We start from the raw sequence: 54,979 nt of genomic DNA, 5'->3' as shown, positions 1-54,979 counted from the left end.
CGATAACACCCTGATTGCACCACCTGCCCCGGCCTGAGAAGGCCGGGGCTTTTTCGTGCGGCGCTCCTTTTTCGCGACGATTGGAGCCGAGGGCGGAACCAGACCGCGGGGTGGGGGCGGCGGGCCGCCGGGCGAGGTCTGGCCAAACAGGCCCCTTGGAAATCGTCAGGTCCGCAGCATCTTGGTGAAAAGCTGATCGAGATAGGCCTTTGCATCCTCGAAGCTGGTTTTGCTTCGCTCCGCCAGGATCCATTGCACCTGCACCTCGAAATCGGCGTAGTGCTGGGTGAGGGACCAGATCGAGAAGATCAGGTGGTAGGGATCCACGGGGGCGATCTTCCCGGCGTCGATCCAGCCCGAGATCACCGCGGCCTTCTCGTCCACCAGCTCTTTTAGCTCGCCCTTGATCGCCTCCTCGATCCGTGGGGCGCCCTGCAGAATCTCGTTTGCGAACAGGCGGCTCTCGCGCGGGAAATCCCGGCTCATCTCGAGCTTTCGGTCCACGTAGGCCAGGATCTCGGGGATCGGCTCGCCGCCTGCGTCCAGCGCGCGCAGCGGATCGAGCCAGGTGTCCATCAGCTCGCTCAGAAGCTCGACGTGGATCGCCTCCTTGGAGGGGAAGTAGTAGAGCAGGTTGGGCTTGCTCAAACCTGCCGTCTGGGCGATCTGGTCGAGCGTGGAGCCGCGGAACCCGTATTGCGAGAACACCTCCAGCGCGGCTTCGAGAATCGTTTCGATGTTCTTGCGCTGGATGCGCGTGCGCTTGGGCTTGTCTCTCACCGCCGCTTCTCCCGGACCGTTCCCGCTTCACCGCCTGCGCCGTTGCGCCGGCGCTCAATTTCTCGCCACCCCCGCCGGCCACGCGCTCCCTATGGCATCACCGGATGCACGGGGGAAGGGCACATGCCGATTTCACGGGCAGGGAGGCCTGCGAAATCCTTGACTGATACCCCATCTCTGCTAGCGTGATCTTGACCAGATGGTCAAACATTTTCGGACGCCACCCGGCCCAGCAGAAAAGAAGCCGGGAAGCCACAGGGATGCTGCCAATGGCACTGGATCAGAAATCGGCCCCGAACGACCTCTCGGCGTTCTGGATGCCCTTCACCGCGAACCGCCAGTTCAAGAAAACCCCACGCATGTTCGTTTCGGCGGACGGGATGTTCTACAAGACGGGCGACGGCCGCGAGGTGCTCGACGGCACGGCCGGGCTTTGGTGCTGCAACGCGGGCCACAACCAGCCCAAGATCGTGGAAGCCATCCGTCAGCAGGCCGGAGAGCTTGACTACGCGCCGGCCTTCCAGATGGGCCACCCCAAGGCTTTCGAGCTGGCCACCAGGCTCTGTGACATGGCGCCGGAGCCGTTCGAACACGCGTTCTTCACGAACTCCGGCTCCGAAAGCGTTGAAACCGCGCTGAAAATCGCGCTGGCCTACCACCGTGCGCGCGGTGAAGGCAGCCGCACCCGTCTGATCGGGCGCGAGCGTGGCTATCACGGCGTGAACTTCGGCGGCATTTCCGTGGGGGGCATCGTCAACAACCGGCGCCACTTCGGCACGCTGCTGGCCGGGGTGGATCACCTGCCGGCCACCCATCTGCCCGAGAAGAACGCCTTCACGCGCGGCCAGCCCGAACATGGCGCGGAACTGGCCGAGGATCTGGAGCGCATCGTCGCCCTGCATGGGGCCGAAACCATCGCCGCCGTCATCGTCGAGCCCATGGCGGGCTCCACCGGCGTGCTGCTGCCGCCCAAGGGCTACCTCGAACGCCTGCGCGAAATCTGCACGAAGCACGGCATCCTGCTGATCTTCGACGAGGTGATCACCGGCTTCGGGCGGCTCGGCTCCTCCTTCGCGGCGGAGCATTTCGGGGTGATGCCGGATCTCATCACCTGCGCCAAGGGGCTGACGAACGGGGTGATCCCGATGGGGGCCGTGCTGGCCACGGCCGAGATCCACGATGCCTTCATGCAGGGCCCCGAGCACATGATCGAGCTGTTCCACGGCTACACCTACTCGGGCAACCCGATCGCCTCGGCCGCCGGGCTGGCGACGCTGGAAACCTACCGCGAGCAGGGCCTGTTCGAGCGCGCCGCCGAACTGGCGCCCTACTGGGAGGAGGGGCTGCACTCCCTGCGCGGGCTGCCCCATGTGATCGACATCCGCAACATGGGCCTCATCGGCGCGGTGGAGCTTTCACCCATCGCCGGCGCACCCACGAAACGGGCGTTCCAGGCCTTCCTCGACTGCTACGAGAAAGGCGTGTTGATCCGCACCACCGGCGACATCATCGCCATGTCGCCGCCGCTCATCATAGAGAAACCCCACATAGATCAACTGTTTGGCACCTTGGCCGACGTGTTGAAAACCCTGGAGTGAGGCCGCAGATGGGGGCGCGCGTGCATCGGACCGAAGCCATGATCGCGGGGATGGCGCCACGGCTCCAACCCGGCCTCTGGGCCTTCCACACGGTCGATGCCGCAGCGCTCACCCCGGATCTTCTGGCGCGGGCGGCCGGGGCCTTCCGGGAGGAGGAGGGGCTTTCGCTGATCCTGCCCGCCGCGCCCGGCGAAGCGCTTGCGATGGCGCAGATCACGCTTCAGGTCCATTCCGCGCTCGACGGCGTGGGCCTGACGGCGGCGGCCTCCGGCGCGCTCGCCGCAGAAGGTATCCCGGCCAACGTCGTCGCCGCAAACCACCACGATCACATCTTCGTTCCGGCCGAGATGGCGGAGGCCGCGCTGCGCGCGCTCACCGCCCTGGCGGCGGAACACGCAACCTGACAAGGAAGGAGAGCCTCATGCCCGCCCCCGGCGAGAACATGAAGATCAACGGCCAGCGCCTGTGGGACAGCCTGATGGAAATGGCCAAGATCGGCCCCGGCGTGGCCGGCGGCAACAACCGCCAGACCCTCACGGACGCCGATGCCGAGGGCCGCAAGCTGTTCCAGAAATGGTGCGAAGAGGCGGGCATGACGATGGCGGTGGACGAGATCGGCAACATGTTCGCCCGCCGCGAAGGCACCGATCCGGAGGCCTTGCCCGTCTACGTGGGCAGCCACCTCGACACCCAGCCCACCGGTGGCAAGTATGATGGCGTCCTCGGGGTGCTGGGCGGGCTGGAACTCGTGCGCACGCTCAACGATCTGGGCGTGAAGACGAAACATCCGATCGTCGTCACCAACTGGACGAACGAAGAGGGCACCCGTTTCGCCCCGGCCATGCTGGCCTCTGGGGTCTTCGCCGGCAAGCACACGCTGGAATGGGCCTACGACCGCGTGGACGCGGAGGGCAAGCGCTTCGGCGACGAGCTGGAGCGCATCGGCTGGAAGGGCGAAGAGAAGGTCGGCGCGCGCAAGATGCACGCCATGTTCGAGCTGCACATCGAGCAGGGGCCGATCCTCGAAGCGGAAGGCAAGGACATCGGCGTCGTCACCCACGGGCAGGGGCTGCGCTGGATCGAATGCACGGTTACGGGGAAGGAAAGCCACACCGGCTCTACGCCCATGCACATGCGCAAGAACGCCGGCCGCGGCCTCGCGCTGATCACCGAGCTGGTTCATGAGATCGCCATGAAGAACCAGCCCAATGCGGTGGGCGCGATCGGCCACATCGACGTCTACCCCAACTCGCGCAACATCATCCCCGGCAAGGTCGTCTTCACCATCGACATGCGCACCCATCTGCTGGACAAGCTCAACGGCATGGTGGACGAGCTGCTGGAGCGCGCACCGAAGCTCTGCGCGGAGATCGGCGTGGACTTCGCCGCCGAGATCGTGGGCCAGTTCGATCCGCCCGCTTTCGACGAGGGCTGCGTGAAGGCCGTGCGCGATGCGGCCGAGCGGCTCGGCTATTCGCACATGGACATCATCTCCGGCGCCGGCCACGACGCCTGCTGGATCAACGACGTCGCCCCCACGGCGATGATCATGTGCCCCTGCGTGGACGGGCTTTCGCACAATGAAGCCGAGGAGATCACGATGGAATGGGCCACGGCGGGCGCGGATGTGCTACTACATGCCGTAGTCGAAACCGCGGAGATCGTCGAATGAACCGGACCGTCACACTTCTCGCCCTCATCCCCCTTGCCGCGCTGGCCGCCTGCGCCCGCGCACCGGAGGTGACGCAGGGCACCATCTCGCCGCAGGCGCGTGCGCTGATGCCGATCAAGCAGGATCTGTCCAGGGTCGTGAAGGGCGCCGACGGCTGCTACTACGAGGTGATGGAAGGCAGTCTGAGCGGCTATCTTTCGCCCTTCCAGGATCCGTTCCGGGAGGGCCGAAAGGTCTGTGATCCCAAACCGGCGGAAGGGTGAGGATCCGCCGCCAACCCATTGAGAAAAAAGCCAGCGCCCAGAATGGGGCGCGGCGCCAACCACAGGGAATGTGAGCCATGAGCAAAGTCATCAAGGGCGGCACCGTCTGCACCGCGGACCGGACGTGGAAAGCGGATGTGCTGATCGAAGGCGAAGTCATCAAGCAGATCGGCGAGGATCTGAAGGGCGATGAATACATCGATGCCGAGGGGGCCTACGTGATCCCCGGCGGGATCGACCCGCACACCCACCTCGAAATGCCTTTCATGGGCACCACCGCGGCCGAAACCTTCGAATCCGGCACCTGGGCGGCGGCGGCGGGCGGCACCACGATGCTCGTGGATTTCTGCCTGCCCGGCGAGGACGGTTCGATCAAGAACGCCATCAACGAATGGCACCGCAAGTCCGCGCCCCAGATCTGCGCCGACATCGGCTACCACATGGCCATCACGGGGTGGAACGAGACGATCTTCGCCGAGATGGAAGACGCGGTGAAGATGGGCGTCAACAGCTTCAAGCACTTCATGGCCTACAAGGGCGCGCTGATGGTGGAAGACGACGAGATGTTCGCCTCCTTCCAGCGCTGCAAGGAACTGGGCGCGCTGCCCATGGTGCATGCCGAGAACGGCGACGTGGTGGACCTGCTCCAGAAGGAGATGCTGGCCAAGGGCATCACCGGGCCGGAAGCCCATGCCTATTCCCGCCCGCCGGAAGTGGAGGGCGAGGCCGCCAACCGCGCGATCATGATCGCCGATGCGGTGGGCACCCCGCTCTACATCGTCCATGTCTCCTGCGAGCAGGCGCACGAGGCCATCCGCCGCGCCCGCCAGAAGGGGATGCGCATCTACGGCGAGCCGCTGATCCAGTTCCTGACGCTCGATGAAAGCGAGTATTTCAAGGGCGACTGGATGCACTCCGCCCGCCGGGTGATGAGCCCGCCCTTCCGCGGCAAGGAGCATCAGGCCAGTCTCTGGGCGGGGCTGCAATCGGGCTCGCTGCAGGTGGTGGCCACCGATCACGCCGCCTTCACCAGCGAGCAGAAGCTCATGGGCAAGGATAATTTCTGCCTGATCCCCAACGGCTCCAACGGGCTGGAGGAGCGGCTCGCGGTCCTGTGGACGGAAGGTGTGGAAACCGGGCGGCTGACGCCGAACGAATTCGTCGCCGCCACCTCCACCAACGTCGCCAAGATCCTGAACATCTACCCGAAAAAGGGTGCGATCGTGGAAGGGGCGGATGCCGATATCGTGGTGTGGGATCCGAAGATCTCCAAGACGATCAGCGCCGCCAACCACCACTCGGTGCTGGACTACAACGTCTTTGAGGGCTTCAACGTGACGGCGCAGGCGCGCTACACGCTCTCGCGCGGAGACGTGATCTGGGCCTGGGGGCAGAACAGCCAGCCGCAGCCCGGCCGGGGCCGCTTCGTGCCGAGGCCGCCGTTCGCGTCGGCCACGAAGGCGCTCTCGAAGTGGAAAGAGCTCAACAGCCCGCGCCAGATCGCCCGCGACCCGATGAACATCCCGGCCGGCATCTGAGCGGGGCCGGGCATTCAGGGCGCCCCGGGGTCGGCCCCGGGGCGATCACGCAGGACAGGCAGGACACGCAGGACATGGCAGAGGGGATGGCCGTCCGGATGACACGCAGAACGCACAGCTTGGGCACCCCGAGCGAGGGCTCACGGCACCAGCGCCTCCAGGTGGGGCAGCAGGGTGACGCTTTCCTGCTCGTTGGGATCGGTGCGCGCGATCACGGCCACGGCCGGGGTGTCGCCGGGATTGAACGGCAGATGCGGCACGTCGGCGGGGATGTAGATCATGTCCCCGGCCACGGTCTCCATCCGGTGTTCGAGCCGCGGCCCCCAATACATCACCGCCGCGCCCGACAGCACGTAGATCGCGGTTTCATGGGTGTCATGCTTGTGCGCCTTCGCGCGGCCGCCCGGCGGCACCGTGAGCAGATGCATGCAGATGCGCTGCGCGCCCACCGTCTGTTTGGCGATGCCCTCGAAGTAGTCGAAACCCTGCTTGCCGTGATAGCGCCCGCCCGCCCGCAACTTGATGCACTCCGCCATGATATCGCCTTTCGAAAATGACCAGAATGAAGAACAGAAAGTTGTCCCCCGCATGATGGTAGCACAGGCCCAGAGCCCAACGGCCCCCGTGATCGCCGCTGACCACCTCGATCTCACCTTCCAGACGAACGATGGCCCCGTCCATGCGCTCAAGGACGTGAGCCTCGACATCGGCAAGGGCGAGTTCGTCTCCTTCATCGGCCCTTCCGGCTGCGGCAAGACGACCTTTTTGCGCTGCATCGCCGCGCTGGAGCAGCCCACCGGCGGCAGCATCTCCGTCAACGGGATGAGCCCCGACGAGGCCCGCCGCAACCGCGCCTACGGCTACGTCTTCCAGGCCGCCGGCCTCTACCCCTGGCGCACGATCGGCGGCAACATCCGCCTGCCGCTCGAAATCATGGGCTACTCCAGGGCCGACCAGGCCGAACGCGTAAAGAAGGTGCTCGAACTGGTCGATCTCGCGGGCTTCGAGAAGAAATACCCCTGGCAGCTGTCCGGCGGCATGCAGCAGCGCGCCTCGATCGCCCGCGCGCTCGCCTTCGATGCCGACATCCTGCTGATGGACGAGCCCTTCGGCGCGCTGGACGAGATCGTGCGCGATCACCTCAACGAGCAGCTCCTGAAGCTCTGGGCCGCCACCGGCAAAACCATCGGCTTCGTGACCCACTCCATCCCCGAAGCCGTCTATCTCTCCACCAAGATCGTGGTCATGTCCCCGCGCCCGGGGCGCATCACCGACGTGATCGAAAGCACGCTGCCGCCCGAGCGCCCGCTGGACATCCGCGACACGCCGGAGTTCCTCGACATCGCCCACCGCGTCCGGGAGGGCCTGCGCGCAGGCCACGCCTACGATGACTGATCGCGCCACAGCAGCCCCCCGCCGCGCCGGCCACCGGGGCCCGGCGACGAGGGACCGACTTCGTTCACGGTCATCGGCTCCTCAGCCTGTACCGCGCATACAATTTGACTCAAGTTTGGTTACTTTGTTCTTAAAATACCTCCGCCGGAGGCATGAAAGTGAAACCGCGCTACGCGTGGTGGCCTTCGGCGAAGGTATTTGCGGAACAAAGTGGGAGGCGTGCCATGCGTAGCCTGCTTGCCGTGCTCACCGTGGTGGCCGCGATCGTGGCCATCTGGTATCTGGCGGCGATCCAGATGAATTCGAAATGGACGCGGGACCAGGCCGCGCGGGCGGGAATCGCGCTTTCCTTCGGGGAGGTCGTCGCCGATACGATGGCGCAGGAGCGCCCGGTGCTGCCCGCGCCGCACCAGGTGGTGGCCGAGCTCTGGAAGACCACCGTCCAGAAGAAAGTGACCTCGAAGCGCTCACTGGTGTTCCACGGCTGGATCACGCTGTCCTCCACGGTGGTGGGCTTCCTCATCGGCACCGTGGCGGGCATTCTGCTCGCTGTGGGGATCGTGCACAGCAGGGCGATGGACATGAGCGTCATGCCCTGGGCTATCGCCAGCCAGACGATCCCGATCCTCGCCATCGCGCCGATGATCATCGTGGTGCTCAATTCGGTCGGGATCCAGGGGCTTCTGCCGAAGGCCTTCATCTCGGCCTACCTGAGCTTCTTCCCGGTGGTCGTGGGCATGGTGAAGGGGCTGCGTGCGCCGGATGCGATGCAGCTGGACCTGATGAAGACCTATTCCGCCAGCAAGGGCGAAATCTTCTGGAAGCTGCGGCTGCCCAGCTCGATGCCCTATTTCTTCGCCTCCATGAAGGTGGCCATCGCCGCCGCGCTCGTGGGCGCCATCGTGGCGGAACTGCCCGCCGGCGCCATTCGCGGGCTGGGCGCACGGATGCTGACGGGCAGCTATTACGGGCAAACGATCCAGATCTGGTCGGCCCTGTTCATGGCGGCGCTTCTGGCGGCCTGTCTCGTGGGGCTCGTGGGGCTGTTGCAGCGCATCACCCTCCGGAAGATGGGGATGGCGCAATGACGGCTCTTCTGATCGCAGCCCTGTTCTGGGCCGCCGCCACCTGGCTCGCGGTGCGGATCGCCAATTCCCCGGCCAGCGCCACGCTTGCCGGCAAGCTGGCCGTGCCCGCCCTGCTGGGCGTCACCATCCTCGTGGTCTGGGAGGGCGTGGTGCGCGGGCTGGAGGTGCCGGCGGTGATCCTGCCGGCGCCGAGCACGATCGGCGGGACCTTCGCGGCCAGCCTGCCGATCCTGTGGGGCGATTTCGTGCAGACCTTCGTGAAGGGGGCGCTCTCGGGCTACGTGATCGGGTGCGGGGCGGCCTTCGCCACCGCGATCCTCATCGATCGCTCGAAGTTTCTCCAGGCTGGGCTGATGCCGGTGGGCAATTTCCTCGCCGCCATGCCGATCATCGGCACCGCGCCGATCCTCGTGATGTGGTTCGGCTTCGACTGGCAGTCCAAGGCGGCCGTGGTGGTTTTGATGGTCTTCTTCCCGATGCTGGTGAACTGCGTGCAGGGATTGCAGGAAAGCAGCGCGATGCAGCGGGACCTGATGAAGACCTATTCGGCCTCCTACTGGCAGACGCTCCTGAAGCTGCGCCTCCCGGCGGCCATGCCCTTCGTTTTCAACGGGCTGAAAATTTCCACGACCCTGGCGCTGATCGGTGCGATCGTGGCCGAATTCTTCGGTTCGCCCATCAAGGGCATGGGGTTTCGCATCTCCACCGAGGTGGGGCGGCTCGGGCTTGATATGGTCTGGGCGGAAATCACCGTTGCGGCATTGGCCGGTTCGGCCTTCTATGGTGCCGTGGCATTGATAGAGCGGGGGGTGACCTTCTGGCACCCGTCGCAGAGACGATAACGACAAAAAACATCAACAAGGAGGTTCGAAAATGAACAGACTGCTTTCCACCACGCTGGCCGGTGCGCTGGCCTTCGCAGCCCAGGGGGCCCTCGCGGCCGACGACCTGACGCTTCAGCTCAAATGGGTCACGCAGGCCCAGTTCGCCGGCTACTACGTGGCGCTGGAGAAAGGCTTCTACGAGGAGGCCGATCTGAACGTCACCATCAAGCCCGGCGGCCCCGACATCGCGCCCACCCAGGTGATCGCCGGCGGCGGCGCGGACGTGGTGATCGACTGGATGCCGAGCGCGCTCGCCGCCCGCGAAAAGGGGCTGCCGCTCGTCAACATCGCCCAGCCGTTCAAATCCTCCGGCATGATGCTGACCTGCCGCAAGGACACCGGCATCACCTCGCCTGAGGATTTCGCCGGCAAGACGCTGGGCGTCTGGTTCTTCGGCAACGAGTATCCCTTCCTGAGCTGGATGAGCCAGCTGGGCTATTCCACCGATGGCGGCGAGGACGGCGTGACGGTGCTCAAGCAGGGCTTCAACGTCGATCCGATCCTGCAGGGGCAGGCCGATTGCGTTTCCACCATGACCTACAACGAGTATTGGCAGATCATCGACGCCGGGCTGACGCCGGACGACCTGGTGACCTTCAAATACGAAGACCAGGGCGTGGCGACGCTGGAAGATGGGCTCTACGTGATGGAAGAGAAGCTCGCAGACCCGGCGGAAGTGGACAAGCTGACCCGCTTCGTGGCCGCCTCCATGAAGGGCTGGAAATACGCCGAAGAAAACCCGGATGAAGCCGCCGAGATCGTGCTCGAATATGACGAGACCGGCGCCCAGACCGAGAAGCACCAGAAGCGCATGATGGGCGAGGTCGCCAAGCTGACCGCCGGCTCCAACGGCGCGCTTGATCCGGCCGATTACGAGCGCACCGTCGCGACGCTGCTCGCCGGCGGCTCCGATCCGGTGATCTCCAAGGCGCCGGAAGGGGCCTACACGCTGGCCATCACCGATGCGGCGCTGAAGTAGGCCGCGTCGGATCGCGCAACACCGAGGGGCGGCCCGTCTGGCCGCCCTTTTTGCGTTTCGGGCCAGCCCCTTGGCGCCGGATTTGGGGGAAGGCGCCCAAATGTGCTACCTTGCGTGGATTGTTCAGTGATTGGTGAGGCAATTTTCGATGTCCATGCGCGCGCTTCTGGCGGTCTTCAACGGAACCAACCGAAACGACGTTCTGACCGGTGGCGCGGGGGGCGATCAACTGTTCGGCCTGGCCGGGCGCGACGAGCTGGAGGGCGGCGCGGGGGCTGATCTGCTGGACGGGGGCGCGGACACCGATCTCGCTTCCTACCGCAACGCGCTTTCCCGTGTCTGGGTCGATCTTGCGCTCGGGCAGGGCATTCTTGGCGATGCCGTCGGCGATCAATTCGTGTCGATCGAGGGGCTGATCGGCTCGGCCTATGCCGACAAGCTCTATGGCGATGCGGGCAACAACATCCTTCACGGCCTCGCCAACAATGACGAACTCGACGGCCGCGACGGGAATGACAGGCTCCAGGGCGGGGCCGGGGCCGACGTGCTGCGCGGTGGCGACGGCTTTGACACCGCCACCTACGTGGACTCCGTCTTTCGCGTGATCGTCGATCTGGGGGGCGCGGTTTCGGGCGGTGATGCGGCCGGGGATACGCTGATCTCCATCGAGGCCGTCACCGGCTCGATGCACAACGATATTCTCACCGGGGATGGCGGCAACAACCGGCTCCGGGGGCTGGACGGAAATGACACGCTGGACGGCGCGGGCGGCAATGACCGGCTGATCGGAGGGCGTGGGTTCGACAGCCTTGACGGCGGTGCCGGCACGGATTGGGCGCTTTATTCGCGTTCCGAAAGCGGCGTGACCGTCAACCTTGGCACCGGGCTGGGCAGCGGCGGTGCGGCGCAGGGCGATACGCTCACCGGCATTGAGAACCTCATCGGCTCCGCCCATGACGATCACCTGATCGGCGATGCGGGCAGCAACCGGCTCGTGGGGCTGGGCGGAGATGATACGCTTGAGGGCGGCGGCGGGGATGATCGTTTCTTCGGCGGCGCGGGGGGCGATGCATTCAACGGTGGCGACGGGTTCGACATGGCCGTCTACCGAGACGCCGGCCAGCAGGTGATCATCAATTTCCGCAACGCCCAGCATTCCGGCGCCGCGGCCGGCGACAGTTTCAGCGCCGTCGAGGGGATCGTGGGCACCGCCTTCAACGATTCCATCGTCACCGGCGATGCCGACAACCGCATCTTCGGGGGGGCGGGCAATGACTTCATGGATGGCGGCGATGGCAACGATCTGCTGATCGGCGGGGCCGGGGCCGATTTCATGCACGGCGGGCCGGGGATAGATACCGTGGGCTACCGCGGCTCCGACGCCGGGGTCACCGTGTTCACCTCGGGCGGGCTCAACAGTGGCGGCCACGCCGAGGGCGACGTGCTGAGCTGGATCCACAACGTCAACGGCTCGCTGTTCGATGATGCGATCACGGGCGATGTGCTGGCAAACCGGCTGCGTGGGCTGGACGGGGCAGACGTTCTTACCGGGCGCGGCGCTGCGGATGATCTGACGGGCGGCCTCGGGGCGGATCGCTTCGCCTTCGTCGATCTTTCCGACCACGCCGAAGCCTTGCTGGCACCGGGCGCGACGATTTCCGGCTACGCCGCGGAAAACGGGGATCGGATCCGCGATTTCACCGCCGGAGAGGATCTGCTGCGCTTTGATGCGGGCATGTTCAGCGGGGATGTGTTCAACACGGATAATGTTGCCGCGCTGGGGCTGGCCTCGGCGGCGGATACGGCCTTTGCTTTCACCGGCGGCACGCTGTTCTACGTGTCCTACGCAAGCCAGGCGAATTTCCTTGCCGGGCAGGCCACCCTCCGGGCGCTTGCAGATCTGGATGGCGTGGCCAGCCTAGCGAATTCAGATTTCGAATTCGTCTGACGTTCAAGGCCCTCCTCGCGGCAAAAAAAAGCCGGTGCCTCGGGGGAAGCACCGGCGTGAGAGAGAGGCGCTTGCCGGGGCAGGCGCGCTCGGGGAAAGCGTCAATGCCTGTTCATGCGGTTGGCGATCAGATCGTCCACCACGGCGGGCTCCGCCAGCGTGGAGGTGTCACCGAGCGCGCCGAAGTCATCCTCGGCGATCTTGCGCAGGATGCGGCGCATGATCTTGCCGGAGCGGGTTTTCGGCAGGCCGGGCGCCCATTGGATCAGGTCGGGCTTGGCGATGGGGCCGATCTCGGTGCGCACCCAGGCTTCCAGTTCCTTGCGCAGCTCTTCGGACGGCTCGATCCCGTTCATCAGGGTGACATAGGCGTAGATGCCTTGCCCCTTGATGTCGTGCGGGTAGCCCACCACGGCGGCCTCGGCCACCTTCGGGTGCGCCACCAGCGCGCTTTCCACTTCCGCCGTGCCCATGCGGTGGCCGGAGACGTTGATCACGTCATCCACGCGCCCGGTGATCCAGTAGTAGCCGTCGGCATCGCGGCGGCAGCCGTCGCCCGAGAAATAGTAGCCCTTGTAATCGGAGAAGTAGGTCTTCTCGAAGCGCTCGTGATCGCCGTAGACCGTGCGCATCTGGCCGGGCCAGCTGTCCTTGAGGCAGAGCACGCCCTCGGCCTCGGTGGTGGTGATCTCCTCGCCGGTCTGGGGATCGAGGATCACCGGTTGCACGCCGAAGAAGGGCAGGGTGGCGGAACCGGGCTTGGTGGCCGTCGCGCCGGGCAGGGGAGTCAGAAGGTGGCCGCCGGTCTCCGTCTGCCACCATGTGTCCACGATCGGGCAGCGGCCCTTGCCGACGACCTCGTTGTACCAGTTCCAGGCCTCCGGGTTGATCGGCTCGCCCACGGTGCCCAGCAGCTTGAGGCTGCTGAGATCGTGTTTCTCGACCCATTCCGGCCCTTGCCCCATGAGCGCGCGGATGGCGGTGGGGGCGGTGTAGAACTGGTTGACCTTGTGCTTTTCGCAGACGGCCCAGAAGCGCCCGGCATCGGGATAGGTGGGCACGCCCTCGAACATCAGCGTCGTGGCGCCGTTGGCGAGCGGGCCGTAGATGATGTAGCTGTGGCCCGTCACCCAGCCCACGTCGGCGGTGCACCAGAAGATATCGCCGTCGTGGTAGTCGAAGGTGTATTGGTGCGTCATCGCCGCATAGACGAGATAGCCGCCGGAGGTGTGCACCACGCCCTTGGGTTTGCCGGTCGAGCCGGAGGTGTAGAGGATGAACAGCGGATCCTCCGCCCCCATCGGGCGGGGCGGGCAGTCCGGCGCGGCCGTGGCCATCAGGGCCTTCACGTCCACGTCGCGGCCCTCGACCCAGGTCGTCTGCCCGCCGGTGTGCTTCACCACGAGGCAGCGCACCTTGTCCGAGCAATGCAGCAGGGCGGCGTCGGTATTGGATTTCAGCGGGGTGACGCGGCCGCCGCGCGGCGCCTCGTCGGCGGTGATCACGACCTTTGCGTCGCAATCGTTGATCCGGTTGGCCAGCGCGTCGGGGCTGAAGCCGGCGAAGACGATGGAGTGCACCGCGCCGATCCGGGCGCAGGCGAGCATGGCATAGGCGGCTTCCGGGATCATCGGCAGGTAGATCACCACGCGATCGCCGCGCATCACGCCCTGGCTCAGCAGCACGTTGGCCATGCGGCAGACGTTCTCGTGGAGTTGCCTGTAGGTGATGTGGAGCGCCTCGTCGGCGGGGTCGTCCGGCTCCCAGATGATGGCCGTCTGATCGCCGCGGGTTTCGAGATGTCGGTCGATGCAGTTGGCGGCGACGTTGAGCTCACCGTCCTCGAACCAGCGGATGTTCACGTTGCCGAATTCGAAGGAGGTGTTCTTCACCCTGGTGTAGGGGGTGATCCAGTCGATGCGCTTGCCGTGCTCGCCCCAGAAGCTCTCCGGGTCGGCGACGGAAGCGGCATACATCTGTTCGTATGTCGCCTTGTCGGCATGGGCATGCGCGGCGAATTCCGCGCTCGGGGCGTAGACGGCCTCGGTCATGGTTCGGCTTTCCTCCCTGAAGGGCCGCCCCGCTTCCCTTCGGGGCGGCGGTAAGTGCGTCAGATGGCCAGATATTCCGCGCGCAGCTCGGCGTTATCAAGCACCTCCTTGGCGGTGCCGTCGAAGACGATCTGCCCGGTGTCCAGGATGATGGAACGATCGGCCAGTTCCAGCGCGCGCACGGCGTTCTGCTCCACGATGATCGTCGTCATCCCCTGTTCCTTGATGATGTTCAGGGTCTTCTCGATCTCGTCCACGATCACCGGGGCAAGGCCTTCGTAAGGCTCGTCCAGCAGCAGCACCTTGATGTCGCGCGCCAGGGCGCGGGCGATGGCGAGCATCTGCTGCTCGCCACCGGAGAGCGTGACGCCCTCCTGCTTGCGGCGCTCCCCCAGGCGCGGGAACAGATCGTAGAGCCGTTCCAGCGACCAGCCGACGGGCTCCACGATCTGGGCCAGTTGCAGGTTTTCCTCCACCGTGAGGCCGGGAATGATGCGGCGATCCTCCGGCACGAGGCCGATGCCGGCGATGGCGGCCTCGTGACTGCGCATCTTGTGCAGCGGCTGGTGATCGAGCCAGACCTCGCCATGGGTGATCATCGGATCGTCCAGCCGCGCGATGGCGCGCAGGGTCGAGGTCTTGCCGGCGCCGTTGCGGCCCAGAAGCGCGAGGATCTCGCCTTCGTGGACGTTGAAGTTGATGCCCTGCACGATGTAGCTCTCGCCGTAGTAGGCGTGCACATCCCAGACCGAGAAATAGGCCGGAGCCGTCGCGGCGTGGTTGGCGTTCTTCGAGAAATCTGGACGTTCGTTCATCTGTCCGTCTCCTTAGTGCGCCTGACCGAGGTAGGCTTCCTGGACCTTGGGATGGCCCTTGATGTTTTCCGGCGTGTCCTCCACCAGCGGCGTCCCTTGCGCGAGCACGGTGATGCGCTCGGCCAGCGAGAACACCACGTGCATGTCGTGCTCGATGATGGCCATGGTGATGTCGCGCTTCTCCTTGATCTCCTTCAGGAGTTCGATGGTGTTGTTGGTGTCGGCGCGCGCCATGCCGGCCGTGGGCTCGTCCAGCAGCAGCAGGCGGGGCTGCTGCACGAGGCACATGGCCATCTCCAGCCGCCGCTTGTCGCCACGTGAGAGCGAGGCCGCGTGCATGTCGCGTTTCTCGATCATGTTCATGTCCACGAGGATTTCCTCGGCCTGCTCGTTGAGGCTCTTCTCGTGCTGCACGCTTTCGAAGGCATGCATCCGGAAGGCGCCGTCGCGGCGGGCGAAGCAGGGGATCAGCACGTTTTCCATCACCGTGAGATCGCCGAAGATCTCGGGCGTCTGGAACACGCGGCTGATGCCCATCTGGTTGATCTCATGCGGCTTGCGCCCCAGCACCGACTGCCCGTCGAACATCACCGAGCCCGTATCGGGGATCAGCTTGCCCACGAGGCAGTTGAGCAGGGTGGATTTGCCCGCGCCGTTGGGGCCGATGATCGCGTGCACGGTGTTTTCCTGCACGCTGAGGTTCACGTTCCCGAGGGCCTGCAGGCCGCCGAAGCGCTTGTTGACGTTCTTGACTTCAAGAATACCCATTCTCGCGTCTCCTTACTCGGCCACGTGCGGGCTGGGTTTGGGGTGGTGCTCCGGATCGTTGCCGGGCGTCTGCGTCGTGTTGCGCTTGAACAGCCGCGCGATGCGCTGTCCGCCTTCCACGAGGCCGCCGGGCAGGAAGATCACGACGAGCATGAACAGAAGGCCCAGGGTCAGGTGCCAGCCCTTGCCCACGAAGGGGTGGATGATCGTCACCATGAAGTCCTCCATCCCGTCGGGCAGGAAGGCGAACCAGCTGTGCAGCACGTTGTCGTTGATCTTGGAGAAGATGTTCTCGAAGTACTTGATGAAGCCTGCGCCCAGCACCGGGCCGATCAGGGTTCCGGCACCGCCGAGGATCGTCATCAGCACCACCTCGCCCGAAGCCGTCCACTGCATCCGCTCCGCACCCGCCAGCGGGTCCATCGCGGCCAGCAGGCCGCCGGCGAGCCCGGCATACATGCCCGAGATCACGAAGGCCGCGAGCGTGTAGGGGCGGGAGTTCAGGCCGGTGTAGTTCAGGCGCTGCTGGTTGGACTTGATCGCGCGCAGCATCATGCCGAAGGGCGAACGGAACAGCCGCACCGAGAGGTAGAACACCACCAGCATGATCACTGCGCACAGGTAGTAGCCCGCGTTGAAGTCGAAGGACCACGCGCCGACGTCCATCGTGTAGGTGGAGCGCATGGACAGGCCGAAGAGATGCGGCAGGTTGGGTGAGCCCGCGACGGCGAAGATCTGCGGATCGTCGGCATAGACCTGGAGCCCGGTTTCACCGTTGGTCAGGTTGAACTTCGGGTTCGACAGCACGGAGTAGGCCAGCGCGAAGGACATCTGCGCGAAGGCCAGCGTGAGGATCGAGAAGTAGATCCCCGAACGGCGCAGGCTGACATAGCCGATCAACACCGAGAACAGGCCTGCCACCACGACGGCCGCGGCAATCGCCGGCACGACGTTGAAGGTAAAGAGCTTGAACATCCACACCGCCGCGTAGCTGCCCACCCCGAGGAAGGCCGCGTGGCCGAAGGAGAGGTAGCCGGTGAGGCCGAAGAGGATGTTGAAGCCCACGGCGAAGATCCCGAAGATCACGAAGCGCTGCATCAGGTCCGGGTAGCCCGCGTTGAACTGCGCCATGGCGCTGTCGGCGGGGAAGGGGTTCAGAAGGAAGGGCGCCAGCATCGTCAGCAGGAAGACGACGATGAGGAGCGTGGTGTCTTTGCGGTTCAGTCCGAGCATTGGCTTATTCCTCCATCACGCCTTTGCGGCCCATCAGACCACGCGGGCGGGTCAGCAGCACGATGATGGCGACGAGGTAGATGATGATCTGGTTGATCCCGGGGATCGTGGTGGTGGCCCAGGTGGTGGAGGCGAAGCTTTCGAGGATGCCGAGCATGAAGCCGGCCAGCACAGCGCCGGGAAGCGAGCCCATGCCGCCCACGACGACGACCACGAAGGAGAGCACGAGGAAATCCATGCCCATGTGGTAGTTCGGCGGGTTCAGCGGCCCGTACATCACGCCCGCAAGGCCGGCCACGGCGGCGGCGATGCCGAACATGATGGTGAAGCGGCGGTCGATGTTGATGCCCAGCAGCCCCACGGTCTCGCGGTCGGCCATGCCGGCGCGCACGACCATGCCGAAGGTGGTGAACTGCAGGAAGCCGAACACGCCCGCGATGATGACCATGGCGAAGAAGAAATAGACCAGCCGCCAGATCGGATAGATGATCCGGTTGGCCTCGAAGCCGATCATGGTGCCGATGTCGATGCTGCCGCGCAGGGCGCTCGGTTCGGGGGTCTGGATCGGGTTGGCGCCGAAGTAATACTTGATGATCTCCTGGAGAACGATGGCAAGGCCGAAGGTCACGAGGATCTGGTCGGCGTGCGGGCGCTTGTAGAAGTGCTTGATCAGCCCGCGTTCCATCACGAAGCCGATGCCCACCATCACCGGGATGGCCAGCAGGATCGCCAGCGGCACCGACCAGTCGATCAGCGCGCCGCCGAACTCGGGGCCGAACCAGGCTTCCACGTAGGGCGTCTCCACCTTCAGCGGGTTGCCGAGGAAATCCGTCTTGGTTTCATCGACGGTTTCGAAGGAGAGGGTCAGCAGCTTGTTGAGCGTCACCGCGCAGAAGGCGCCGATCATGAACAGCGCCCCGTGGGCGAAGTTCACCACGCCGAGCGTGCCGAAGATGAGGGTCAGGCCGAGGGCGATCAGCGCGTAGGCCGAGCCCTTGTCGAGGCCGTTGAGAATTTGAAGAAGGAAGGAGTCCATCGGATCCACCTGGAGGTTCAGTGAGTGGCTGGCGCAAGCCGGGCCAGTGCAAGCTTGGGCCGCACGCTTGGGCGGCACGGGCCGGGCCAGTGAACCCCCCGGCCGCCGAAAGCGGCCGGGGAGGGGGCGTGCCTCAGATCAGGCGCCCGGGTTGCATTCGCCGAGCGTGGCTTCGTCGCCGCCGAACATCGGGTGGTTCGGTGCGTAGGTCACCTGCTCCACCGGCGTGACCTCGACGATCTCCAGCGTGTCGTAGGCGGACGTCGGGTTCTGCGCGCCGCGCACGACGAGCACGTCCTTGAAGCACTGGTGATCCTCGGCGCGATACAGCGTCTTGCCGTTGCCGAGACCGTCGAACTCGAAGCCTTCGAGGGCTTCGGCCACGCCGCAGGGGTTGAAGGTGCCCGCGCGCTCACAGGCATCGGCATAGAGCAGAACCTGCGCGTAGCACGTCTGGGCGGAGTTGGACGGCGGCTTGCCGTATTTCTCGCCGAAGGATTTCACGAAGGCCTTGGAGCCCTCGTTTTCCAGCTGCCAGTTGTAGTTCATGGAGCCGAGAACGCCCTTGATGTTCTCGCCGGCACCGGCGGCCATCAGCTCGGAGTAGAGCGGAACGACGATCTTGAAGTCCTTGCCGTTGGCGACCTTGTCAAGAAGGCCGAACTGGATGGCGTTGGTGAGCGAGTTCACCATGTTGCCGCCGTAGTGGTTCAGAACCAGCACGTCGGCGCCGGAGTTCAGCACCGGGGCGATGTAGGAGGAGAAATCGGTCGAGGCGAGCGGGGTTTTCACCGTGTTCACGGTTTCCCAGCCCAGGGCCTCGGTGGAGGCCACGATCGATTCCTCCTGGGTCCAGCCCCAGTTGTAGTCGGCGGTCAGGTGGTAGGCGCGGCGATCGTTGCCCATCTCCTTGGCCAGCACCGGAGCGAGGGCCGCGCCGGACATGTAGGCGTTGAAGAAGTGGCGGAAGCCGTTGGCCTTGCGGTCCTTGCCGGTGGTGTCGTTGGCGTGGGTCAGGCCGGCCATGAAGATCACGCCCGCGTCCTGGCAGAGGCCCTGCACGGCCACGGCCACGCCCGAGGACGAGCCGCCGTTGATCATGATGGCGCCGTCTTTCTCGATCATCGACTTGGCGGAAGCGCGTGCGGCGTCAGACTTCGTCTGCGTGTCGCCGGTCACGAACTGGACCTTCTTGCCGAGGATGCCGTTGCCCTTGAGCGCCTTCGAGGTGAAGGTGTTCAGGCAGCCGCCGTCGCCTTCGCCGTTCAGGTGCTCGACGGCCAGCTGCTGCGCCAGCAGTTCGTCGTTGCCTTCATCGGCGTAGGGGCCCGTCTGGGGCACGTTGAAGCCGAGGGTCACGGTGCCGCCGGTGGGCTCGTTGGTGTAGGCCGCCACGGACTGCGCCGTGAAGATGGTGGGGACGGCAAGGCTCGTCCCGGCCACTGCGCCGGTCTTCAGCACGCCACGGCGTGTGAGGTTGGATTTGGACATCAAGTTCCTCCCTATGATGTTATCCGTCGGCCTCCATACCTCCTCCGCACAGGGCCACGGGTCTTTTACAAGACACATTCATTATCGGGGGTGTGTCGAAAATTTCGCAACAACTGCTTTGAAAGTAACAAATAATTTGTAAAATACCTGACAATGGCGCCGCAGCATTTGTAAATCAATTTACACGCAGGTGCAGAAAGTGGTTGGAAACTCGGAGGGAATTCCATGGCCAAACCGGCCCTGACGGGCAACAGGATCCGCGAAAGGCGCGCCGTGCTGGGCCTGAAGCAGGCCGATCTCGCCCGCAAGGTGGGGGTGTCGCCCTCCTATCTCAACCTGATCGAACACAACAAGCGCAGAATCGGCGGAAAACTCCTCGTCGATCTGGCCCGCGAGCTGGAGGTGGACGCCTCCGCCCTGACCGAAGGCGCCGAGGCGGCGCTTCTGGCGTCTTTGCGAGATGCCGCCATGGGCCAGACGGAAGCCGCGCCCGAACTGCCCCGCATCGAGGAGTTCGCCGGCCGGTTTCCGGGCTGGGCCGGGCTGATCGCCTGGCAGCATCGCCACATCGCCGCGCTGGAGCGCACCGTGGCCACGCTCACCGACCGCCTGACCCACGATCCCTTCCTGTCGGAATCCCTGCACGAGGTGCTTTCGGCGGTGACGGCGATCCGCTCCACCGCGACCATCCTGAACGACACCAAGGACATCGAGCCCGAGTGGCGCGAAAGGTTCCACCGAAACATCCACGACGACTCCCTGCGCCTGGCCGAAAGCTCGCAGGCGCTGGTGACCTACCTCGATTCCTCGGGCGATGCGGAAACCACGCTGGCCTCGCCGGAAGAGGAGCTGGAAAGCTGGATGGAGAGCCGGGGCTACCACCTGCCGGAACTGGAAGCCGGCGAAACCACCGCCGAGGCGCTCATCGCGGGCGCCGGCGAGCTGACCTCTTCCCATGCGCGCACCGTCGCGGGCTACTACCTTGCGCGCTACATGCAGGATGCGCGCCGGATGCCCATGGACGCGCTTCGGGATGCGGTGGGCGAACACGGGCTGGACCCGGCGGCGCTGGCGCAGGGCTTCGGCGTGGACATGGCGGCGGTGATGCGGCGGCTTTCCGTCCTGCCCGCCGGCGAGGGGGAGGAGCGGCTCGGGCTCGTCGTCTGCGATTCCTCCGGCACGCTCTCCTTCCGCAAGCCGCCCGAGGGTTTCCCGCTGCCGCGCTTCGGGGCCGCCTGTCCGCTCTGGCCGCTCTACCAGGCGCTGTCGCGGCCGATGGCGCCGATCCGCAGCGCGATCCGGACGACGGGGCGCAACCCGCGCCGGTTTCTCGCCTTTGCCATTTCGCAGCCGGCCTACCAGGCGGGGTTCGACAGCCCGCAGGTCTTCGAGGCCACCATGCTGCTGGTGCCGGAGAGCCGCGCGCCGCTGCCCGCGGGCGATCCGCTGCCGGTGGGCGCATCCTGCCGGATCTGCGCCAGGCGCCGCTGCGCGGCGCGCCGCGAGCCCTCGATCCTGGCCGAAGGCAGTTGAAGCCGCAGGCTTTTGACGCCGAAGGGTTTTGACACCGGGGCGGCGAGCGGCAATAGTGGCCTGCACGGACGGAGGCGCCATTTTGTCAGGGGGAGTGACAGATGGGCAAACACATACTCGTCATCGAGGACGAGCCCAACATCATCGAGGCAATCCGCTTCATTCTCAGCCGCGACGGATGGCGCGTGGATACCCATTCCAACGGCGAAGATGCCGTGGAAGTGGTGAAGCGCACCTTGCCCGACGTGCTGGTGCTGGACGTGATGCTGCCCAACAAGTCGGGGTATGACATCCTGAAGGAGCTGCGCGAGGCCGAGGATACGCGGGCGCTGCCGATCCTGATGCTCACCGCGCGCGGCCAGACCAAGGACCGCGAGATGGCGGAGCGCTACGGCGCCAGCCAGTTCATGACGAAACCCTTCTCCAACGCCGAAGTGCTCGAGAACCTGCGCCAGCTCGTCGGCGCCGATACCTGACGCCGGGCCCCCCGTGAAAGAACCGCAGAAATCCGTCTTCGTCGCGCGCGAAACCTACCGCCAGCGCCGCACGATGGATGCCGCCCGCCTGCTGCCGCTCTTCGGGATCCTCGCCCTGCTGCTGCCGCTCTTCTGGTCGGAGACCGTGACGGCGGAGCGCGGCACCTCGCGCGGCATCGTCTACCTCTTTTCCGTCTGGATCGTGCTGATCCTCTGCGCCGCCTACCTGAGCCGCCGTCTGCGCTCCGTCCTGCGAAAGGACGAGAGCGACGGCGACGCCGGCGGAGGGGGCTAGATGTCCTTCAACCTGCTCGTCGGCGTCTGCCTCGCCTATGTTGCGGCGCTGTTCCTTGTGGCCTTCTTCGCCGAGCGCCGCGCACAGGCCGGCAAGATCGGCTGGCTGCGCTCGCCCATCGTCTACACGCTGTCGCTCTCGATCTACTGCACCGCCTGGACCTTCTACGGCGCGGTGGGCTACGCGGCGCGCTCCGGGCTCGAATTCCTCGTGATCTACCTCGGCCCGACGCTGGTGATGGTGGGCTGGTGGTGGATCGTGCGCAAGCTGGTGCGCATCGGCAAGACGCAGCGCATCACCTCGATCGCCGATCTGATCTCCTCGCGCTACGGCAAATCCAACCTGCTGGGCGTGATCGTGACGGTGCTCGCCGTGGTCGGCACCACTCCCTACATCGCGCTGCAACTTCAATCGGTTACCCTGTCCTTCGCCGTCTTCGCGGGGGACTGGCGGGCCTCGGGCCGGCAGGCTTCGGCGTGGCAGCCGGTGGATCTCAACGCCACCGCGCTCTGGATCGCCGCCGGGCTGGCGCTGTTCACCGTGCTCTTCGGCACCCGCAACCTCGATGCCAACGAGCGCCACCACGGGGTGGTCTCGGCCATCGCGGTGGAGGCGGTGGTGAAGCTCGTCGCTCTCGTCGGGCTCGGGGTCTTCGTCGTCTGGGGCGTGGCCAGCGGCCCGGCCGACATCCTCGCCCGCATCGACGCCTCCCCCATCGCCGACTGGCAGCCCGACGCCAGCCGCTGGGTCTCGCTCACCTTCCTGTCGGCGGTGGCCTTCCTGTGCCTGCCGCGCATGTTCCAGGTCATGGTGGTGGAGAACGCCGACGAGCGCCACGTGGCCACCGCGAGCTGGGCCTTCCCGCTCTACCTGTTCCTGATGTCGCTCTTCGTGGTGCCCATCGCCGTGGTGGGGCTCGGGATGATGCCGGCGGGCGCGAATCCGGATCTTTTCGTGCTCACCATCCCGCTGGCCACCGATCAGGACGGGCTGGCGATGCTCTCCTTCCTCGGGGGCTTCTCCTCGGCGACGTCGATGGTGATCGTGGCGGCCATCGCGCTCTCCACGATGGTTTCCAACCACATCGTCATGCCGCTGTGGCTCTCCTTCGCCACCAAGGGGGCCACGGTCTCCGGCGACGTGCGGCAGGTGGTGCTGATCGCGCGGCGCTGCTCGATCGCGGCGGTGCTGCTGCTGGGCTATGCCTACTACCGGATTTCGGGTGGCGGCACGGCGCTGGCCGCGATCGGGCTGATCTCCTTCGCCGGCGTGGCGCAGGTGCTGCCGGCGATGATCGGCGGCATCTTCTGGCGCGGCGCCACTCGGATCGGTGCGGCGGCGGGGCTTCTGACCGGCTTCGCCGTCTGGGGCTACACCCTGTTCCTGCCCTCCTTCGGCGGCAGCTTCCTGCTGACGGAAGCGGTGCTGGAGCACGGGCTGTTCGGGATCGGCTGGCTGCGGCCGCAGGCGCTGTTCGGCATCGAGGGGATGGACCCGGTGGTGCACGCGGTGATGTGGAGCATGGTGCTGAACACGCTGGCCTTCTGCCTCGGTTCGCTGTTCAGCTTCCCCGGCCCGCTGGAGCGTCTGCAGGGGGCGCAGTTCGTCAACGTCTACGAGTTCGGCGCCTCTGCGCGCGGCTGGCGGGGCGGCATGGCCGAGGCCGAGGATCTCCTGGTGATGGCGCAGCGCATCCTCGGTGCGGACCAGGCCCAGGCGCTCTTCCAGCGCGCGGCGACGGGGCAGGGCAAGAGCGGCTACCTGCCGGACCCTTCGCCGGACTTTCTCGAGATGCTGGAACGGGAGCTTTCCGGCTCGGTGGGCGCGGCCACGGCGCATGCGATGATCGCGCAGATCGTCGGCGGGGCCAGCGTCTCGGTGGAGGACCTGATGGCCGTGGCCGACGAGGCGGCGCAGATCATGGAGTATTCCAGCCGGCTGGAGGCGCAGTCCGCCGAACTGGGGCGCACCGCGCGTCAGTTGCAGGAGGCCAACGAGAAGCTCACCGAGCTTTCGATCCAGAAGGATGCCTTCCTGAGCCAGATCAGCCACGAGCTGCGCACGCCGATGACGTCGATCCGGGCCTTCTCGGAGATCCTGCGCGACGGCGGCCCGGTGCCGGAGGAGGACGTGGAGAAATTCGCCGGCATCATCCACGATGAAGCCGTGCGCCTGACGCGGCTGCTCGATGATCTGCTGGATCTGAGCGTGCTGGAGAACGGGCAGGTGATCCTGAACGAGCAGGCCGGCAACCTCAACGAACTGCTCGATCACGCGCTGGCCGCCACCCATGCCGCCCGCCAGGAACGGCCCATGCGCATCATCCGCGATGAACATGCCGAGGATCTGCTGATCTACACCGACACCGACCGCCTGAGCCAGGTCTTCATCAACCTGATATCCAACGCGCAGAAATACTGCGATGCGGAGGATCCGGAACTGCGCATCCAGGTGCGCCAGCGCGGGCCGCGGGTGGATATCGTCTTCGCCGACAATGGCTCCGGCATTCCGGAGAAAAGCCAGACGCTGATCTTCGAGAAGTTCTCGCGCCTGTCGGATCAGGCCGCCGCCGGCGGGGCCGGGCTGGGCCTCGCCATCTGCCGCGAGATCATGGCCAACCTCGGCGGGGAGATCATCTATCTGCCGGGGCAGGGCGGCGCCGCCTTCCGGGTGACGCTGCCGCTGGCGCGGCCCAAGGCGGCCGCGGCGCAGTAATCACGTGATCCGGGGAACGTGGCCTTTGCGAACATGATGGAGGTCGAGCGCCGCCCCGTAAGGGGGCGGGACGGCGTGGCGCAACGGTTCCCGTTGCGCGTTTTTCATGAAGGGCGCTGTTCGGATCATCCACCGAAAAGGTTGGGCCGTAGCCTGAGCACATCTTGCCAATCAGGCGCGTGCTCAGGATACCGTGGGCTGACCCTGCGAACAGGTGAGCTTAGCCCTGCGCGGCGAGCTGCTCGATCTGGGGGCGCAGGCCCTCGGTCTGGTAGCCCGCGCGGGTGCCGGCGGCGATGATCTCGTCGGTCGGCAGCTTCCCGGCCATCGCGAAGGACCACAGGATGGTGCAGCGGTTGCCGGAGGCGCAGTAGCCCAGCACCTTGCCTTCGCTTTCGGCCAGCGCCCGCCCCTGGGTTTCGATGATGTCCATCGTCAGGTTGCCGTGGCTCAGCGGGTTGAGCACGAATTTCAGCCCGGCGGCCTCGGTGGCGATGCGGATCGCCTCGGCCTGAAGCTCGATGGGCACTTCGGCGTCGGGGCGGTTGCAGATCACCGTGGTGAAACCGGCGGCCTTGATGGCCGGCAGGTCGGCGGGCTCGATTTGCGGGGTGACCGAGTAGTTCGGGCTGATTTCACGAATGTCCATGTCGATCGCCTATCACGCTTGGGGCGCGGCTTCCAGTTTCGTTTTCAGCGGCGGTGCGGCCCACATGCCGGCGGCCATCGCCACGAGGAAAACCAGCCCCGACAGACCGTTGAAGGTGAGCGAGGCCATGGCCGGGCCGGGGCAGAGCCCGGCAAGCCCCCAGCCCATGCCGAAGAGCGTGGAGCCGATCACGAGGTTGCGGCCGAGCTTCGGCTCCGGCGGGGCGGGGAAGGCTTCACCGAAGGCCGGCTTGCGCCCCCGCGTGAAGGCCCAGGCGATGGCCATGGGGATGATCGCGCCGCCCATGACGAAGGCCAGCGTGGGGTCCCAGTTGCCGAAGACGTCGAGCCAGCCCTGCACCTTGGCGGTGTCCACCATGCCCGAGATCAGCAGGCCGGTGCCGAAGAGCGACCCGGCGATGAAAGAGACGAGCCTGCGCATCAGATCACTCCCAGGATGTGTTTGAAGAGCACGACGGTCACGCCGCCGGCGAGAATGTAGAAGACGGTGGCCATGATGCCGCGCAGGCTGAGCCGCGAGATGCCGCAGACGCCGTGGCCCGAGGTGCAGCCGTTGGCCAGCCGGGTGCCGATGCCGACGAGCAGGCCGGCCGTGATCAGCACCCAGAGTTGCGGGGTGATGTTCGTTTCCACCGGGCCGAGGAGCAGCGCCAGCGCGCCGGGAACGGCGATGAGGCCGGCGATGAAGGCGATGTTCTCGCCGGCCTGCCGGCCGGCGGTTCCGTCGGCGAGGCTGCCGAGAATGCCGCTGGCGCCCATGATCCGGCCGTTGAGCAGCAGGAAGATGGCGCCCGCGATGCCGATCAGCGCGCCGCCGATCAGCCCGTATATCCATTCGATGGGCATGGGTTGTCCTTTTCGTGCGTATCCGTTGCTGACAACACATATGCAAAAAATAATATGTGTCAAGCACTCCCGCAGGCTTTCCGCGCCATGCTTGACCTGCATCAATGCGCGCGGCCCGCAAAGCCTCGCAAATGAAAGAAAAAGGAGGATGGCATGATCAACCTTGAGGAACGTCGCGCCCAGCTGCTGAAACGGAAGGCCGAACTGCAGGAGCGTCTGCGGGCCATCGAAACCGAACTGGATTCCCACCAGGCGCGGGATTGGGAGGAACTGGCCACCGAGCGCGAGGGGGACGAGGTGCTGGAAGGCATCGGGGTGAGCGGCCAGACCGAGCTGCGCCAATTGGAGATTGCCCTCAAGCGCATCGATGAGGGAGAATACGGCTACTGCGTGCAATGCGGCGCCGAGATCGCGCCGCAACGGCTGGATCTTCTGCCCACCACCCCGCTCTGCGCCGGCTGCGCGGCCAAGGCCGGTTGAGGCCGAACCCAAGGGAGAAACGACATGGCATTCGAACAACTCAAGGCAGCCATCCTGATGCTGCTCGACGAAATCGAGAAGGCGCCGGAAGACTCGCACGTTCTGCAGGAGGAACTGCGGGAGAAGCTCTCGGAGATGAAGGGCCTCGGCATGCCCCTGCCGGACGATCTGGTGAAGCTCGAAGAGGCGCTTGAGCGTGACCTCGAAGAGGGCGAGGATCCGTTCGACAACATGCCCGTCTGAGCGGCGCGCGCCGCCGTCCGCGCCCCGGCGCGACCCTGCCGCGGCCCCGCTGCCGGCTCGCTTGCTTTGCAAGGCGGCAGCGAACATACTCATTCCCGAAAATGCATCCGTTATGAGAACGGCAACAAGGAAGGCCCGACCGGCTTCCGCCGGCAGGGCCCCGCGGCACGGGGGCCTCAGCCCGCTCTGATCGCCCCGCAGGTGCTGCGCCGAGAAAGAGGGAGCAGCCATGTCGAGCCGTGTCGTCACGCAGCACGAAGGGGATCTTGCGATCATCACGCCGCCGGTGCGGCTGCAGAGCCGTTTCTGCGGGCCGACGCTGGGGGATCTGGCCGCGCAGATCGAAGCGGCGGAGCGCAATGGCGCGGTCCGGAGGATCCTGATCGAGCTCGGGCAGGGCCGCGGCGGCTCGCTGGCGGATCTGCTGGAAACCGATCCCGCCGTGGCGGAAGACCTGGGGCAGCTGTGCGACAGGGTCGAGGCCTGCGCCAAACCGGTCATCGCGCGGCTGTCGGGCCGGGTGCGGGCCGGCACCGGCGCGCTGGCGCTCGCCTGCCACTACCGCCTGGCCACCCCGGATACGCAGATGGATTTCCCGGCCGCCCGGCTCGGGCTCGTCCCCGCCGGCGGCGTGACCCAGCGCCTGCCGCGGCTGGCCGGGGCCGAGGTGGCGCTGTCGCTGTTGCAGACGGGCGCGGCCATGTCGGCCGAGGATCTGGTGGCGGCCGGCGTCGTGGATGGGCTGCTGGCCGATGTCACCCGCGATGCGGCGCTCGCGGCGCTGGCCGATCTCGGCGAGGTGGCGCCGCGCCCGACGCGCGCGCGGCGCGATGGGCTTGCCGATGGCGTCGGGTTCCAGGCCGCGCTCAGGCGGGCGCGGGCGGCGGCGGCTACCCCGCGCCGCCCCTCGGCCGCCGCCATCGCGGATTGCGTGGAAAGCGCGCAGCTTCTGCCGTTCGAGGCGGGCTGCGCGCGCGAACTCACCGCGCTTCAGGATGCCGCCCGGACCGAAGCCGCCCGCGCGCTGCGCCATGCCCTGCAGGCCGAGCGCCGAGCCGCGCAGCTTCCGCGCGCGTTTCGCGGTGAAGAGGGCGCGCAGCCCACGGCCACGCGGATCGGGCGCGTGGCCATCGCCGCCGGGGGGCGCGAGGTGCCGGCGCTGGCCTTCGCCATCCTGATCGCGGGGATCGAGGTGGTGCTCTTCGAGGAGCGTCAGGCCCCGCTGGAGGAGGCCCTGACGGCCACCGGCGATCTGCTCGAACGGCTGCTCAAGGCCGGCGCGATCGATGCCGAGACCCGTGCCCTCTGCCTGCACAACCTGCATGTGTCTCTCGGCGTGGGCGATCTCGGGGCCGCCGGGCTGGCGCTCGTGCCGGAGGGATACGGCGTGGACGAGGTGACGGCGCTTCTGAAGGCGCTGCATGCCGGGCTGGGCGAGGGGGCGATCCTTGCGCTCTCCGATCCCGCGCAGCTTCGCGCCGCCACGGCCTGGCTTCCCGCCGGTGCCGCCGCCTGCGCCCTGCAATTCTCGCTCCCGCTGGAAACCGGGGAACTCGTCGAGATCACGCCCGCTCCGGGATGCGCGCCGGGGGTGTTGCAGTCGGTCGCGGCGCTGGTGGCGCGTCTGGCGCGGCTGCCCGTCTTCGTTGACGGCAGCGGGCTGGTCGTCCGCCTGCACCGGGCGCTCACCGAGGCGGCCGGTGATCTCGTGGCGGGGGGCTGCGCGCCGGACCGGTTGCTCGGGGCGCTGCACGCCTGGGGGCTGTCGCCCACGGGCTACGCGGTTTTGGCGCGGGGCGCCGTGCAGGGCGAAGGCGAAGAGCTGGGCGATGAGGAGATGGTGGCGCTTGTGCTGGCCGCGCTGGCCAATGCCGGGGCGCGGGCCGTGGAGGAGGGCGTGGCCGAAGCGGCGGCCCACGTGGACGCGGTGGCCATCCATGCCTTCGGGTTTCCGCGCTGGCGCGGCGGGCCGATGTTCCAGGCGGATCAGGCGGGGCTGCTCGGCCTTCGCAAGCGGCTGAAGGCGCGCGCGGAGCGCAGAGGGGCCGCCGTCTGGGCGATCTCGCCCTTGATCGAGAAATGCATCCTCAACGGCGAGCCGCTTGCGGGGGTGGAGCGGGAAAACGCCTGAGCCGCGCCGCCGCCACCGGCGGCGCAATCCACGTTTTTCAAGGAGTTACGGGGCGGTCTTCAAGCGCCTTTTCAGGCGTGACTGCCCCAGGGGCCGTGATGGGCGCCCTCCGCGTCCAGTCGTTCGAAGGAATGGGCGCCGAAGAAATCGCGCTGGGCCTGCACCATGTTGGCGGTGCCGCGCGCGGTGCGCATGGTGTCGAAATAGCCGAGCGCGGCGCTCATGGCCGGAACCGGGATGCCATGGGCCACCGAAGCGCCCACGACCTTGCGCAGGGCGCCGTGGGTTTTCTTCATGAAATCAGCGAAGTAGGGCGCGAACATCAGGTTGCGCGCGGGATCTTCGCGCAGGGCGGAGGCCATGTCGTTGAGCATGGAGGAGCGGATGATGCAGCCTTCGCGCCAGACCTCGGCGATGGCGGGCATCGGCAGGCTCCAGCCGTAGGTCGCGCCGGCCGTATCCAGCAGCGCGAAGCCTTGGGCGTAGCACATGATCTTGCCGGCGATCAGCGCGGCCTCCAGATCCTCGATGGTGACGGCGCCCTCGGGCAGCGCCTGCGGCGCGGCGCCGAAGAGATCCTGGCCGGCCTTGCGGGTATCCACCGCCGCCGACATGTTGCGCGCGGCCACGGCGGCTTCGATCACCGGCACCGGCGCGCCGACCTGCTGGCTCTCGATCACCGTCCAGCGGCCGGTGCCCTTCTGGCCGGCCCGATCGAGGATGATGTCCAGAACCGGCTTGCCGGTGGCCGGGTCGATGGCCTGGCTCACCTTGCCGGAGATCTCCACCAGGTAGGATTGCAGCGTGCCCTCGTTCCAAGCCTCGAAGACCTTGCCGCACTCCGCCGCGCCCATGCCCAGCCCGTCGCGCAGCAGGCCGTAGCCTTCCGCGATCAGCTGCATGTCGGCGTATTCGATGCCGTTGTGCACGGTCTTCACGAAATGCCCGGCCCCGCCTTCGCCCATCCATGTGGCGCAGGGCTGGCCTTCGTATTTCGCCGAGATGGCTTCGAGGATGTGGCTCACCCGATCCCAGCAGGCCTTCTTGCCGCCGCCCATGATCGACGGCCCGTGGCGCGCGCCTTCCTCACCGCCGGAAACGCCGATCCCGAGGTAGGGCACGCCGGCCGCATCGGCCTCGGCGGCGCGGCGGTTGGTATCGTGGAAGTTGGCGTTGCCGGCGTCGATGATCAGGTCGTCGGCGTCCAGCAGCGGGCGCAGGGCGGCGATCTGCTCGTCCACCGCGGCGCCGGCGGGCACCATCAGGATGATGGCGCGCGGCTTGGCGATGGAGGCGACGAGCTCTTCCAGGGCCTTCGTCGGCGTCAGCCGGCTGGCAAGATCGCCGGGCTCGCGGGCGGCCAGCGCCATGAAATCATCGGTCTTGGAGGTGGTGCGGTTGAAGACCGAGATCGCGAAGCCCTTCTCGGCGATGTTCATCGCCAGCATCGCGCCCATGGTGCCCAGGCCGATCAGGCCGATTTCGGAAGTGCTCATGCGTCTGGTCCCTCGTGCAGGTGCGGCCGCGCCCCCTTTTGGCCCCGGGAGCTGTGGCCACCGAAAATTCGGAATGTTTGCGTTATCATTATGCGCCGCGGCGGTTTTTTGAACCCCGCGCTTACGCGGCAGCGCAGCGTGTTCAGGCGAAGAAGACACCCAGCGCCACGAGCATCAGCCCGATCACGGAGAGAAAGAGCGCCCCCATGTTCAGCGCCACGAGCCCCTTGAGCCGCATCTGCATGTCTTCGCCCTTGAGGCCTTCGCGCTTGGCCCTGGCGGCCACGTAGATGCAGTAGAAGAGCCCAACGAGCCCGAGCACAGAGAACGCTGCGCCGATCCAGACCATGATCGCCATGCCGTATCCTTTCCCAAAGGCCAACGGGGGCAGCGCCTAGCGCATGCGCTGCCGGCAGGCAACCCCTTGCAGGGGGCGGCGGGCCAAGCTAGCAAGGGCCGGACCGAGACCGCCACTCAAGAACGAAAGAGAGCAGGGCATGGACATGGAAGACACCCAGGTGGATGCAACCTACCGCGTGGCCGCCGACGAGCTGCGCCAGTTCATCGAGCGCTACGAGCGCCTCGAAGCCGAGAAAAAGGACATCGCCGACCAGCAGAAGGAAGTCATGGCCGAAGCCAAGGGGCGCGGCTACGATACCAAGGTGATGCGCAAGGTCATCGCCCTGCGCAAGCGCGAACCCCACGACATCGCCGAGGAAGAGGCGGTGCTGGATATGTACAAGCAGGCACTCGGCATGGGCTGAGCCTTCGGGGCCGGCCGCGAACGGGCCGGGCGCGCAACCGAAAGGCCACCGCATGGCAACCGCTTCCGCGCCCGAACCCCGGACACCCCCCGTGCTGCACCTGATCTGCGGCAAGATCGCCTCCGGCAAATCCACGCTGGCCCGCCATCTCGCCGAGGCCCCCGCGACGGTGCGACTGTCGGAAGACGAATGGCTCGCCGCCCTGTTTTCCGAGCAGATGCGGACGGGGGCCGACTACCTGCGCTGCGCGGCCTTGCTGCGCGGAGCCATCGGGCCCCACGTGGTCGGCCTGCTGCGGGCCGGCGTATCGGTGGTGATGGATTTCCCCGCAAATACCGAGGAGCAGCGCGCCTGGATGGCCCGCCTGCTCGAAGATTCCGGCGCCGCGCACCGGATGCATGTGATCGAGGCGCCGGACGATCTCTGCCTCGCCCGGCTCAAGGCCCGCAACGCCGGCGGTGCGCATCCCTTCGCGGCCACCGAGGCCCAGTTCCGCCGGTTCACGAAACACTACGCTCCGCCGAAGCCCGAGGAAGGCTTCAGGCTCGTGGTGCACACGGCGCTGCCCTGAACATCACGGTGCGATGAAGGTCACGCCGGGCATGCGTGCGATCAGTTCCACGTCTTCCTCGTAGAGATCGGAGAGGTGGTCCACGTAGTCTTCCGTCCAGCCGGGCAGGTCGAGTTCCACCTCGATCGCGTCCTCTATGGCGTATTTGTCGAGGAAAGCCGCCATCACCCGGCGCAGGTGGACTTCCGTCACCGGCGGATGGGCCTCGATATACTCCTTGAAGCGCTTCATGCCCTCCTTCTTCATGATCTGGGCCAGCACCTCGTAGCGCCCGACGAATTCGACGCCGTGATCCACGCCGGCGAATTCGCGCATGACCTGCGGCCAGATCAGCGGGGTGTCCTCGTTGCACCAGACGGTGAGCGGGGCGGAGGGGTTGGCGGCCCGGATCCGGGCGATCACGTCGGACCAGCGCAGCGCGGTGGCATCCGTCATGCCATACCACTGGGCGAAGCTCTTGTTCTTCACGCGCGCGGCGATCGTGGGCAGGAAGGTGGCCGGGTTGGCGATGGCGAGGAAGAACTCGACCTCGTGCCCGTAGAAGAGGTTCGTCAGCCCCGCGATCTTCTCGCCGGCGCGGGCATAGAGCGTGCCATGCTCCAGCACCTTCTGCTGGACGCAGATGAAATGCTCGTTCGACAGCAGCAGCCGCGTGGCGCCTTCGTCCTCCACCAGATCGTCGAACAGCGCCTGCTGAGCGTCCTCTGTGGGGCGGGCGTTGTTGAGCGCCTGCATCGTTTCGCGGATCAGGGAGCGGTAGCGGGTGGGGGCAGGGGCCACGATGCCCTGTTCGCCGAGAATATCCCGGTTCTTCAGCATTCCCTTGATCAGGCGATCACCGTCCGTGGAGTGAGCGCCGAGGTGTATGGCTACCTGCATGGGCGTCTGCGTCCGCTTCTTCTTTCCTGGTTCGCCCCAGTATATACGCGGAAATCTGGACACTTAAACCGGTTTCCGATAGGCCGCAGACATGACCGACTCCTCAGCCCTCCCGACAGCCCCCGGCGCGCGCAGGCGCCGCGTGAGCCCCTGGTCCGTGGGGGCGGTGATCGTGGCGGCGCTGGTGCTCGCGCCGATCCTCGCGGTGGTCTGGATCGCCTTCAACCCGAGCGAGAACATCTGGCCGCACATGATGGCCACCACCCTGCCGCGCTATCTCAAGACGACATTCGTGATGGCCGTTTCGGTCGGCGCGATCACGGCGGTGGTGGGCGCGTCCTGCGCCTGGCTGCTGACGATGTATCGCTTCCCGGCCGCGCGCTACCTGGAGTGGCTGCTCCTGCTGCCGCTGGCGATCCCGGCCTATGTGGGCGCCTATGCGCTGGTGGATTTCCTCGAATACGCCGGCCCGCTGCAGACGGCGCTGCGCGGGCTGTTCGGTTGGCAGACGGCACGGGACTACTGGTTCCCCGAGGTGCGTTCGGAAGGCTTCGCCATCCTCGTGCTCTCGGCGGCGCTTGCGCCCTACGTGTACCTGCTGTCGCGCGCCGCCTTCCGGGAGCAGTCGGGCAGTTCCTACGAGGTGGCCCGCGCGCTGGGCGCCGGGCCCTGGCGGCGGTTCTTCAAGCTGGGGCTGCCGATGGCGCGCCCCGCCATCGCCGCCGGTGCGGCCATCGCGATGATGGAGACGGTGGCCGATTTCGGGACGATGGACTACTTCGCGGTCCAGACGCTCACCACCGGCATCTTTTCCGTCTGGCTCGAATCCAACAATGCCGGGGGCGCGGCCCAATTGGCGGGCGTCGTGCTGCTGCTGGTCATGCTGCTGGTGACGCTGGAGAAGGCGGGCCGGCGCCGCAGCCGCTACTATACCACCAGCCGGGGCCAGCGCCCCGTTCAGCCCGCGCCCCTCACGGGCTGGCGCGGCTGGGCGGCAACGGTGTTCTGCGCGCTGCCGTTCCTCTTCGGTTTCGTCTTCCCCGCGGCGGTGATCCTCGATCACGCCATCGCCAACGCCGAGCGCTGGGCGGATCCGGGGCTGATCGAGGCCCTGCTGAACACGCTCTTCGTGGGCGGCACCGCGGCGGCGGCAACCGTCCTTGCGGCGGTGTTCATGGTCTATGGCGTGCGCCTCAGCGGCGCGCGGCTGCCGCGGCTGCTGCTGCCCGTCACCACCATCGGATATGCCGCGCCGGGGGCGGTGCTGGGCGTCGGGATCCTGATCCCGCTGGCGCAGCTCGACAACCGGCTCGCCGACGGCATCCTCGCCCTGACGGGCCATGATCCGGGGCTCCTGCTGACCGGGACGGCCTTCGCGGTGGTCTTCGCCTATTTCGTGCGCTTCTTCGCCATCGCGCAGGGCGCGGTGGACGGCGCGATGGGGCGGGTGGCGCCCAACCTGCCGCTGGCGGCGCGCTCGCTGGGGCGCACGGCCGGGGGCGCGCTGCGCGAGGTCTACGCGCCGCTGATGCGCAGCTCCGTCGGGGCCGCGCTCCTGCTCGTCTTCGTGGACTGCGTGAAGGAGCTGCCCGCCACGCTGCTGCTGCGCCCCTTCAACTACAACACTCTGGCCACGCGCGTCTACGAGCAGGCCTCGCTCGAAAACCTCGGCGACGCCGCCCCGGCCGCGATCCTGGTGATCGGCGTGGGACTGGCGGCGGTGCTGCTGCTGGCGCGGGCAAGCCGCTAGGGCAGCAAAAACACGCTTGCGCCGACAGCCCCCAACGCGTAAATCGGCCCCGTCGCCCCTATAGCTCAGCTGGTAGAGCAACTGATTTGTAATCAGTGGGTCCGCGGTTCGAGTCCGTGTGGGGGCACCAACAACTCTTGCGATCCACCTTATTGTCAACGAAAACAGGCTGGTAGCTGCCTTCTCGGGTCCACATTTAGGTCCACAGGAGGTCCACACTATGGGCGTGATGATGAAGTTGAGAGGTCTGTCAGAACTTGGGCAAGGGCGCTGGGAATACCGGCGGCGAGTCCCCGAAGCAGCCAAGGCAGCGTTGGGCAAGGGCGAATGGAAACGGGTAATTAAGGCCCGGTCGGACGCTGACCTCATGCGCTGCTATGCTCTGGTCGAAGCTGAGTTCGAGCGGGAGGTCGCGGCTGTCAAGGCTCCCCGCAAGAAGCTGACACCTCGGGCAGCATGGGAGGAAGCCCTTAGGGAAGCCGATGAGGTGGCCTCGGGTGTCGTGGGCCTCGACGGTGATGACGCTAGGGAAGTGGCGGCTGAGAGCATGGCTTCGCTTGGTCGGTCACCGCTGGTGGTGCAAGCCCTGATGGACCCTGAACGTTCTCCCCCGCCGTTGACACTCGAAGATGCCCGTGAGGTCTACGTGAAGGAGAAACTCGGGGGCGGTCTAGGGGCAGAGCATCGCGGCGCAATGGTGCGTCTTGAGAGGGTGATGCGTATGGCTGAAGACGGTGGCCTCTCGGCAGCAACACCGTTGGCCTCCATTACACGTGAACATGCCCGCAAGGTACGCGATCACATGCTCGCTCGGGAGAAGCTTGGCGGTGGCGCGGTGGCCCCTTCATCTGTGAAACGAGAACTTGGCCTCCTTCGGACAGTGGTCTCGTATGGCTCTCGCGAACTTGGCCTCCTTGACTTGGTGAATCCCTTCGACCGCTTGCCTGTCGAGGGTCTAGCATCGGCTGAAGGTCGAAAGGTTGCAGCACGTGACAAGGTCGCCCCTCTGCCTCCGAAGATCGAGCTTGCCATTCGTTCGAAGCTCACGGGCGAACTCTACCTGATTTGGCGCATTTTGACGGGGACGGGCTGTCGCCTTGGTGAAGTCACGGGCCTTCGCGTTGAAGACGTTGTCCTTGAAGGTGCCACGCCCTGTATACGCATACAGTGGAACGAAGTACGTCGCCTTAAGACCCAGTCCAGTATCCGTTCGGTGCCCCTTTTGGGTGATGCACTGGAGGCCGCTAGAGAAGCCACCGAGGCCGCCGAGGGTGGCACTTTCCTCTTCCCTCGTTATGCCCGTGAAAGGGGCGCTGATGCAGCTTCGGCGGCCCTCATGAAGCACCTGCGGAAGTTCACCACCGACAAGCGCCACAAGGTTCACTCGCTACGTCACGGCCTGAAAGACAGGATGCGGATAGCAGGTGTGGACAAGGTGTCTCAAGATATCGTCCTCGGTCACGCTCCTTCCAACATTGGGGAGACCTATGGGGGCGAAGAGGGCCTTCTTGCAGTCGCGCTGAGGGCGCTCAAAGCTGTTGAAGAAAGTGAAGGCTTAGCCATATCGACCGCGAAAGCTGACTGACGAGGTCATGCTTGGCTCTCTGCCGTCTCGGCTTTCTGCTCGGCCAGCGCTTGCCGGTATGCCTCTTCGGCTGCTTGTCGGGCGGCGTATCTGGCTTGCTCTCGCTCAGCAACCTCGGCTGAGGACGGAGGAGCGCCGTTGAGGTAGCCGCCGGGGTAGGTAGCTTGGTTGCACCTAGGGTTAAAGTGCTGGGTCTCCTCCTCGCCGTCTTCGGCGTCAGGCTCGTAAAAAGTCGTCATTTAGGTACCTTCTCGGTGTTCGTTGGGGGTTCCCCCTACCCACGATGGGAAGGGGGGCTTTCCCGGGGTTTTATCTAGCCGCGAGAGAACGTGATGATGCGTTGCTTCACCGCGACCTCCCAAGACACAGGGACGCCGCTAACGAGGACATTAAGGCCACCATCGGGCTTTTCAGCATACTGCCATCCCGCCTCCGTCAGCATTTCCTTAACGCGAGCACCTTCGTATCGGTCCATGGCGGGGAGATAGTTTTCTGCCATCGAGCGGAGGCCCTCCGGCTTCCCGTGAAGGAACATGTTTCGGGCTGCCTCTTTGAAGTCTGCCTTGCGTTTCAGGTCGCTGGTGACGAAGGCTTGGAACGCCTCATCGTCTTCGATCCCCGCCTCTGCCAGAACTTCCGCGCCAGCTTCGTGGGCACCCTGCCAAACCGCGTTGATCTGCTCGAACATCTGGCCCGGTTCTACTCCGGCGGTGGAGGACATACGTTCCATGGTCATCGCGTCGACGTCTCCAGTCTGGAGGATGCTGTCGAGGGTCCGGTAGAGGTTGCCCGGTTGCTGGGTGGTCATAAGTTCACTTAGGGCTGCCTCCCCGGCCTCGCCGAAGGTGACCCCCTCGGGCTGCTCTTCGCTTTCCTCGTGGGTCTCTTGGGTAGCAGGTCGCACGCCCTCGGTGGGGTCTTTGAGGGTCGCTTGCGGTGTTGTGTCGGAGAAGCTCCCGTCGGCGTTCCGGTGGATAGGAACCTCGGGAATACTTGCGGCCACGTCCAAGGGGATGCCCACCCCGCGAAACATGATGATGTCTTTCGGCCCCGGCGAGCGTGCCATGATCGGGCTTCCCGCAGGAGATCGGACGGTTGCCATCAGCCCCCCGCTTTCATCGTCGTTAGCACGGGCTTGATGGGATACGGAGGGGTTGCTGGTGGTGCCACCGCTGCTGGAGCTTTCCCAGCCGCCACCGTTGCCGGCAACAGCATTTGCGTGGGCGTTGGGCGGTTGGTCGCTGGAAGCGAGAGTTGAAATAGAGCTTTCGGGAGTTCCTGCGGCGTTGATCCATTCGGTCATGTGGTTTTCCTTGATTGCGGTGTGGGGTTGTCGGTGAAACGAAAGAGGGCGTCAGTCCATCGGGGCATCATCAGCGGCAGCGGTCGTGCCACCGAAGTCAGCGTGAGCAAGGATGCGGTCGAGACCCTCGGACATCAGGGCAGCTACTGCTTCGGCCTTTGATATTTCCTTTCCGGTGGCCTTGAGGTGCCGCGCTTGGAGAAGTTCCACGGTGGCCACCTGCTCGATGCGCAGTTGTATGGTGGACCAGCGGGGGCGCTCCTCCAATCGGCGGAATCGGGAGGTGGAGTTGCGCTGTCGGCGAACTGCTGCCGCGACCCCTGCCTCCTCTTGAATGATGAACTCCATCGGAGGGACGCTGTTGAAAACCTTCTTGCGGAGGTGGCGTGCCCAGCGGGAGCGGCCCCGTTCGCCTACGGAGGCGGCGTTGGTTTTGGCGGGGCGGGTGTATGCGGTGTGCTTGCACTTGGTCATGAATTTACCTTGCGGAGATGTTTTGGGGGAAGGCCCTTGCGAAAGGCCGATTTAAGGGGGGTCGGGATGAAGCAGAGGGTGCTCCCCCGGTAGACTTCGAGGAGGCCATCAAACTCGGGGTTTTCCTCGCGAAGAACGGCTGCCAGCTTTGAGACCAGTGGCCCATCGCCTGTGATCTCGTGGCCAAGCGATGACCGCGCACGTTGCTTGCTCCGGTATTCGCTGGTGTTGCGGTAGACCCGGACATGATCAAGGTCGATGCGGATGCTGTCGTTGGTGGGATTGCTATTCATGGTGTCTGCCTTTCGGGCATGCAGAAGGCCCCGTGGGAGAACGGACGGGGGGCGATCTAAGGTTTGGATACTGGTGCCTGGGGAGCAGCTTCACGCTCACCGTCAGTCGCCGCAGGGGCACCTCGAAGCGCCCGCAAAAACTCTACCTTGCGGAGGACCTGGGAGGGTCGCTGGACGGTGCCTCGCGTTGATCGTGCCTTTTCGCCTTAAAGGAGGTGCTGGAGGCGAAGGAGGTGCTCCTGTAATGCGTGTTGGTAGTCAGCAACACTTGCTGCGGCGTTCGATTGAACCGGTTTGTGCCAACAGTGGACATTCGCGCGGGTCAGCCTGCGGCCAATTCGAGGCACAGGCCCACAGTTCACCTGCCGGTTCACCTCCACCCCTTCGACGTCTTTGCCGCTCTGCACTTCCCGGATGTAGGTCTTTATCGAGACACCGAAGAACATCTGGGTGTAGGAGTTGGCTGCCTTCGCTATGTTCTTGCGGCCATCCGCACGGGGCACGTCACGGAGAAGCTGAGGGTCACAGAGGATGCGCCTAAGGCCAGCATCATGGGGAACATGTTCTAGGATGTCTTTCATCACCCCAAGGCGTTCGCAGGGTGGGGCCGAGTAGACCATGTGGAAGAGGTCTTCCGCGCGGCTGTAATGCGCATCGCTCATCGCACGGTACTCGGCACTCCGGTCGCCCTGAGAGGTGTTCCGGGAGGCTTTCTTCTGGCAGTCGCGAGAGCAATAGGTCTGGTTGGTGCGGCGAGGCTCAAAGCCTTGGTTGCACTTCGGGCACACCTTTAGGTTCGACGAATCGAGCATGGGTAGGGTTCCTTCGTGGGCTGTGATGCGGGTGAGTGTCGTGATCGTCGAAGACGGACACTCCAACTAAGGGTGTGTGTTAATTGGGAAACTGGGGGTGCACCTAGGGGGGACTTCGTCCTTGGAGACCCATGATGGAGATGTCACCTTAGCGGGCACCCGAGGGTCCATTTCGTCGCCGCGACAAGCGGCAGTGGGTCTGCACCCCTAAGCTGTTTGCTAAGGTTTCATTCAGCGTAACTGGACAGGCTTAGGGTTCACCCAAATGGGGCATGTTCGCATGTCGGCTTCTTCTTGGCGAAGGCGAAGCCGGAGCAAATCAATGGGTCACCTTAACGGTTCTACTTCGTATACGTAGGGCGGATTAACGCTTTGCGGGCAGTCGACGGGGGGACTTGGTGGGCACCTCAGCGGGCAGGGCAGGTGGGTGGTGTATGAGAAGATGCGAAAACAATAGACGAGGCCCCTCCTTCAACATCCGCGCGAGCGGACTGCCTCAAGGGCCAGTTAAGGCCCTCGAGACTGCGACCGCTCAGAGAATGCCACATGAAGGGCGGGTGGATGTCAGGGAATGCCCGTCTCAGCTTGGCAACCTCGGGTGGCCGTATCGTCTCACCTCGGGGAACCGCTCAGGGCAGTCTCCTTCATCCTATGGTGTGGGTGAATTGTGAGAAGGTGAGGAGTCAGCCCCCGCCTTCCAGCCGCTCGAGAACCCGCTTCACCTGTGATGCCTGCCATGAGCCGCCGCGAGCAGTTGGCACCCCAGAGGTGTTCAACGCTTCCGCAATCTTCCGCAGGGACACCCCCTGTGCCCGCAACGGCAGCACTACCCCGGCCACCCTTTCGGCCCTCGCCTTCGCGTTGACCTGTAGGGCCTTGTTCCGCGCCTCTGTCCTAGGGCGCAGTCCTCCCAGCTTCTTCCCCTTGACCTTGGCCTCAGCAAGCGCCGCCTTGGTACGGGCAGAAATAAACTCGCGTTCCTGCTCTGCGAGGGCTGCGTAGATGTGAAGCTGGAAGATGTCCGCTTGGGGCATAGAGGCGACACGCAGTTTGACCTTGGGATCATCCATAAGGGTCGCGATGAAGGACACCTTGCGGCTCAGTCGGTCCAACTTGGCGACGAGCAATTCGGCTCCGGTCTTCCTGACCATCTCCAAGGCTTTTGCCAGTTCAGGTCTATCTGCAGTCTTGCCGCTCAAGTGGTCCTCGAACTCCTTGACCACCTCGAACGGCTCCTCCGAGAAGTTCTGGAGGAACAGCGCGATGTCCCGCTTCTGCGCGTCAATACCGTGGCCATGCTTGCCTTGGTCGGTGGTACTCACTCGCCTGTAGATCACGTATCGCTTCATGAAAGAGGCCCTCCACTTGGTGTTGTGGAAGGCCTATCGCAGATATGTTGCAAAATTCAACGTTGGTTGTGGGCGTTACGATCGGTGCTGCTTGTCTTCGGCTACAACCGAGAACCTGGCCCCCCACGGGGGAGCAGCGAGAGCTTCCCTTCTCATCTCTGGCTGTCGAATTTCTACGCCAAAAATAAAATAGCGAACACTAAAGGAGCCAGAATCCCAAACTGTCCTAGTCCATGAGTTTGTGGACAACCCGATGGCAGTTTGCGCACAAGCATTGAAGGTCATTAAGACTTGTTCGATGTCCGGGGTTCATCTCCGCGACAGGCGCAACAGCATGGTGCACTTCGATACACGCTTCTCCTTCCGGGCCGTCATATTGGGCTACAGGGTCTATTCCACATCTCTCACAGAAGAGCCTGCCGTGCTCGCGCTTGAAAGCTGCACGCTTTGCCGCCGCAAGGCCTCTGGCGCGTTCTTTTTTGAGGTGACTGACCCGCTTTAAATCGCCTTCAGCCCAAAAGAGGTCCTCTCGGGACAACTCTCTAGCCTCAGGCTCGGCTTGCCCTTTGGGGACAATTTGAAAGCCAGCTGCTCTAAGTATTTTGAAGCTCAGCTCTCCCTCACCTGCCGAAAAGTGTCGAGGAAGAACTCGAAACCCAAGTGCCAAGCTTGCTGCGCGACCGAATACCGCTTTGGGAGGCAACCTTACTCCTTCACCTGCGATCAGATCGTATTCACGCGACTCGCCAAATGCAGGGTCAGGTCCACTGTCTATCGTGTCGAAAACAGCTTGGCGCACAAAGTCTGCTGTTACCCTGTTCAGAACCTCAGCTGAAAGACGACCTCGCTGAGATTTTCCCTGAGAAACTTCTCTTGCGCTTAGAATGCGCCCCAAATCAGCCTTGCGAAGATTTGCGACCTCTATTCGGATGCGCTTGTTCGAGTTTCCCCTTGCTGTTCGGGCAGTTGACGAACGTCCAACCTTCTGCATGCGCCGACTCAACAGAGTAAAAAGGCTTTCGAAAGGTCCGTCAAACTCACCGGGTGCCAAAATGAGTCGATCGGCGGGCGAAAGATTTCGCGTTGGTGCGCTGTCCACCCATATACCCAACAAATCCACGTTGGCATTCAACATTCGCGCTAAAATGAGGCGCAGTGCATCCGCATAGTCGCGGTTTCTTTCGTTGCTGCTGCCAATCGTCCCCCCACGGCTGTGTAGTGTAATAGCACCATCTTCGATGTCGATCGTGGCGCTTAAAGGTGTTTCGTTTTCAGACAGTATCTCATGAGCCATGTTCAGAAGCATCGCTTACCACACTAAGAAACGACAAGCGTTTTTACGTTCGCAGCAACGCGAATGGTTTTTGAGAAGTGAATGGCTTGCCATTGGCTTGACGTCCCCTCTAGCCCCCCTCTAGGCTCACCTTTGCGGGTCCACAAAACGGCCCCGCATACGTACACACTCGGGAAGAGCGCTGGGCGTATACTGTTGATATTATAGGAATTTTTTGGGTTTGGTTTGTTGGACGCAGCCCGTGTGGGGGCACCAATTTCCAGCGTTACTACTATGTTTTTTTAAAGCTCCAGCTTTCGGGCCATTTCCCTACCCACCAGCCTACCCTCCAAGCAGACCCGGGTTTCATTGGTTCACGGTGGCACCTAGTGACACTGTTGCAATCCAACGGTTATGAAAAAAAAACGGCCGTCTCGCGCCGGGGGGCTTCGTCCGTTTCCGCCCGCGTCCGGCGAGGCGATGCAGGCCCGGGCCGGGCTGCGCTCACGGATTGAGCGGAGTGCCGGGCGTGTTCTGGCTGGATCGGGCGGAAAGCGGAGTATTTCTTGTTTCGAGGCGGATGTCCGCTAGAGTTGACGGAGGTGTGAGCGCCACTTCGGCGCAAAGGGCATTTGTGGAGTTAGTGTTATGGCGGAGTTCGATTTTCAGTCCGTGATCTTCTACGACCGTGATGGCGGTAGTACCAACTTTTCCTTTGATAATGACGCTTTCCTGGATCACCCCGGAACCCTCAATGACGGAGACGGTGCCGGGGACACGGTGTTCGATTCCAACGATTCCTTCCAGTTCACGATCACGCAGGAGATCCTCGACGCTTTTCCGAGCGCCCCGTATTCGCTCGGCCAGAAAGTCACGCTCGACTACTTCGGCACTTACACAGAGGGCGGGATCACCTATGTCGTGCTTGAAGACACGAACAATACCGACTTTGGGTTCTTCTTCAGCCCGGAAGACTCCTCCACCTCCTTCGGCAGTGGCTTGAGCAAGACCGTCAACGTGGATGACGTCGATAATAGCGATTTCACCGTCTGCTTTGCCGCCGGCACCCTGATCGCCACGCCCGAGGGTGTCTGCGCGGTGGAGGAACTGAAAATCGGCGATCTGGTCACCACGGCGGACGGGCGGCAGGTGGCGGTGAAATGGATCGGGCGGCAGACGGTGCACAAGATCTTCACGCCGGCGGAGCGCTTCTGCCCCGTCCGGATCCGGGCCGGTGCGCTCGGGGGCGGGCTGCCGCGGGCCGATCTGACGGTGACGGGCGATCACGCCCTGATGATCGACGGCTTCGCGATCAACGCCAGCGCGCTGGTGAACGGGGCGTCCATCGACTGGGTGCCGATGGCGGAGCTGCCGGATCGCGTCACCTACTACCACGTCGAGACCGAGGCCCATGACGTGATCCTCGCCCACGGCGCCCCGGCCGAAACCTACGTGGATTACGTGACCCGCCGCCGGTTCGACAATTTCGCCGAATACCTCGCGCTCTACGGCGAGGAGGCGGTGATCCGCGAGATGGACGTGCCGCGCGTCTCCTCCGCCCGGCTCGTGCCGCCCGCCATCCGGGACCGGCTCGCGCGGCACGCCGCGGCGTAGCGGCAAGGGGCGCGCGTGCAGGGCAGGGGCGGAGACGTGGCGGAGCTGACGCCACCGCTGCTGGCCGCCGCCGCCGTGCTGGAAACCCGCAGGCTGGCCGAGAAAGACGCCCCGGTGCGGTCCGGTGTGGCGCAGGCGCTCAACGGGGTCGGGCTGGCAAAGGCCCGCGCTGCGGTTGCGCGAGAGGCTGACGATTTGCCCGATGCCGAGAGCGACTGGCAAACCCGCTTGCGGCGCGGGCTGCGGCGGGCCGGGCGCGCGGCGATCGCTTGCGGCGCGCCTGTGAAAACGCGGCTCGGTCTGGCCAAGGCGCTCAATGCTCTCGGCGAGGACCGCCTCGTCATGCGGCTCCACCGCAGCGTTCTGGAGGTGGAACCCGGCAACTCCTGGTCCAGGCTCGGGCTGCTGGATCGCCTGATCGCCGCGGGCGGGTTCGAAGAGGCGCAGGCCCTTATCGCGCGGGCGCCCGCCCCGCTCTCCGGCAGTCCGGAACTGGCCATGCGGCAGGCGGCGCTCCTGCGCCGATCGGGCGATCTCACCGCCGCGGCGGCCGCGTTGGAGGGCCTTCTGCACAGCGGTGGCGCGCCCGCTGCCGCGCGCGAAAGACTGGCCCGCCTGCTGATCGAAAGCCAGAGGTTTGCCGAGGCCGAGCGTGTGCTGGAGGCGGGCCTCGGCGCCTTACCCGACAACCTGCCGCTCTGGCTGCTGCGCGTCGATCTGGCGTTGCAGGCGGCGGATGCGGCGCAGGCCGCCAGGCACCTCGCCAGGGCGGAAGCAGCCTGCGGTCCTTGCCGGGAACTGAAGCTGAAAGCCTGCCGCGCCGGCCTGCGGGGGCCCGATTGGCACGCCGCTTTCGCCACGCTCGAGAAGCTGCGCGCGGCGGGGGCGTTCGAGGCGGACATCGAGCGGGAATATGCCCTCGGCCTGATGCGCTTGGGGCGGTTTCGGGAGGCGGCCGCCTGTTTCGAAACGCAGATGGCCCGCGATCCCGAAGCCGTTTCGGTGCATGTGAACCTCGTTGATGCCTGGGCGGGCGCGGGCGAGGTGGAGGCCGCGCTTCGGGCCGCGGAGCGCGCGGCCGCGCGTTTCCCGGCGGAGCACAAGGTGCAGATGCGCCATCACTGGGCGCTCGTTCAGGCCGGGCGCGAAGAGGCGGCGGCGCAGACGCTGGCGCGGATTGCAGACAGGTTTCCGGCCCTGCCGGCCGTCCGGCTCGCACAGGCGCGCCATGCGTTGGAAGCGGGGCGGGCGGGTGAGTCCGAGCGTCTCTGCGCACAGGTGCTGGAAGGGGCGCCGCTCCATCTCAACGCGCTGCTCGGCTTGGAGAAGGCCCTGAGCCGGCAGGGCCGGATGCAGGAGGCCCGCACGCGGCTCGCGGCTGCGGTGCAGACCGCCGCGGAGCCGGGCACGGGCGGCGCTCTGGCCGTTCTGCGACTGCGCCTCTGCGAGTTGGCGCTGGATGCCGGAGAACCTGAGCAGGCCGTGGCGTGGCTTGAAGGTTTCGCCCGATCGATGGAGGGCGCGGCGGGCGAGGCGTTGGGGCGGGCCTTTCGCCTCGCGCTTGCGCTGGATCGCCCCGATCTGGCCGCCGCGGCGCTGGACGGTCTCCTGCGCGCGCCGGTGGTCTCGCGGGCCGCCGCCGGGCCCGTCGTGCGCAGCGTCGCGGCGCTTTCGGACCCCGCCCTCGCCGGATCGCTTGCGCAGGCGCTTTCGGCGCGCATGCCCGCGCCGGAGCGCAAGGGCTTCGCAACCGAAGTCACGACATGGCTCGACGGGCCGATCGAGGCCTTGCGCCAGTCGCGGCGCACGATGCCCGTCGCCGGCTCCAGGCGTGACACGGCCCAGCGGGCGCGCCTGCTGATCGGGGCCGGGCAGCGGTGCCTTGCCCAACGCTACCTGCGGGCCTGCGTCCGGGCCTGGCCCGGGCACGCGGAGTTCGGCGTGATGCTGGCCGAGACGAGCCTGCGGATCGGGGATCTCGCCGGCGCGCGTGCCGCCATCCAATCGCTTACGGGCCGCGTGCCGCAGGAGCGGCTTCACGCCCTGCGCGCCCAGCTTCTGCTGCGAGAGGGGGATCCGCGCGCCGCCCAGCGCGAAGCCGCCGCGGCGGCCGCGGTGGCTCCGTCGCCGGGGGCCTTCACGGAGGCCCTGCGGATCGCGCTGGCGCGGGGGGATCTGCCCGCAGCGGAGACATTCGCCGCCGCCTGGCGGCAGACGCTGGGCGCGCAGAGCCTTGCGCAGGCGCATTTCCAGAGCTCGCTTCTGGGCGCGCAGCTCAACGAGTTGCGTATCGCCAAGGGGCACCCGGCGCAGGAGCGCTACACCACCTTCGTGCATCCGGCGCGCGGCGTCGTCGCGCGCTGGATGGAGCGGCGCGGCGGGCGGCCTTTCGACGGCGAAGCCGAGATCCCGCGCCGCATCTGGCAATTCTGGGACGCCCCCACGCCGCCGCCGGACGTAGCGGCAGTGATGGAAGCCTTCCGGGAAGAGGGCTTCGCCTACGAGCGCTTGACGCAGGCCACGGCGATGGAATTCCTGAAGGCCCAGTTCGGCCCGCTCCACCTGCGCGCCTTCCGGCTGGCGGAAAAAGGGGCGGAGGCGGCCGATTTCCTGCGGCTCTGCGTACTGTTGAAGCACGGCGGGCTCTACGCCGATGCCGACGACCGCCGGGTCGGCCCTCTGGCGCCGCTGCTGGCCGGGCGCAGCGGCTGCATCCTGTTCCGCGAGCCGCACGGCGCCCTCGCCAACAACGTCATCATTGCCAGCCCCGGCCATCCGGTGCTGCATCTCGCGGTCGAGATGGCGATGCGCTCCCTGCTGGCCCGCGAGCGCGACAATACCTGGGCGCGCACCGGGCCGGGCCTTCTGACGCGCGCCACCGCCACCGCCCTGCGGCACGAACGCGAGGCCCTGCGGCAGGCCGGGCTCTGCATCCTGCCCGAAAGCGCGCTGGCGCCGCATATCGGCACCCATCTCGCGCTGCCCTACAAATCCACCTCGGCCTATTGGAACTGGAGCGGGGCGCGCGCCTTGCCCGAGGCGGTGCGCGCGGTGCTGGACTGGCTGGCGCCGGGCGGGGGGCAGGGCGTTTCTCGGATTGCCTGACGCCGGAAAACGCGCGAAAAAGTGAAGGCCGGGGGATTAGTGTTCTTCGGGCAGTTTGCTATGACGGGGAGCGAGCCTTCGCGATCCGAAACCGTGCCGAAAGGAATTTGGAGATGCCAGAACTGACGCGCCGCCACTTCGTGATCGGGTCCGCCCTCCTGTTCTCCGGCCCCATCGCGCCGCCGGCCGCCGCCGCGCCGACCTCTCCGCCCAGCATGTGGAACACATGGGACGCGCAGGTGACGCCGCCCAATTACGATCCGGCCACCACGAACCCCTGGGGCTTCCATCCGCGCTTCCTGCCGCAACGGGTCGAGGCCAATCCGGGGCTGACGCCGGGCGACATCCACGTGGATGCGGTGGCGCGCTACCTCTATCACATCGAACCCGGCGGCGGCACGGCCATGCGCTACGGCGTGGCCATCGCCCGCGGCAATCTCTACGAGCCCGGCCGCTACCGCATCGGGCGCAAGGCGAAATGGCCCACGTGGCGGCCCACCGACGCCATGATCGAGCGCGATCCGCAGTATGCGGAATTCGCCGACGGCATGGACGGCGGCCCCAACAACCCGCTCGGCAGCCGCGCCTTCTATCTCTATACCGGCAACCGCGACACCTACTTGCGCATCCACGGCACGCCGCTTCCGCGCTCCATCGGCAGCCGTGCAAGCTCGGGCTGCGTGCGGATGGTGATGGCCCATATCATCGGGCTCTACGAGAACGTGGCGGTGGGCTCCATGGCCACGCTCTACCCGGCCGAACGCCCCCTCGGGGAGGCCTGAGCCGGCGCCGCCTTGCCGCCATCATGCCGCTGTGCCGGCCTGAGCGGCCTCCGGATTGCCTGAATGAAGAAACGCTCCCGCAGCGTGGGAGCGTTTCTTGATGCGTAGAGGGCGCTGGGCGCGTCAGCTCGTGGCGGCGGCGCCGGTGCAGATCGGGTTGCCGGCGGTCGTCTTCAGCGGCAGCCAGGTGGTTTCGACGGGTCCTGCGTAGAGGAACCAGTAGCAGCCGTCTTCCGGATCCACGCGCACGGCATCGAGGTTCTGGTTGGGCGCGGCCAGTTCGCGCACCTGTTCGGAGGCGGGCTTGTAGCCGCTTGCCGCGCCGCCGGCCGAAGGCGACGAGGTTTGCACGTTGCATCCAGCCAGGGCGGCCACGAGGCCGGGGATCAGGAATTTCGCAGTCTTCATGGGGGGCTACCTGCTCACATGCGTTGGGTCTGCCCAATTGCTAGCACCCCGGGGCGGCTGCGTCCATTCACAGGTCATTCAGGCGCGGTCAGGCCGCGGTGGCGGCCGGTGCGGCAATACGCCGAGGCGGGCGGGGGCCGGGGGAGCAGTTTCGCGGCGTGGCCCCTTGAGTTTCCAGTAACTGGAAGCCTTATGTGGAGGGCAAACCGATCCAGATGGGGCCATGAAATGGGCGACACATACGCGATTTCCTTCGGCATCGACGGCATGTCCTGCGCCTCCTGTGTGGGGCGCGTGCAGAAACGGCTGCAGGAGTTGGAGGGGGTGAGCGAGGTTTCGGTGAACCTCGCCACGGAGACGGCCCGCCTGCGGGCAGGCGATGCAGATGACGTGAGGAGTGCCGTGCAAGCCATTGATGCGCTTGGATATCCGGCGCGCACGGCCGAGGTGGTTCTGAGCATTTCCTCGATGTCCTGCGCCTCCTGCGTGGGGCGGGTTGAAAAGGCGCTGGCGGCGCTGCCCGGCGTGGTGGATGTGGCGGTGAACCTCGCCGCCGAGACAGCCCGCGTGCGCTACCTCGAGGGCGCGCTTTCGCCCGAGCGCATCGCCGAGGCGGCGACTCGGGCCGGTTACCCGGCGCGGATCGCGCAGGCCGATGCCGCGCGGAGCCGGGCCGAACGGCAGGACGCCGAAGCGCAGGCGCTGGCCCGGCGCGTGGCCTTCGCCGCCGCGCTGGCCTTGCCCGTCTTCATTCTCGAAATGGGCGCCCACGTGATTCCCGGTTTCCACGGCCTGATCCACCGCACCATCGGCATGCAGGCCTCCTGGCTGATCCAGTTCGTTCTGGCCTCTCTCGTGCTCTTCGGCTCCGGCCGGCAGTTCTTCGCCAAAGGCATCCCGGCGCTGCTGAAGGGCGCGCCCGACATGAACAGCCTCGTGGCCGTGGGCACGGGCGCGGCGTGGAGCTACTCGGTGGTGGCCACCTTCCTGCCGGGCCTGCTGCCCGAGGGCGTACGGGCGGTCTACTACGAGGCGGCGGCGGTGATCGTGGTGCTGATCCTCGTCGGGCGCTGGCTGGAAGCCCGCGCCAAGGGGCGCACCGGTGCGGCGATCCAGTCGCTTCTGGGCCTTCAGGCGCCCAGGGCAGTGGTGCTGCGCGGCGGCGAACCCGTCGAGATCGACGCCGCCGAACTGGCGGTGGGCGATACCGTGCTGCTGCGCCCGGGCGCGCGGGTGCCGACCGACGGCGTGGTGCTGTCGGGCACCGGCAACGTCGATGAAAGCATGATCACGGGCGAGCCGCTGCCCGTGGCGAAACAGGCGGGCGACACGGTGACGGGCGGCACGGTGAACGGCACCGGCAGCCTGCAATTCCGCGCCACCCGCGTGGGCGCCGATACGACGCTGGCCCAGATCATCCGCATGGTGGAAGAGGCGCAGGGCGCCAAGCTGCCGATCCAGGGGCTCGTGGACAAGGTGACGCTCTGGTTCGTCCCCGCCGTCATGCTGGCCGCGGGCCTCACCGTGCTGGCGTGGCTGCTGTTCGGCCCCGATCCCGCGCTCACCTTCGCGCTGGTGGCAGGCGTCTCGGTGCTCATCATCGCCTGCCCCTGCGCCATGGGGCTGGCCACGCCCACCTCGATCATGGTCGGCACCGGGCGCGCGGCCGAGATGGGCGTTCTGTTCCGCAAGGGCGACGCGCTGCAGGCGCTCTCCGAGGTGGAAGTGGTGGCGCTGGACAAGACGGGCACCGTGACCGAGGGCCGGCCGACCCTGACCGACGTGGTGACGGCCGAGGGCTTCGAGCGGGGCGAGGTTCTGGAGAAGGTCGCCGCCGTGGAGGCGCTTTCGGAGCATCCGGTGGCCGAGGCCATCCTGCGCGGCGCCCGCGCCGAGGGCGTGCCCGTTGCCAGGGCCGAAACCTTCCGCTCGATCACCGGGCACGGAGTGGCCGCCAACGTGGGCGGGCGCGAGGTGCTGGTGGGGGCCGATCGCCTGATGGAGGCGGAGGGAATCGACATCACCCCGCTTCGGGCCACGGAAACCGCGCTGGCCGCGAAGGGGCGCACCGCGCTCTATGCCGCGATCGGCGGCAGGCTCGCCGCCGTCCTCGCCGTGGCCGATCCGGTGAAACCCTCCAGCCGCGCCGCCATCGCGGCCCTGAAGGCGGAGGGCTACCACGTGGCCATGATCACCGGCGACAAGCGCGAGACCGCGGAGGCCATCGCGCGCGAGGTGGGCATCGACGAGGTGATCGCCGGCGTTCTGCCCGACGGCAAGGTGGCGGCGCTGGACGAATTGGCGAAAGGCGGGCGCAAGCTGGCCTTCGTGGGCGACGGCATCAACGACGCCCCCGCTCTGGCGCGCGCCGACGTGGGCATCGCCATCGGCACCGGCACCGACGTGGCCATCGAAAGCGCCGACGTGGTGCTGATGTCGGGGGATCTGCGCGGCGTGGTGAACGCGGCGCATGTCTCGCGCAGAACGATGCGCAACATCCGGGAGAACCTCGCCTGGGCCTTCGGCTACAACGTGGCGCTGATCCCGGTGGCGGCGGGCGTGCTCTACCCGTCCTTCGGCATCCTGCTCTCGCCCGTCTTCGCGGCCGGGGCCATGGCGCTGTCGTCCGTTTCGGTGCTCACCAACGCGCTGCGCCTGCGCCGCACGGCGCCTGTGCTGGCCGAGCCCGCCACGCAGACGCCCGCCGGAACGGCGGCGCCACGGGCGCAGCCGGCGGAATGAGGAAGGGAGAGGACGGATGAACATCGGGGAAGTCGCCAGCCGGTCGGGGCTGCCGCCCAAGACGATCCGCTACTACGAGGACATCGGCCTCGTGCGCCCGCAACGCGGCAGCAACGGCTACCGCGCCTTCCGGGAGACGGATCTGCACAAGCTCATCTTCCTGGGGCGTGCCCGCGCGCTGGGGTTCTCGATCGAGGATTGCCGGGTGCTGCTGAGCCTCTACGAGGACGAAAGCCGCGAAAGCGCGCAGGTCAAGGCCATCGCGCAACAGCACCTCTCGGCGATCGAAGAGAAGATCACCCAGCTTCAGGCGATGCACGCCACGCTTTCGCACCTGGTGAACAGCTGCCACGGCGACGACCGCCCGGACTGCCCGATCCTGAACGATCTGGCGGGGCAGGCGGCCGGGGGCTGACGCGCGCCGGCTCAGCTGCTGCGGGCCGAATCGTAAAGAGCGAAGTCTTGCGCGTGCCGCTCTCGAAATCGGGCCTCCAGCACCGGATCCAGCTGCGTGTCCCCTCTTGGGGAAACGTTGGTGCGCGCCAGGTCCAGCGGCAGGCCCAGCCGCTGAGAGAGAAAGCGCGCGGCAGCGGGGAGTGCTTCGTAGCGGTAGAGATGGCTCACGCCGAGTGAGCTGTCCCCCGCGAGCACATACTCGGCCTGCGCCATGAGATCGGCGTGCCGTGGGCGGTCATCGAGGAGGTAGTCGGCGACGAAATCGTTGAAGCTCATTCGGGCCGTCGAGGCCGGGTTGCGCTCCGGGTTCAGGCGGGCGCGGAACCGATACCAGCTGTTGAGCCATTGAATGGGTTCGCGCAGCACGGCGACGCTGATCAAGGGCTGATCGCCGCCGTAGGCACGCATGAAAGGGGCGAGCAGTTCCTCGTAGCGCCGGTATGTCATGTGTTTGCCGGTTCCCGTCCGGACGAGACGGATCTGGGCGTGGGTTTCAAGGGCGTCATGAAGCGCGGTGGTGCCTGTCTTCGGAACCGCAAGGAGCACGAGGCCGTGTTCGGGGAAGCCAAGCATGATCAGGCCGTTACCGGTTCTGGGGTGGCCTGCGCGCTCTCCGACACCACCGGCCAGATCGCGCGCAGCAGTTCCGCTCCGTAGCGCGCGTTCATGTGGAAATGATCCTCCGCATCGTAGGCCTTGCGGCCGTCGATGCCCTTGGCGCCGGTGGCAAACTCCTGCCGGGTCAGCCAGCCGTCCACGAGCGTTTCGGCCGGTTGCGCGAGGGTCCGCATGCCTTCCGCCTCCGCCGAGGCGCGCCAGCGTTGCAGCATCGCCTCCAGCCTGTCGCGCGCTTCGCCGCTGGCCATGTCGCGGTAGGCTGCCGCCTGCGGATGATCGGAGGCCAGAAGCTCCTCGCTTGGCTGGGGCCGATCCACCATCCATACCGGCTTGTCGGTGGTTGAAACCAGCAGGCGTGCCACATGTCCGCAGGCCGAATGGAACAGCAGATCGTGGCAGGCGGCATCGATGGCCGCGCGGGAGGCGAGGAAGCGGGTATCTGCTCCCTCTCCGAAGCGGGCGTGCAGCGCCGAAAGTGCCACGAGGCTGCGCAGGCCCAGGGTGGACCCGATGAGGACGAAGCCGTCGAAATCCGACAGTGGGACCGCATCCTGGCCGGCCGAGGATCTGAAATTGCGCTCCACCACATCGTCCGTCGGCACCAGCCTTCCGGCTTCGATCCTGGTGTGGAGCAGCGTGTTGCGCGCCGATCCGAAGAACGCAGGCTCGACGGCATCCTTCGCCGTGGCAAAGGCTTCCCAGCCGAGCTTGACCGCGGCGAGGTGGGAATTGCCGATGAAACAAAGGGCCATGTTGACGCTCCTGGTTGGTTCGGCGCTAAGCGGCGCTGACAAGGGGCTGAAGGCCCATAGTGCGGATTTTCGCGAAGAGATCACGCAGGGCGAGTTTGCCGTAATCGGCGTTCATGTGGCGCACGTCGTCCTGATCGGGCGTTTCGCCGCGTGCCAAAGTGTCGGCGTAGATGGAGTAGCGGCTCTCCGTCATGATGTCTTCCACGACGGTTTCGGCTGGCTGGGGCAGGGGGATCAGGCCACGGTCGCGCATCTGTCGCGCCAGCCATGTCTCCATCCGGGTCAAGGGCGCAAGTGCGGGTGCCTCTGCATATTCTGCGTAGAACCCGGAGAAGGCGTTCCCCATTTTCTTTACCCGGATGTCAGCGTTGGGCGAGGAAAAGCAGAAGATCGGCGCTTCTACATCTGCCGCGCGCAGAAGATCTGCGACGTGGCTGATGCCGCCCGTCGCATAGTAATCCCACAGGGCTGCCCTGAAGGCGGCATCCGAGGCAAGGTAGCGTGCCCCGGCCCTGCTAGGCTGATCCCGAAGCTGGAACAGCCGTTGGATCTGTGCGACCACCCCGACACCGGCCCGCGCCCCGACGAGAACGAAGAAATCGTAGTCTTTCAGAACGATACGATCCTGCTTGGCCATCATTTCGAACGTTCGGCGGATCTTTTCGCTTTCCGGTACGATGCAGCCGTTTTCCAGAACGGTGCCCGTCAGGGTCTGTCCTGGCGAACCGAAGAACGTGAGCGCGATTTCGGGGTGGTACGAAGCGATCTCTTCCCAGGCCTGCGCCATGCAGGTCACGTGGGAGTTTCCGATCATGCAGCCGCGCAGGGTCATTTCGCGAAGGCCTCCATCATGATCTCCTCGCAGACAAGCTCTTCTTCTGCGGCGCGCTGCGGCCCCGGCCGGGCTGCTCCGGCGCGCTGGGCATGTTTCGCCGCCGGCTGGTGCCGCGTGATCGGCTTGTGCTGTTCGAGGAAGGCCTTCATCACCAGCGCCACGCCATCCGGTGTGATCGTGCGCTGGTTGGGATTGTAGTAGAAGCCGCGCGCGGTGTGCGTCGTCGCCATCTCGTAGCCGGGGAAATAATCGATGTCGTCGAACTCCTCGTAGAGCCCGCCGGCGACCGCGCGCAGAACGCTCTTGGTGTAGGAAGAGGCCACGAGAACGTGGTTGTCCGTGGCCGTCGCGGTGAGCGGCACGGGGGAGGTGGTGATGAGAAAGCGTGCGTTTTCGTTCATGCGCTTGATCTTGCGGCGCAGCATCACGAAATCGCGATAGACATCCTCGTAGCGGAAGTTGACGAACTCGTATTTCTCGGGGTCGAAAGTGCCGGCCACGACGCCCGGGCAGATCGGGTAGACGGTTCCGCTCTCCTTGTTGACCCAGCATTCCGTCAGCCCGAGCGTGAAGACGTAGACATCCGCCAGTCGAAACAGCCGACGCACCTGCTCGAGGTGCTTCCTGCGGTGGGCGATGGCCTCTTCGAGGCTTTCGAGACCTTCCGGTTCGACCGCGGGGCGCAGCCCGTCGAAGAAGCGCCCGTCCCTTTCAAAGATGTCTTCTTCGCGAACCGTCTGTTCGCGGGCGTCCTCGAAGAGCTGAAGCCATTGGCGGACGGAGTAGATGTTTCCGTAGCGGGCGGAGTAGACGCCGTAGCCGAACCGCTTGGCCGTTTCCTCGGTCATGCCGGGCAGCGCCGGCTCCAGATCGAGGATCTTGTAGCCAGCTTCCTTCATGTAGCGTGCGACATGTTGCGCAAAGCAGCTGCCCTGGGTCGAGATGCGATCGCTTTCGGTGATCTCGAACTTTTTGACGTAGACGTTTTCGAGTTGGGTGATGTGCTTCTGAGCCACCCCGGTGCGCCAGAATTTCTCGGGCGGAAGATTGGAATATGGGGTGTCGTTCGATGTCATGAAAAAAATCCTTAACTGGTTACAAGCCGGCCCGTGGCCGTTCAGCCGTCGCCGGCCATCGATTTGAGCATCAGGTCCCGGATGGTGGAGTCCCGCAGGATATCGCTGAGAATAAGGTTGCGCTGGTTGCCCAACTTGCGCATCCGCCGCTCCGGCGGGCTGTCGAAGGTGCCGTCCATGCCGGAGGCCGAGAAGATCGGCTCAAGGTAGTGCGGATAGTTGCCTACGGCATCCTCGTAGTAGATTTCGATCGGCTGGATCTCGTTCTTGCGGAAGAACCAGGACCAGCGCCTGTCTTCCTTGGCCAGCGCCCGCGCGTAGCCCTTGGCCTTCTCGACGTTGAACTGCATGGTGAGATTGAAATCGTCATCCTTGGTGGCGCGCTTGTCCCAGATGTTGAGCTCTTCCGCGACGTATTTGGAGACCGCCTGCTCGAAGATGTTGGCGCGCCGGATGAACACCCACGTCGCATCCCTGAAGAATTCCGCGAAAGGCGCGCAGCTGGCGTCATGGCGGTCCGGGTCGATCTTGAAGGAGAGCTTGTGAAGATAGTGGAACATCACCTTGTCGTAGAATGCCGGGCCGTTCGCTGCGCGGAAGGCACGCACCGTTTCGTAGGCGTCTTCCCAGGACATTACCGCGCCGTCTTCCTTCGCGAGAACCTGTGAATAGAAAGCCTCGGACTCGCTGCGTGGAAACCCTGCGAGATTGGCGAAATCATCGACGACCATCGTCGAGCCGCTGCGCTGTGTCGCACAAAAGATCACGGCAGTGGGGTGTTGGGCGTTCTCTGGTTCCATAGGCTCTTCACGCGTCGCTCTGGCTGAGTTTACCGAAGACGTTGTAGTTGTATAGCCGCAAGGGCGAGCGCGTTCCGTTGGCGCCGAGCTCCAGCCGGATCTTGCGCACATCGGAGGTGCCCATTAGGTCGTGGACTCATAATGTCTGATCCAGAGCCTTGAGCAAGCGAGGTGAAGTGCGGCGAGGAAGTTTGCTGCGGTTTTGAAGTATCGCGTTGCGATGCCGCGGAAGTGTTTGAGACGATTGAAGAACCGTTCGACCTTGTTGCGTTCGCGGTAGAGGTCTCGGTCGACGGTCCTGACCACGCGGACGTT

Annotated in this window: 54 protein-coding genes and 1 tRNA gene; 27 read left to right on the top strand and 28 right to left on the bottom strand. The window is 65.7% G+C overall.

The features are described 5' to 3' along the window. Positions 1–165 precede the first annotated feature (165 nt). The gene (locus PSA7680_RS01645; RefSeq protein ID WP_085866925.1) at positions 166–780 is read right to left on the bottom strand and encodes a TetR family transcriptional regulator C-terminal domain-containing protein; all 615 of its coding nucleotides are present in this window, start codon (positions 778–780) and stop codon (positions 166–168) included. Positions 781–1,049: 269 nt separating this feature from the next. Here PSA7680_RS01645 and aptA point away from each other — a divergent pair, with 269 nt between their 5' ends. The 5 genes from aptA to hydA all read left to right on the top strand — a co-directional run bounded on the left by aptA (position 1,050) and on the right by hydA (position 5,851). Beyond that, a complete protein-coding gene (gene aptA, locus PSA7680_RS01640) occupies positions 1,050–2,378 on the top strand; it encodes an omega-aminotransferase AptA (RefSeq protein WP_085866924.1) in 1,329 nt (442 codons plus the stop codon). Positions 2,379–2,398: 20 nt separating this feature from the next. Then, positions 2,399–2,782, top strand: a complete 384-nt coding sequence (locus PSA7680_RS01635) for an ACT domain-containing protein (protein ID WP_217808311.1) — start codon at positions 2,399–2,401, stop codon at positions 2,780–2,782. Between the two features lie 17 nt (positions 2,783–2,799). Then, positions 2,800–4,050, top strand: coding sequence for a Zn-dependent hydrolase (locus tag PSA7680_RS01630; RefSeq protein ID WP_085866922.1), 1,251 nt, complete (start codon positions 2,800–2,802; stop codon positions 4,048–4,050). Beyond that, on the top strand, positions 4,047–4,313 hold the full coding sequence (locus PSA7680_RS01625) for a hypothetical protein (RefSeq protein ID WP_085866921.1): 267 nt from the start codon (positions 4,047–4,049) through the stop codon (positions 4,311–4,313). Before PSA7680_RS01630 ends, PSA7680_RS01625 begins: the two co-directional genes overlap by 4 nt. A 77-nt stretch (positions 4,314–4,390) precedes the next feature. Next, positions 4,391–5,851: a dihydropyrimidinase gene (hydA, locus tag PSA7680_RS01620; RefSeq protein ID WP_085866920.1), complete on the top strand. Its 1,461-nt coding sequence runs from the start codon at positions 4,391–4,393 to the stop codon at positions 5,849–5,851. Positions 5,852–5,991: 140 nt separating this feature from the next. On the opposite strand, the gene PSA7680_RS01615 is transcribed toward hydA, so the two are convergent. Beyond that, positions 5,992–6,387 carry a cupin domain-containing protein gene (locus PSA7680_RS01615; protein WP_085866919.1) on the bottom strand — a complete coding sequence of 132 codons (396 nt, stop codon included), beginning with the start codon at positions 6,385–6,387 and terminating at the stop codon, positions 5,992–5,994. Between the two features lie 52 nt (positions 6,388–6,439). On the opposite strand from PSA7680_RS01615, the gene PSA7680_RS01610 reads away from it, so the two are divergent. The 5 genes from PSA7680_RS01610 (at position 6,440) to PSA7680_RS01590 (ending at position 12,145) form a co-directional block, all read left to right on the top strand. Continuing rightward, positions 6,440–7,246, top strand: coding sequence for an ABC transporter ATP-binding protein (locus tag PSA7680_RS01610; RefSeq protein WP_085866918.1), 807 nt, complete (start codon positions 6,440–6,442; stop codon positions 7,244–7,246). Positions 7,247–7,470: 224 nt separating this feature from the next. Then, the gene (locus PSA7680_RS01605; protein WP_085866917.1) at positions 7,471–8,334 is read left to right on the top strand and encodes an ABC transporter permease; all 864 of its coding nucleotides are present in this window, start codon (positions 7,471–7,473) and stop codon (positions 8,332–8,334) included. Continuing rightward, positions 8,331–9,176: an ABC transporter permease gene (locus PSA7680_RS01600; RefSeq protein ID WP_085866916.1), complete on the top strand. Its 846-nt coding sequence runs from the start codon at positions 8,331–8,333 to the stop codon at positions 9,174–9,176. The genes PSA7680_RS01605 and PSA7680_RS01600 overlap by 4 nt, the downstream gene beginning before the upstream one ends. A 31-nt stretch (positions 9,177–9,207) precedes the next feature. Beyond that, the gene (locus PSA7680_RS01595; RefSeq protein WP_085866915.1) at positions 9,208–10,197 is read left to right on the top strand and encodes an ABC transporter substrate-binding protein; all 990 of its coding nucleotides are present in this window, start codon (positions 9,208–9,210) and stop codon (positions 10,195–10,197) included. 148 nt (positions 10,198–10,345) lie between these two features. Next, positions 10,346–12,145, top strand: a complete 1,800-nt coding sequence (locus PSA7680_RS01590) for a calcium-binding protein (protein WP_085866914.1) — start codon at positions 10,346–10,348, stop codon at positions 12,143–12,145. A gap of 101 nt (positions 12,146–12,246) precedes the next feature. Here PSA7680_RS01590 and acs read toward each other — a convergent pair whose 3' ends face one another. The 6 genes from acs to PSA7680_RS01560 all read right to left on the bottom strand — a co-directional run bounded on the left by acs (position 12,247) and on the right by PSA7680_RS01560 (position 19,539). After that, positions 12,247–14,196 carry an acetate--CoA ligase gene (gene acs / locus PSA7680_RS01585; protein WP_085866913.1) on the bottom strand — a complete coding sequence of 650 codons (1,950 nt, stop codon included), beginning with the start codon at positions 14,194–14,196 and terminating at the stop codon, positions 12,247–12,249. 59 nt (positions 14,197–14,255) lie between these two features. Then, positions 14,256–15,011: an ABC transporter ATP-binding protein gene (locus PSA7680_RS01580; RefSeq protein WP_085866912.1), complete on the bottom strand. Its 756-nt coding sequence runs from the start codon at positions 15,009–15,011 to the stop codon at positions 14,256–14,258. Between the two features lie 12 nt (positions 15,012–15,023). Continuing rightward, complete coding sequence (locus PSA7680_RS01575) at positions 15,024–15,779, bottom strand: ABC transporter ATP-binding protein (RefSeq protein WP_085866911.1); 756 nt, start codon at positions 15,777–15,779, stop codon at positions 15,024–15,026. A gap of 12 nt (positions 15,780–15,791) precedes the next feature. Continuing rightward, positions 15,792–17,012, bottom strand: a complete 1,221-nt coding sequence (locus tag PSA7680_RS01570; RefSeq protein WP_085866910.1) for a branched-chain amino acid ABC transporter permease — start codon at positions 17,010–17,012, stop codon at positions 15,792–15,794. A 4-nt stretch (positions 17,013–17,016) separates the two neighbouring features. After that, positions 17,017–18,048, bottom strand: a complete 1,032-nt coding sequence (locus PSA7680_RS01565; protein ID WP_085866909.1) for a branched-chain amino acid ABC transporter permease — start codon at positions 18,046–18,048, stop codon at positions 17,017–17,019. A gap of 138 nt (positions 18,049–18,186) precedes the next feature. Continuing rightward, the gene (locus PSA7680_RS01560) at positions 18,187–19,539 is read right to left on the bottom strand and encodes a substrate-binding protein (protein WP_085866908.1); all 1,353 of its coding nucleotides are present in this window, start codon (positions 19,537–19,539) and stop codon (positions 18,187–18,189) included. Between the two features lie 225 nt (positions 19,540–19,764). Between PSA7680_RS01560 and PSA7680_RS01555 the strand changes: the two genes are divergently transcribed. The 4 genes from PSA7680_RS01555 (at position 19,765) to PSA7680_RS01540 (ending at position 24,558) form a co-directional block, all read left to right on the top strand. Continuing rightward, positions 19,765–21,072, top strand: coding sequence for a helix-turn-helix domain-containing protein (locus tag PSA7680_RS01555; protein WP_085866907.1), 1,308 nt, complete (start codon positions 19,765–19,767; stop codon positions 21,070–21,072). Positions 21,073–21,173: 101 nt separating this feature from the next. Next, on the top strand, positions 21,174–21,548 hold the full coding sequence (locus PSA7680_RS01550) for a response regulator transcription factor (RefSeq protein WP_085866906.1): 375 nt from the start codon (positions 21,174–21,176) through the stop codon (positions 21,546–21,548). Positions 21,549–21,561: 13 nt separating this feature from the next. Beyond that, positions 21,562–21,843 carry a hypothetical protein gene (locus PSA7680_RS01545; protein WP_245824411.1) on the top strand — a complete coding sequence of 94 codons (282 nt, stop codon included), beginning with the start codon at positions 21,562–21,564 and terminating at the stop codon, positions 21,841–21,843. Continuing rightward, positions 21,844–24,558 (top strand): ATP-binding protein, encoded by a 2,715-nt coding sequence (locus tag PSA7680_RS01540; RefSeq protein ID WP_085866905.1) that lies wholly within the window; start codon positions 21,844–21,846, stop codon positions 24,556–24,558. Between the two features lie 220 nt (positions 24,559–24,778). On the opposite strand, the gene PSA7680_RS01535 is transcribed toward PSA7680_RS01540, so the two are convergent. Genes PSA7680_RS01535 through PSA7680_RS01525 form a run of 3 tightly spaced genes read right to left on the bottom strand, consistent with a single transcriptional unit; the run spans position 24,779 to position 26,073 of the window. Further along, on the bottom strand, positions 24,779–25,207 hold the full coding sequence (locus tag PSA7680_RS01535) for a protein tyrosine phosphatase family protein (protein WP_085866904.1): 429 nt from the start codon (positions 25,205–25,207) through the stop codon (positions 24,779–24,781). A gap of 12 nt (positions 25,208–25,219) precedes the next feature. Continuing rightward, complete coding sequence (locus PSA7680_RS01530; RefSeq protein WP_085866903.1) at positions 25,220–25,648, bottom strand: DUF6691 family protein; 429 nt, start codon at positions 25,646–25,648, stop codon at positions 25,220–25,222. Beyond that, complete coding sequence (locus tag PSA7680_RS01525; RefSeq protein ID WP_085866902.1) at positions 25,648–26,073, bottom strand: YeeE/YedE family protein; 426 nt, start codon at positions 26,071–26,073, stop codon at positions 25,648–25,650. The genes PSA7680_RS01530 and PSA7680_RS01525 overlap by 1 nt, the downstream gene beginning before the upstream one ends. Before the next feature lie 153 nt (positions 26,074–26,226). On the opposite strand from PSA7680_RS01525, the gene PSA7680_RS01520 reads away from it, so the two are divergent. The 3 genes from PSA7680_RS01520 to PSA7680_RS01510 all read left to right on the top strand — a co-directional run bounded on the left by PSA7680_RS01520 (position 26,227) and on the right by PSA7680_RS01510 (position 28,927). Then, a complete protein-coding gene (locus PSA7680_RS01520; RefSeq protein ID WP_085866901.1) occupies positions 26,227–26,553 on the top strand; it encodes a TraR/DksA family transcriptional regulator in 327 nt (108 codons plus the stop codon). A 24-nt stretch (positions 26,554–26,577) separates the two neighbouring features. Next, positions 26,578–26,796, top strand: a complete 219-nt coding sequence (locus PSA7680_RS01515) for a hypothetical protein (protein ID WP_085866900.1) — start codon at positions 26,578–26,580, stop codon at positions 26,794–26,796. Positions 26,797–27,025: 229 nt separating this feature from the next. Beyond that, a complete protein-coding gene (locus PSA7680_RS01510) occupies positions 27,026–28,927 on the top strand; it encodes an enoyl-CoA hydratase-related protein (protein WP_085866899.1) in 1,902 nt (633 codons plus the stop codon). Between the two features lie 71 nt (positions 28,928–28,998). Here the strand turns inward: PSA7680_RS01510 and gnd are convergent, their stop codons facing one another. Together gnd and PSA7680_RS01500 are read right to left on the bottom strand one after the other, a co-directional pair. Next, entirely contained in the window at positions 28,999–30,423 is a 1,425-nt protein-coding gene (gene gnd / locus PSA7680_RS01505) for an NADP-dependent phosphogluconate dehydrogenase (RefSeq protein ID WP_085866898.1), read from the bottom strand. A 142-nt stretch (positions 30,424–30,565) separates the two neighbouring features. Next, positions 30,566–30,781, bottom strand: coding sequence for a hypothetical protein (locus tag PSA7680_RS01500; RefSeq protein ID WP_085866897.1), 216 nt, complete (start codon positions 30,779–30,781; stop codon positions 30,566–30,568). A 145-nt stretch (positions 30,782–30,926) separates the two neighbouring features. Between PSA7680_RS01500 and PSA7680_RS01495 the strand changes: the two genes are divergently transcribed. Beyond that, a complete protein-coding gene (locus PSA7680_RS01495) occupies positions 30,927–31,187 on the top strand; it encodes a DUF2312 domain-containing protein (protein ID WP_085867126.1) in 261 nt (86 codons plus the stop codon). A gap of 52 nt (positions 31,188–31,239) precedes the next feature. Further along, on the top strand, positions 31,240–31,758 hold the full coding sequence (locus tag PSA7680_RS01490; protein WP_085866896.1) for a P-loop nucleotide/nucleoside kinase family protein: 519 nt from the start codon (positions 31,240–31,242) through the stop codon (positions 31,756–31,758). Positions 31,759–31,761: 3 nt separating this feature from the next. Here PSA7680_RS01490 and PSA7680_RS01485 read toward each other — a convergent pair whose 3' ends face one another. Further along, the gene (locus PSA7680_RS01485; RefSeq protein WP_085866895.1) at positions 31,762–32,637 is read right to left on the bottom strand and encodes a hypothetical protein; all 876 of its coding nucleotides are present in this window, start codon (positions 32,635–32,637) and stop codon (positions 31,762–31,764) included. A 91-nt stretch (positions 32,638–32,728) separates the two neighbouring features. Here PSA7680_RS01485 and PSA7680_RS01480 point away from each other — a divergent pair, with 91 nt between their 5' ends. From PSA7680_RS01480 to PSA7680_RS01470, 3 genes are all read left to right on the top strand, one after another. Continuing rightward, positions 32,729–34,387 (top strand): ABC transporter permease, encoded by a 1,659-nt coding sequence (locus PSA7680_RS01480; RefSeq protein ID WP_085866894.1) that lies wholly within the window; start codon positions 32,729–32,731, stop codon positions 34,385–34,387. Between the two features lie 54 nt (positions 34,388–34,441). Then, positions 34,442–34,517, top strand: a tRNA-Thr gene (locus tag PSA7680_RS01475). 90 nt (positions 34,518–34,607) lie between these two features. Then, a complete protein-coding gene (locus PSA7680_RS01470; RefSeq protein ID WP_085866893.1) occupies positions 34,608–35,972 on the top strand; it encodes a site-specific integrase in 1,365 nt (454 codons plus the stop codon). A 5-nt stretch (positions 35,973–35,977) separates the two neighbouring features. Here PSA7680_RS01470 and PSA7680_RS01465 read toward each other — a convergent pair whose 3' ends face one another. The 7 genes from PSA7680_RS01465 to PSA7680_RS18435 form a co-directional block, all read right to left on the bottom strand. After that, entirely contained in the window at positions 35,978–36,211 is a 234-nt protein-coding gene (locus PSA7680_RS01465) for a hypothetical protein (protein ID WP_085866892.1), read from the bottom strand. Between the two features lie 74 nt (positions 36,212–36,285). Then, a complete protein-coding gene (locus tag PSA7680_RS01460; RefSeq protein WP_139838525.1) occupies positions 36,286–37,275 on the bottom strand; it encodes a hypothetical protein in 990 nt (329 codons plus the stop codon). Between the two features lie 51 nt (positions 37,276–37,326). Beyond that, entirely contained in the window at positions 37,327–37,749 is a 423-nt protein-coding gene (locus tag PSA7680_RS01455) for a hypothetical protein (RefSeq protein ID WP_085866890.1), read from the bottom strand. Continuing rightward, complete coding sequence (locus PSA7680_RS18440; protein WP_139838524.1) at positions 37,746–38,042, bottom strand: hypothetical protein; 297 nt, start codon at positions 38,040–38,042, stop codon at positions 37,746–37,748. Before PSA7680_RS18440 ends, PSA7680_RS01455 begins: the two co-directional genes overlap by 4 nt. A gap of 206 nt (positions 38,043–38,248) precedes the next feature. Further along, a complete protein-coding gene (locus tag PSA7680_RS01450) occupies positions 38,249–38,854 on the bottom strand; it encodes a hypothetical protein (protein WP_085866889.1) in 606 nt (201 codons plus the stop codon). A gap of 683 nt (positions 38,855–39,537) precedes the next feature. Beyond that, positions 39,538–40,203: a recombinase family protein gene (locus PSA7680_RS01445; RefSeq protein ID WP_085866888.1), complete on the bottom strand. Its 666-nt coding sequence runs from the start codon at positions 40,201–40,203 to the stop codon at positions 39,538–39,540. Positions 40,204–40,429: 226 nt separating this feature from the next. Continuing rightward, positions 40,430–41,509, bottom strand: a complete 1,080-nt coding sequence (locus PSA7680_RS18435; protein WP_139838523.1) for an HNH endonuclease — start codon at positions 41,507–41,509, stop codon at positions 40,430–40,432. A gap of 615 nt (positions 41,510–42,124) precedes the next feature. Here PSA7680_RS18435 and PSA7680_RS01435 point away from each other — a divergent pair. The 3 genes from PSA7680_RS01435 to PSA7680_RS01425 all read left to right on the top strand — a co-directional run bounded on the left by PSA7680_RS01435 (position 42,125) and on the right by PSA7680_RS01425 (position 46,977). Then, positions 42,125–43,090 carry a Hint domain-containing protein gene (locus tag PSA7680_RS01435; RefSeq protein ID WP_085866886.1) on the top strand — a complete coding sequence of 322 codons (966 nt, stop codon included), beginning with the start codon at positions 42,125–42,127 and terminating at the stop codon, positions 43,088–43,090. A 15-nt stretch (positions 43,091–43,105) separates the two neighbouring features. Continuing rightward, the gene (locus PSA7680_RS01430) at positions 43,106–46,195 is read left to right on the top strand and encodes a tetratricopeptide repeat protein (protein ID WP_139838522.1); all 3,090 of its coding nucleotides are present in this window, start codon (positions 43,106–43,108) and stop codon (positions 46,193–46,195) included. 113 nt (positions 46,196–46,308) lie between these two features. Next, on the top strand, positions 46,309–46,977 hold the full coding sequence (locus PSA7680_RS01425; protein ID WP_085866884.1) for a L,D-transpeptidase: 669 nt from the start codon (positions 46,309–46,311) through the stop codon (positions 46,975–46,977). A 123-nt stretch (positions 46,978–47,100) separates the two neighbouring features. Here PSA7680_RS01425 and PSA7680_RS01420 read toward each other — a convergent pair whose 3' ends face one another. Next, positions 47,101–47,385 carry a hypothetical protein gene (locus PSA7680_RS01420; RefSeq protein ID WP_085866883.1) on the bottom strand — a complete coding sequence of 95 codons (285 nt, stop codon included), beginning with the start codon at positions 47,383–47,385 and terminating at the stop codon, positions 47,101–47,103. Positions 47,386–47,613: 228 nt separating this feature from the next. Here PSA7680_RS01420 and PSA7680_RS01415 point away from each other — a divergent pair, with 228 nt between their 5' ends. Both PSA7680_RS01415 and cueR read left to right on the top strand, forming a co-directional pair. After that, positions 47,614–50,127: a heavy metal translocating P-type ATPase gene (locus tag PSA7680_RS01415; protein ID WP_085866882.1), complete on the top strand. Its 2,514-nt coding sequence runs from the start codon at positions 47,614–47,616 to the stop codon at positions 50,125–50,127. A 16-nt stretch (positions 50,128–50,143) separates the two neighbouring features. Continuing rightward, complete coding sequence (gene cueR, locus PSA7680_RS01410) at positions 50,144–50,542, top strand: Cu(I)-responsive transcriptional regulator (RefSeq protein WP_085866881.1); 399 nt, start codon at positions 50,144–50,146, stop codon at positions 50,540–50,542. Positions 50,543–50,553: 11 nt separating this feature from the next. On the opposite strand, the gene PSA7680_RS01405 is transcribed toward cueR, so the two are convergent. The 6 genes from PSA7680_RS01405 to PSA7680_RS01380 form a co-directional block, all read right to left on the bottom strand. Beyond that, on the bottom strand, positions 50,554–51,156 hold the full coding sequence (locus tag PSA7680_RS01405) for a sulfotransferase family protein (protein WP_085866880.1): 603 nt from the start codon (positions 51,154–51,156) through the stop codon (positions 50,554–50,556). Positions 51,157–51,158: 2 nt separating this feature from the next. Further along, positions 51,159–51,953 (bottom strand): hypothetical protein, encoded by a 795-nt coding sequence (locus PSA7680_RS01400; protein ID WP_085866879.1) that lies wholly within the window; start codon positions 51,951–51,953, stop codon positions 51,159–51,161. Between the two features lie 25 nt (positions 51,954–51,978). Beyond that, positions 51,979–52,785: a hypothetical protein gene (locus PSA7680_RS01395; protein ID WP_085866878.1), complete on the bottom strand. Its 807-nt coding sequence runs from the start codon at positions 52,783–52,785 to the stop codon at positions 51,979–51,981. After that, complete coding sequence (locus PSA7680_RS01390; RefSeq protein ID WP_085866877.1) at positions 52,782–53,864, bottom strand: GSCFA domain-containing protein; 1,083 nt, start codon at positions 53,862–53,864, stop codon at positions 52,782–52,784. The genes PSA7680_RS01395 and PSA7680_RS01390 overlap by 4 nt, the downstream gene beginning before the upstream one ends. A gap of 41 nt (positions 53,865–53,905) precedes the next feature. Next, entirely contained in the window at positions 53,906–54,664 is a 759-nt protein-coding gene (locus tag PSA7680_RS01385) for a Stf0 family sulfotransferase (RefSeq protein WP_275936507.1), read from the bottom strand. A gap of 123 nt (positions 54,665–54,787) precedes the next feature. Further along, positions 54,788–54,979 (bottom strand): transposase (locus tag PSA7680_RS01380; RefSeq protein WP_217808310.1); only part of this gene is annotated, 192 nt, incomplete at its 5' end.

This window comes from Pseudoruegeria aquimaris, assembly GCF_900172235.1.
Taxonomy (GTDB): domain Bacteria; phylum Pseudomonadota; class Alphaproteobacteria; order Rhodobacterales; family Rhodobacteraceae; genus Pseudoruegeria; species Pseudoruegeria aquimaris.
The sequence above is the reverse complement of the archived record's forward strand: the minus strand, read 5'-3'. Positions and strand labels throughout refer to the sequence as shown.

Bases quoted from the DNA above. Each gene is read 5' to 3' on its own strand.
- aptA (WP_085866924.1), top strand. From the start codon at position 1,050: ATGGCACTGGATCAGAAATCGGCCCCGAACGACCTCTCGGCGTTCTGG.
- PSA7680_RS01630 (WP_085866922.1), top strand. From the start codon at position 2,800: ATGCCCGCCCCCGGCGAGAACATGAAGATCAACGGCCAGCGCCTGTGG.
- PSA7680_RS01625 (WP_085866921.1), top strand. From the start codon at position 4,047: ATGAACCGGACCGTCACACTTCTCGCCCTCATCCCCCTTGCCGCGCTG.
- hydA (WP_085866920.1), top strand. From the start codon at position 4,391: ATGAGCAAAGTCATCAAGGGCGGCACCGTCTGCACCGCGGACCGGACG.
- PSA7680_RS01615 (WP_085866919.1), bottom strand. From the start codon at position 6,387: ATGGCGGAGTGCATCAAGTTGCGGGCGGGCGGGCGCTATCACGGCAAG.
- PSA7680_RS01610 (WP_085866918.1), top strand. From the start codon at position 6,440: ATGATGGTAGCACAGGCCCAGAGCCCAACGGCCCCCGTGATCGCCGCT.
- PSA7680_RS01605 (WP_085866917.1), top strand. From the start codon at position 7,471: ATGCGTAGCCTGCTTGCCGTGCTCACCGTGGTGGCCGCGATCGTGGCC.
- PSA7680_RS01600 (WP_085866916.1), top strand. From the start codon at position 8,331: ATGACGGCTCTTCTGATCGCAGCCCTGTTCTGGGCCGCCGCCACCTGG.
- PSA7680_RS01595 (WP_085866915.1), top strand. From the start codon at position 9,208: ATGAACAGACTGCTTTCCACCACGCTGGCCGGTGCGCTGGCCTTCGCA.
- PSA7680_RS01590 (WP_085866914.1), top strand. From the start codon at position 10,346: ATGTCCATGCGCGCGCTTCTGGCGGTCTTCAACGGAACCAACCGAAAC.
- acs (WP_085866913.1), bottom strand. From the start codon at position 14,196: ATGACCGAGGCCGTCTACGCCCCGAGCGCGGAATTCGCCGCGCATGCC.
- PSA7680_RS01580 (WP_085866912.1), bottom strand. From the start codon at position 15,011: ATGAACGAACGTCCAGATTTCTCGAAGAACGCCAACCACGCCGCGACG.
- PSA7680_RS01575 (WP_085866911.1), bottom strand. From the start codon at position 15,779: ATGGGTATTCTTGAAGTCAAGAACGTCAACAAGCGCTTCGGCGGCCTG.
- PSA7680_RS01570 (WP_085866910.1), bottom strand. From the start codon at position 17,012: ATGCTCGGACTGAACCGCAAAGACACCACGCTCCTCATCGTCGTCTTC.
- PSA7680_RS01565 (WP_085866909.1), bottom strand. From the start codon at position 18,048: ATGGACTCCTTCCTTCTTCAAATTCTCAACGGCCTCGACAAGGGCTCG.
- PSA7680_RS01560 (WP_085866908.1), bottom strand. From the start codon at position 19,539: ATGTCCAAATCCAACCTCACACGCCGTGGCGTGCTGAAGACCGGCGCA.
- PSA7680_RS01555 (WP_085866907.1), top strand. From the start codon at position 19,765: ATGGCCAAACCGGCCCTGACGGGCAACAGGATCCGCGAAAGGCGCGCC.
- PSA7680_RS01550 (WP_085866906.1), top strand. From the start codon at position 21,174: ATGGGCAAACACATACTCGTCATCGAGGACGAGCCCAACATCATCGAG.
- PSA7680_RS01540 (WP_085866905.1), top strand. From the start codon at position 21,844: ATGTCCTTCAACCTGCTCGTCGGCGTCTGCCTCGCCTATGTTGCGGCG.
- PSA7680_RS01535 (WP_085866904.1), bottom strand. From the start codon at position 25,207: ATGGACATTCGTGAAATCAGCCCGAACTACTCGGTCACCCCGCAAATC.
- PSA7680_RS01530 (WP_085866903.1), bottom strand. From the start codon at position 25,648: ATGCGCAGGCTCGTCTCTTTCATCGCCGGGTCGCTCTTCGGCACCGGC.
- PSA7680_RS01525 (WP_085866902.1), bottom strand. From the start codon at position 26,073: ATGCCCATCGAATGGATATACGGGCTGATCGGCGGCGCGCTGATCGGC.
- PSA7680_RS01520 (WP_085866901.1), top strand. From the start codon at position 26,227: ATGATCAACCTTGAGGAACGTCGCGCCCAGCTGCTGAAACGGAAGGCC.
- PSA7680_RS01515 (WP_085866900.1), top strand. From the start codon at position 26,578: ATGGCATTCGAACAACTCAAGGCAGCCATCCTGATGCTGCTCGACGAA.
- PSA7680_RS01510 (WP_085866899.1), top strand. From the start codon at position 27,026: ATGTCGAGCCGTGTCGTCACGCAGCACGAAGGGGATCTTGCGATCATC.
- gnd (WP_085866898.1), bottom strand. From the start codon at position 30,423: ATGAGCACTTCCGAAATCGGCCTGATCGGCCTGGGCACCATGGGCGCG.
- PSA7680_RS01500 (WP_085866897.1), bottom strand. From the start codon at position 30,781: ATGGCGATCATGGTCTGGATCGGCGCAGCGTTCTCTGTGCTCGGGCTC.
- PSA7680_RS01495 (WP_085867126.1), top strand. From the start codon at position 30,927: ATGGAAGACACCCAGGTGGATGCAACCTACCGCGTGGCCGCCGACGAG.
- PSA7680_RS01490 (WP_085866896.1), top strand. From the start codon at position 31,240: ATGGCAACCGCTTCCGCGCCCGAACCCCGGACACCCCCCGTGCTGCAC.
- PSA7680_RS01485 (WP_085866895.1), bottom strand. From the start codon at position 32,637: ATGCAGGTAGCCATACACCTCGGCGCTCACTCCACGGACGGTGATCGC.
- PSA7680_RS01480 (WP_085866894.1), top strand. From the start codon at position 32,729: ATGACCGACTCCTCAGCCCTCCCGACAGCCCCCGGCGCGCGCAGGCGC.
- PSA7680_RS01470 (WP_085866893.1), top strand. From the start codon at position 34,608: ATGGGCGTGATGATGAAGTTGAGAGGTCTGTCAGAACTTGGGCAAGGG.
- PSA7680_RS01465 (WP_085866892.1), bottom strand. From the start codon at position 36,211: ATGACGACTTTTTACGAGCCTGACGCCGAAGACGGCGAGGAGGAGACC.
- PSA7680_RS01460 (WP_139838525.1), bottom strand. From the start codon at position 37,275: ATGACCGAATGGATCAACGCCGCAGGAACTCCCGAAAGCTCTATTTCA.
- PSA7680_RS01455 (WP_085866890.1), bottom strand. From the start codon at position 37,749: ATGACCAAGTGCAAGCACACCGCATACACCCGCCCCGCCAAAACCAAC.
- PSA7680_RS18440 (WP_139838524.1), bottom strand. From the start codon at position 38,042: ATGAATAGCAATCCCACCAACGACAGCATCCGCATCGACCTTGATCAT.
- PSA7680_RS01450 (WP_085866889.1), bottom strand. From the start codon at position 38,854: ATGCTCGATTCGTCGAACCTAAAGGTGTGCCCGAAGTGCAACCAAGGC.
- PSA7680_RS01445 (WP_085866888.1), bottom strand. From the start codon at position 40,203: ATGAAGCGATACGTGATCTACAGGCGAGTGAGTACCACCGACCAAGGC.
- PSA7680_RS18435 (WP_139838523.1), bottom strand. From the start codon at position 41,509: ATGCTTCTGAACATGGCTCATGAGATACTGTCTGAAAACGAAACACCT.
- PSA7680_RS01435 (WP_085866886.1), top strand. From the start codon at position 42,125: ATGGCGGAGTTCGATTTTCAGTCCGTGATCTTCTACGACCGTGATGGC.
- PSA7680_RS01425 (WP_085866884.1), top strand. From the start codon at position 46,309: ATGCCAGAACTGACGCGCCGCCACTTCGTGATCGGGTCCGCCCTCCTG.
- PSA7680_RS01420 (WP_085866883.1), bottom strand. From the start codon at position 47,385: ATGAAGACTGCGAAATTCCTGATCCCCGGCCTCGTGGCCGCCCTGGCT.
- PSA7680_RS01415 (WP_085866882.1), top strand. From the start codon at position 47,614: ATGGGCGACACATACGCGATTTCCTTCGGCATCGACGGCATGTCCTGC.
- cueR (WP_085866881.1), top strand. From the start codon at position 50,144: ATGAACATCGGGGAAGTCGCCAGCCGGTCGGGGCTGCCGCCCAAGACG.
- PSA7680_RS01405 (WP_085866880.1), bottom strand. From the start codon at position 51,156: ATGCTTGGCTTCCCCGAACACGGCCTCGTGCTCCTTGCGGTTCCGAAG.
- PSA7680_RS01400 (WP_085866879.1), bottom strand. From the start codon at position 51,953: ATGGCCCTTTGTTTCATCGGCAATTCCCACCTCGCCGCGGTCAAGCTC.
- PSA7680_RS01395 (WP_085866878.1), bottom strand. From the start codon at position 52,785: ATGACCCTGCGCGGCTGCATGATCGGAAACTCCCACGTGACCTGCATG.
- PSA7680_RS01390 (WP_085866877.1), bottom strand. From the start codon at position 53,864: ATGACATCGAACGACACCCCATATTCCAATCTTCCGCCCGAGAAATTC.
- PSA7680_RS01385 (WP_275936507.1), bottom strand. From the start codon at position 54,664: ATGGAACCAGAGAACGCCCAACACCCCACTGCCGTGATCTTTTGTGCG.